This is a genomic window from Paenibacillus maysiensis (assembly GCF_000520815.1).
GTDB lineage: Bacteria > Bacillota > Bacilli > Paenibacillales > Paenibacillaceae > Paenibacillus > Paenibacillus maysiensis.
The window spans coordinates 57,672-108,065 of sequence record NZ_ASRY01000272.1 but is presented as its reverse complement, the minus strand read 5'-3'; the positions used below and the strand labels follow the sequence as shown (position 1 = coordinate 108,065).

The 50,394-nt window shown below is 47.9% G+C and carries 48 protein-coding genes, 3 pseudogenes, 1 riboswitch and 1 other annotated feature (1 of these 53 cut by a window edge); of the genes and pseudogenes, 28 read left to right on the top strand and 23 right to left on the bottom strand.

The genetic code is table 11. The features are described from left to right. Positions 1-497 (top strand): annotated as a pseudogene (locus tag L696_RS0119905) (N-acyl-D-glucosamine 2-epimerase); the annotation flags it as partial. 418 nt (positions 498-915) lie between these two features. Here the strand turns inward: L696_RS0119905 and L696_RS0119895 are convergent. Further along, the gene (locus L696_RS0119895) at positions 916-1,593 is read right to left on the bottom strand and encodes a peptidylprolyl isomerase (RefSeq protein ID WP_025685197.1); all 678 of its coding nucleotides are present in this window, start codon (positions 1,591-1,593) and stop codon (positions 916-918) included. Between the two features lie 116 nt (positions 1,594-1,709). On the opposite strand from L696_RS0119895, the gene L696_RS31260 reads away from it, so the two are divergent. Next, the gene (locus L696_RS31260; protein WP_162833920.1) at positions 1,710-1,880 is read left to right on the top strand and encodes a hypothetical protein; all 171 of its coding nucleotides are present in this window, start codon (positions 1,710-1,712) and stop codon (positions 1,878-1,880) included. 44 nt (positions 1,881-1,924) lie between these two features. Here L696_RS31260 and L696_RS0119885 read toward each other — a convergent pair whose 3' ends face one another. After that, positions 1,925-2,182: a YqkE family protein gene (locus L696_RS0119885; RefSeq protein WP_025685196.1), complete on the bottom strand. Its 258-nt coding sequence runs from the start codon at positions 2,180-2,182 to the stop codon at positions 1,925-1,927. 131 nt (positions 2,183-2,313) lie between these two features. On the opposite strand from L696_RS0119885, the gene L696_RS0119880 reads away from it, so the two are divergent. From L696_RS0119880 to L696_RS31540, 4 genes are all read left to right on the top strand, one after another. After that, the gene (locus L696_RS0119880; protein ID WP_025685195.1) at positions 2,314-3,546 is read left to right on the top strand and encodes an MFS transporter; all 1,233 of its coding nucleotides are present in this window, start codon (positions 2,314-2,316) and stop codon (positions 3,544-3,546) included. Between the two features lie 166 nt (positions 3,547-3,712). Then, positions 3,713-3,892 (top strand): aspartyl-phosphate phosphatase Spo0E family protein, encoded by a 180-nt coding sequence (locus L696_RS0119875; protein ID WP_025685194.1) that lies wholly within the window; start codon positions 3,713-3,715, stop codon positions 3,890-3,892. A gap of 523 nt (positions 3,893-4,415) precedes the next feature. After that, complete coding sequence (locus L696_RS31545; RefSeq protein WP_025685193.1) at positions 4,416-4,658, top strand: reverse transcriptase domain-containing protein; 243 nt, start codon at positions 4,416-4,418, stop codon at positions 4,656-4,658. 51 nt (positions 4,659-4,709) lie between these two features. Beyond that, a complete protein-coding gene (locus tag L696_RS31540) occupies positions 4,710-5,084 on the top strand; it encodes a group II intron maturase-specific domain-containing protein (RefSeq protein WP_025685192.1) in 375 nt (124 codons plus the stop codon). A gap of 99 nt (positions 5,085-5,183) precedes the next feature. Here the strand turns inward: L696_RS31540 and L696_RS0119860 are convergent, their stop codons facing one another. Beyond that, a complete protein-coding gene (locus tag L696_RS0119860) occupies positions 5,184-6,809 on the bottom strand; it encodes a DUF1593 domain-containing protein (protein WP_025685191.1) in 1,626 nt (541 codons plus the stop codon). Between the two features lie 214 nt (positions 6,810-7,023). Continuing rightward, the gene (locus tag L696_RS0119855; protein WP_025685190.1) at positions 7,024-8,109 is read right to left on the bottom strand and encodes a bifunctional 3-deoxy-7-phosphoheptulonate synthase/chorismate mutase; all 1,086 of its coding nucleotides are present in this window, start codon (positions 8,107-8,109) and stop codon (positions 7,024-7,026) included. An 86-nt stretch (positions 8,110-8,195) separates the two neighbouring features. Further along, positions 8,196-8,467, bottom strand: a binding site (T-box leader). 165 nt (positions 8,468-8,632) lie between these two features. On the opposite strand from L696_RS0119855, the pseudogene L696_RS30640 reads away from it, so the two are divergent. Further along, a pseudogene (locus L696_RS30640) lies at positions 8,633-8,722 on the top strand (GNAT family N-acetyltransferase); the annotation flags it as partial. A 44-nt stretch (positions 8,723-8,766) separates the two neighbouring features. On the opposite strand, the gene L696_RS0119845 reads toward L696_RS30640, so the two are convergent. Beyond that, positions 8,767-8,952, bottom strand: a complete 186-nt coding sequence (locus tag L696_RS0119845; protein ID WP_025685189.1) for a hypothetical protein — start codon at positions 8,950-8,952, stop codon at positions 8,767-8,769. A gap of 35 nt (positions 8,953-8,987) precedes the next feature. After that, positions 8,988-9,248 (bottom strand): hypothetical protein, encoded by a 261-nt coding sequence (locus L696_RS0119840; RefSeq protein WP_025685188.1) that lies wholly within the window; start codon positions 9,246-9,248, stop codon positions 8,988-8,990. 477 nt (positions 9,249-9,725) lie between these two features. On the opposite strand from L696_RS0119840, the gene L696_RS0119830 reads away from it, so the two are divergent. Beyond that, a complete protein-coding gene (locus L696_RS0119830) occupies positions 9,726-11,615 on the top strand; it encodes a sensor histidine kinase (protein ID WP_025685187.1) in 1,890 nt (629 codons plus the stop codon). Between the two features lie 99 nt (positions 11,616-11,714). On the opposite strand, the gene L696_RS0119825 is transcribed toward L696_RS0119830, so the two are convergent. Both L696_RS0119825 and L696_RS0119820 read right to left on the bottom strand, forming a co-directional pair. Next, positions 11,715-11,951, bottom strand: coding sequence for an NHLP leader peptide family RiPP precursor (locus tag L696_RS0119825; protein ID WP_025685186.1), 237 nt, complete (start codon positions 11,949-11,951; stop codon positions 11,715-11,717). A gap of 74 nt (positions 11,952-12,025) precedes the next feature. Next, a complete protein-coding gene (locus tag L696_RS0119820) occupies positions 12,026-12,961 on the bottom strand; it encodes a class 1 isoprenoid biosynthesis enzyme (RefSeq protein WP_025685185.1) in 936 nt (311 codons plus the stop codon). Positions 12,962-13,152: 191 nt separating this feature from the next. Here L696_RS0119820 and L696_RS0119815 point away from each other — a divergent pair, with 191 nt between their 5' ends. Next, the gene (locus tag L696_RS0119815; protein ID WP_025685184.1) at positions 13,153-13,632 is read left to right on the top strand and encodes a hypothetical protein; all 480 of its coding nucleotides are present in this window, start codon (positions 13,153-13,155) and stop codon (positions 13,630-13,632) included. Between the two features lie 406 nt (positions 13,633-14,038). On the opposite strand, the gene L696_RS0119810 is transcribed toward L696_RS0119815, so the two are convergent. Beyond that, positions 14,039-15,262, bottom strand: a complete 1,224-nt coding sequence (locus L696_RS0119810; protein WP_025685183.1) for an acyltransferase — start codon at positions 15,260-15,262, stop codon at positions 14,039-14,041. Between the two features lie 205 nt (positions 15,263-15,467). On the opposite strand from L696_RS0119810, the gene L696_RS0119805 reads away from it, so the two are divergent. From L696_RS0119805 to mmsB, 11 genes are all read left to right on the top strand, one after another. Continuing rightward, the gene (locus L696_RS0119805; protein ID WP_025685182.1) at positions 15,468-16,475 is read left to right on the top strand and encodes a substrate-binding domain-containing protein; all 1,008 of its coding nucleotides are present in this window, start codon (positions 15,468-15,470) and stop codon (positions 16,473-16,475) included. A 76-nt stretch (positions 16,476-16,551) separates the two neighbouring features. Then, a complete protein-coding gene (locus L696_RS0119800) occupies positions 16,552-18,633 on the top strand; it encodes a cache domain-containing sensor histidine kinase (protein ID WP_245233403.1) in 2,082 nt (693 codons plus the stop codon). Further along, positions 18,581-19,828: a response regulator gene (locus tag L696_RS0119795; RefSeq protein WP_245233406.1), complete on the top strand. Its 1,248-nt coding sequence runs from the start codon at positions 18,581-18,583 to the stop codon at positions 19,826-19,828. The genes L696_RS0119800 and L696_RS0119795 overlap by 53 nt, the downstream gene beginning before the upstream one ends. A gap of 96 nt (positions 19,829-19,924) precedes the next feature. Next, on the top strand, positions 19,925-21,217 hold the full coding sequence (gene hcp / locus L696_RS0119790) for a hydroxylamine reductase (protein WP_025685179.1): 1,293 nt from the start codon (positions 19,925-19,927) through the stop codon (positions 21,215-21,217). 452 nt (positions 21,218-21,669) lie between these two features. After that, positions 21,670-22,371, top strand: coding sequence for a GntR family transcriptional regulator (locus tag L696_RS0119785; protein WP_025685178.1), 702 nt, complete (start codon positions 21,670-21,672; stop codon positions 22,369-22,371). A gap of 164 nt (positions 22,372-22,535) precedes the next feature. Beyond that, a complete protein-coding gene (locus L696_RS0119780) occupies positions 22,536-23,528 on the top strand; it encodes an ADP-ribosylglycohydrolase family protein (RefSeq protein WP_025685177.1) in 993 nt (330 codons plus the stop codon). A 33-nt stretch (positions 23,529-23,561) separates the two neighbouring features. After that, positions 23,562-24,923: a purine-cytosine permease family protein gene (locus tag L696_RS0119775; RefSeq protein ID WP_025685176.1), complete on the top strand. Its 1,362-nt coding sequence runs from the start codon at positions 23,562-23,564 to the stop codon at positions 24,921-24,923. 16 nt (positions 24,924-24,939) lie between these two features. Then, positions 24,940-25,854 (top strand): PfkB family carbohydrate kinase, encoded by a 915-nt coding sequence (locus L696_RS0119770; protein WP_025685175.1) that lies wholly within the window; start codon positions 24,940-24,942, stop codon positions 25,852-25,854. Positions 25,855-26,312: 458 nt separating this feature from the next. Next, entirely contained in the window at positions 26,313-27,398 is a 1,086-nt protein-coding gene (chvE, locus tag L696_RS0119765) for a multiple monosaccharide ABC transporter substrate-binding protein (protein ID WP_025685174.1), read from the top strand. 34 nt (positions 27,399-27,432) lie between these two features. Further along, positions 27,433-28,983, top strand: coding sequence for a multiple monosaccharide ABC transporter ATP-binding protein (mmsA, locus tag L696_RS0119760; protein WP_025685173.1), 1,551 nt, complete (start codon positions 27,433-27,435; stop codon positions 28,981-28,983). After that, positions 28,967-30,130 carry a multiple monosaccharide ABC transporter permease gene (gene mmsB, locus L696_RS0119755; protein WP_025685172.1) on the top strand — a complete coding sequence of 388 codons (1,164 nt, stop codon included), beginning with the start codon at positions 28,967-28,969 and terminating at the stop codon, positions 30,128-30,130. The genes mmsA and mmsB overlap by 17 nt, the downstream gene beginning before the upstream one ends. 99 nt (positions 30,131-30,229) lie before the next feature. Here the strand turns inward: mmsB and L696_RS0119750 are convergent, their stop codons facing one another. Further along, positions 30,230-30,985, bottom strand: coding sequence for an MBL fold metallo-hydrolase (locus tag L696_RS0119750; protein WP_025685171.1), 756 nt, complete (start codon positions 30,983-30,985; stop codon positions 30,230-30,232). A gap of 161 nt (positions 30,986-31,146) precedes the next feature. Between L696_RS0119750 and L696_RS0119745 the strand changes: the two genes are divergently transcribed. After that, complete coding sequence (locus tag L696_RS0119745) at positions 31,147-31,572, top strand: Lrp/AsnC family transcriptional regulator (protein WP_025685170.1); 426 nt, start codon at positions 31,147-31,149, stop codon at positions 31,570-31,572. 61 nt (positions 31,573-31,633) lie between these two features. On the opposite strand, the pseudogene L696_RS32790 reads toward L696_RS0119745, so the two are convergent. Then, positions 31,634-31,833, bottom strand: a pseudogene (locus L696_RS32790) (GNAT family N-acetyltransferase); the annotation flags it as partial. A 257-nt stretch (positions 31,834-32,090) separates the two neighbouring features. Here L696_RS32790 and L696_RS0119735 point away from each other — a divergent pair. Further along, the gene (locus L696_RS0119735; RefSeq protein ID WP_025685169.1) at positions 32,091-33,005 is read left to right on the top strand and encodes an EcsC family protein; all 915 of its coding nucleotides are present in this window, start codon (positions 32,091-32,093) and stop codon (positions 33,003-33,005) included. A gap of 113 nt (positions 33,006-33,118) precedes the next feature. Here the strand turns inward: L696_RS0119735 and L696_RS0119730 are convergent, their stop codons facing one another. After that, positions 33,119-34,387, bottom strand: a complete 1,269-nt coding sequence (locus L696_RS0119730; RefSeq protein WP_025685168.1) for an MFS transporter — start codon at positions 34,385-34,387, stop codon at positions 33,119-33,121. Between the two features lie 243 nt (positions 34,388-34,630). Next, positions 34,631-36,079, bottom strand: a complete 1,449-nt coding sequence (locus L696_RS0119725; protein WP_025685167.1) for an SEC-C domain-containing protein — start codon at positions 36,077-36,079, stop codon at positions 34,631-34,633. 244 nt (positions 36,080-36,323) lie between these two features. Between L696_RS0119725 and L696_RS0119720 the strand changes: the two genes are divergently transcribed. Then, entirely contained in the window at positions 36,324-38,093 is a 1,770-nt protein-coding gene (locus tag L696_RS0119720) for an acid phosphatase (RefSeq protein WP_025685166.1), read from the top strand. Positions 38,094-38,260: 167 nt separating this feature from the next. On the opposite strand, the gene queF is transcribed toward L696_RS0119720, so the two are convergent. From queF to L696_RS0119690, 6 genes are all read right to left on the bottom strand, one after another. Then, the gene (queF, locus tag L696_RS0119715) at positions 38,261-38,758 is read right to left on the bottom strand and encodes a preQ(1) synthase (protein ID WP_025685165.1); all 498 of its coding nucleotides are present in this window, start codon (positions 38,756-38,758) and stop codon (positions 38,261-38,263) included. 356 nt (positions 38,759-39,114) lie between these two features. Further along, complete coding sequence (gene queE / locus L696_RS0119710) at positions 39,115-39,921, bottom strand: 7-carboxy-7-deazaguanine synthase QueE (RefSeq protein WP_025685164.1); 807 nt, start codon at positions 39,919-39,921, stop codon at positions 39,115-39,117. Beyond that, positions 39,914-40,405, bottom strand: a complete 492-nt coding sequence (gene queD, locus L696_RS0119705; protein ID WP_025685163.1) for a 6-carboxytetrahydropterin synthase QueD — start codon at positions 40,403-40,405, stop codon at positions 39,914-39,916. The genes queE and queD overlap by 8 nt, the downstream gene beginning before the upstream one ends. Then, positions 40,398-41,081, bottom strand: a complete 684-nt coding sequence (gene queC / locus L696_RS0119700) for a 7-cyano-7-deazaguanine synthase QueC (RefSeq protein WP_025685162.1) — start codon at positions 41,079-41,081, stop codon at positions 40,398-40,400. Before queC ends, queD begins: the two co-directional genes overlap by 8 nt. Positions 41,082-41,214: 133 nt before the next feature. After that, positions 41,215-41,258, bottom strand: a riboswitch (PreQ1 riboswitch). A gap of 70 nt (positions 41,259-41,328) precedes the next feature. Beyond that, positions 41,329-42,033 carry an AIM24 family protein gene (locus L696_RS0119695; RefSeq protein WP_025685161.1) on the bottom strand — a complete coding sequence of 235 codons (705 nt, stop codon included), beginning with the start codon at positions 42,031-42,033 and terminating at the stop codon, positions 41,329-41,331. Positions 42,034-42,058: 25 nt separating this feature from the next. After that, on the bottom strand, positions 42,059-42,499 hold the full coding sequence (locus L696_RS0119690; RefSeq protein ID WP_025685160.1) for an SH3 domain-containing protein: 441 nt from the start codon (positions 42,497-42,499) through the stop codon (positions 42,059-42,061). Positions 42,500-42,803: 304 nt separating this feature from the next. On the opposite strand from L696_RS0119690, the gene L696_RS31250 reads away from it, so the two are divergent. The 3 genes from L696_RS31250 to L696_RS0119675 all read left to right on the top strand — a co-directional run bounded on the left by L696_RS31250 (position 42,804) and on the right by L696_RS0119675 (position 45,006). Then, a complete protein-coding gene (locus L696_RS31250; protein WP_162833919.1) occupies positions 42,804-42,959 on the top strand; it encodes a hypothetical protein in 156 nt (51 codons plus the stop codon). 225 nt (positions 42,960-43,184) lie between these two features. Continuing rightward, entirely contained in the window at positions 43,185-43,916 is a 732-nt protein-coding gene (locus L696_RS0119680; protein WP_049827455.1) for a hypothetical protein, read from the top strand. Between the two features lie 106 nt (positions 43,917-44,022). Continuing rightward, positions 44,023-45,006 (top strand): helix-turn-helix transcriptional regulator, encoded by a 984-nt coding sequence (locus tag L696_RS0119675; RefSeq protein WP_025685159.1) that lies wholly within the window; start codon positions 44,023-44,025, stop codon positions 45,004-45,006. A gap of 45 nt (positions 45,007-45,051) precedes the next feature. Here L696_RS0119675 and L696_RS0119670 read toward each other — a convergent pair whose 3' ends face one another. The 4 genes from L696_RS0119670 to L696_RS0119655 all read right to left on the bottom strand — a co-directional run bounded on the left by L696_RS0119670 (position 45,052) and on the right by L696_RS0119655 (position 48,953). Then, complete coding sequence (locus L696_RS0119670; RefSeq protein ID WP_025685158.1) at positions 45,052-45,723, bottom strand: 3'-5' exonuclease; 672 nt, start codon at positions 45,721-45,723, stop codon at positions 45,052-45,054. A 242-nt stretch (positions 45,724-45,965) separates the two neighbouring features. Next, a complete protein-coding gene (locus L696_RS0119665; RefSeq protein WP_025685157.1) occupies positions 45,966-47,852 on the bottom strand; it encodes a 5'-nucleotidase C-terminal domain-containing protein in 1,887 nt (628 codons plus the stop codon). 193 nt (positions 47,853-48,045) lie between these two features. Continuing rightward, positions 48,046-48,471 (bottom strand): ImmA/IrrE family metallo-endopeptidase, encoded by a 426-nt coding sequence (locus tag L696_RS0119660; RefSeq protein WP_025685156.1) that lies wholly within the window; start codon positions 48,469-48,471, stop codon positions 48,046-48,048. A gap of 11 nt (positions 48,472-48,482) precedes the next feature. Next, entirely contained in the window at positions 48,483-48,953 is a 471-nt protein-coding gene (locus L696_RS0119655; RefSeq protein WP_025685155.1) for an XRE family transcriptional regulator, read from the bottom strand. Between the two features lie 279 nt (positions 48,954-49,232). On the opposite strand from L696_RS0119655, the gene L696_RS0119650 reads away from it, so the two are divergent. Both L696_RS0119650 and L696_RS0119645 read left to right on the top strand, forming a co-directional pair. Continuing rightward, positions 49,233-49,709 carry an ArpU family phage packaging/lysis transcriptional regulator gene (locus tag L696_RS0119650; RefSeq protein ID WP_025685154.1) on the top strand — a complete coding sequence of 159 codons (477 nt, stop codon included), beginning with the start codon at positions 49,233-49,235 and terminating at the stop codon, positions 49,707-49,709. Between the two features lie 362 nt (positions 49,710-50,071). Continuing rightward, on the top strand, positions 50,072-50,394 hold the beginning of the coding sequence (locus tag L696_RS0119645) for a hypothetical protein (RefSeq protein ID WP_049827454.1). Its footprint extends 649 nt past the window's final position; the window shows 323 of its 972 coding nt (coding positions 1-323); the start codon lies at positions 50,072-50,074; the stop codon falls past the right edge of the window.

Below are 50,394 nucleotides of genomic sequence, written 5' to 3'. Positions count from 1 at the left end.
CCCTCGGGGTGCAGGCGGATATTGGTTCACTCGCAAGTATGGTTCGGGACCGCGCCTGGACCCGGCGGTTTGGGGCTACCGCCCTGGAGGGCGGTTATGACGCCTGGACCGCCTACGAATACCATCTGGGCGGCTATATGTACGATGAGCCGCCCACCCCGCTCTGTGCGGAAAGGTCGACCGCAGATGAGGTGGTCGTTTCTTTCAGCAAGCGGATTGCCACGCCGTCTGTGAATGAGCTGCGTGTCTGGAGCCGGGAGAGTTCGACTGATGCCACGGGCGATCAGATTCGCATAGGCAGGAACGATTCACTGAGGCCATTAGAGCTTGTGGACGCAGCGGCAGACGGTAACCGTTTACTGCTACGTATATGTAATTTGCCGCCGAGGGCGTTCAGCCTGAGGCTTGAAGGGATACAGGATACACCGGAGCTATGGCTGCTCAAGGGAAGGAAGGCACATCACAATCTGCCGGAGCATGAAGTGCAAGTTCTTTAAAATTTGGGTAATAACAAGTAACAGTTGTATAAGCGGCTCATTTGCCGCAGCATTTTTAAATAATATATCTATGGAGTAATAACATCATATGGTTTTAAAGCTGTCCCGGTCAGAGGGAGCGGAGGAGCTGTTGTCGTTGCTTCAAGAGATGGAGGGTATTCGTTCGGTAGAGACCAAATCCAATTAGACGGCTGTACTGTTTACAGCATGTCTTTCAGTGCCTCTTTTGTCGAACGTTGACGGGTCCTTGAAATAGTAAAAAAGCTTTAAAAATAATGATTGAAAACGCTTCCTTTTGTGTATATACTCTTACTACATCACAGAGGCAGCACCAAGTAAACATTACTGTGGAGCACGATAGACATCTTTATATAACATGAAAAACGACCCCATGCATATGCACAGGGCCGATATTATCTTACTTCACTTTGACTGGAGCCGGATATTTCTTACCCAGCGTGTCCACGGTTACCTTTTTCATCGTAGCTGGCTTGATCGGTTTATCATGGCTGTCACGCTTGGAATTCACGATGGCATCCACCACGTCCAATCCAGACGTTACTTTGCCGAAAGCAGCGTATTGACCGTCAAGGTAATCCGCATCGGCAACCATGATGAAAAATTGCGATCCGGCTGAATCCAGATCCGCTGAGCGGGCCATGGATAGTACACCGCGCGTGTGCTTGAGCGTATTGTTGACACCGTTGCTCTTGAACTCGCCTTTGATGCTGTAGCCGGGGCCGCCTGTACCGTTACCCTGCGGGTCACCGCCCTGAATCATGAAGCCGGGGATGACACGATGGAAGATCGTACCGTTGTAAGCGCCCTTTTGCACCAGGGAAATGAAATTGTTAACCGTGTTCGGTGCTACTTCCGGGTACAGCTCAAGTTTAATCTTTTTACCGTCGTTCATGACAATCGTGACGATAGGATGGGAAACAGGTTTGCTTTTGTCTTTAGTCGCGGCAGGGGTTGTACTGCTTGTCCGGCTTGCGGCTTCAACATCTGTCGCTTTTGTGCCGCATCCAGCAACCAGCACGAGCATGGTAGCCAGCAGGCACAGCATATACCAGGGACGTATCGTTTTTCGGATCATTTGTATTCCTCCTGAAAGGTTAGATGTGTAAAATCCTAAATTATAGTTTGGGGCAGCGCAGAGCACTTTTCCGTTTTCTATCATACCTTTTTTTGTTGGGATAAGGAAATACGGGTTTGAATACCGTATTCTTGGCCCATACTGCTGCTATTCCCAAGGAAAGGGGCAGAATCATGGTGGAGGTAGACAAAAAGCTGGCTAAAGGTCTCATATGGGGTATGGCGTTCAGTCTGCCGGTTTGGATAGGGGTGCTGTACTCGGTACAACACATTCGTGACTGGCTATAATATAATCAAGCGTGGAGATAGGCCAAAACCGGGATGGTTTTGGCTTATTTATATTTGTGCCAATCCAGATTGCTGTTATTCAGCAGATGCTCGAAGTTGTTGTCCAGCTTCTTCTGTTCTGCTTTTTTTGCTTCGAGGGCACGCTGCCGTTCGTCTTCCTTACGTTTATCCTGCTCTGCCTGGGCTTCATTGGCCTGAGCCTTGAGCTTATTCAGCACGTCCTGACTCAATAGATCCTTTAACGTTGCGGGTTTGTCCTGAGCCGCAGGAGCAGGGGAAGACGAATTTCTTTTTTTAGCCATGTCATCAACTCCATTCCATTCGATTATATCAGCTTCTGCATGGTTGTTCCACGGCTGAAGGGTGAGGTTTGCTGTGGACTTTTCTAATTTAGAGGTTAATAATGGAATGTGGAGAAGGGACGTGTAGCTTCATGCATCTTTATTGGAAGCGAAACCTGGTCGTTTTGTGGATCGGTGTATTTTTTTGCAGCATGGCCTATTCCGTATCCATTCCGTTTTTACCTATTTTTCTGAATACGGAAATGGGTGTGACCGATCATCTGGAGCTGTGGGCGGGGATCGCCTTTGGGGTTACCTTTTTAGCCAGTGCTCTGATTGCCCCGTTTTGGGGTTCGCTCGCAGATAAGTATGGACGGAAGCCGATGCTGATTCGTTCAGGCTTTAGTCTGACGGTATTGTATTTGATATGTGCCTTTGTGACTGATCCGTATGTGTTCGTGGGGGTACGGCTGTTTCAGGGCCTGCTCTCCGGGTTTATTCCTGCCGCCATCGCATTGGTCGGAACGGGTTCGCCTGAGGATAAAACGGGTTATGCACTCGGCATTATGGCAACCTCCGGGGCGACGGGCAGCATCATAGGTCCGTTGATTGGCGGAGTGGTAAGCCATTATTACGGCAATCGAAATGCCTTTCTATTCTCTGCGGGGCTTGTGCTGGTCTCTGCGCTAATTGCGACCTTTGCCGCTAGAGAGGACAACTTCAAGGGAACCAGTACCCGCTCGCATGTCCGTGATGATATCAAGGAGGCTATTGCTAATCGGCCCTTGTATTTTTTGCTCATACTGGCTGGATTGAGTACCTTTTCCGTCATGATCCTGGAGCCACTGATTACGGTGTATGTTCTGGAAATGGGAATTGACCGTAGCCGAGCGTCCTTAAGCTCCGGAATTGTATTCTCAGCCGTAGGCATTGCGGCTGTGCTGATGGCTCCCCGCTGGGGACGGATTGGTGGCAGGATTGGATTTGCACAAGTGATGCTGATCGGGCTGATTGGTTCGGGAATCGGCAATATCCTGCAATTTTTTGTATCGAATTTTATCGGCTTTGGTGCGCTTCGGTTCGGTTACGGATTGTTTTATGCGTCTGTCGTTCCGGCCATCAACGCAATGACTGTGGAGGTCACCAAGCCGGAGTTTCGCGGACGAGCCTTTAGCTTGAATCAATCAGCTACCCAACTCGCGACGATGGCGGGGCCGTTGATTGGCGGCATGCTTGGCAGCTGGATGCCAATCCGCTGGATCTTTGTGTTAAACGGTGGCATACTGCTGCTTGCAGCGTCGCTGCTATGGATGAAGGGAAGGGATGTTTTCCCGGCCTCAGCTCAAAATAACGCAACGGATCGGGATGTTCGTCCTGCCGGATAGGTGTATTGTAGACAACGGTTCGATGTGCATGAACATATTTAATTGCAGACCTGCTCTTTCAGCGGGTCTTTTTTTGTTTGATAATAGATAATTATCCCAAACCTTTACTTTTAGTAAACTTATTCATAACCCTCTAAACTAAGAATACGACAAAGGAGGTTATATAATGATAAGGGACGACATTTTGCGACAACGGTTGGAGAAAGCTCGACAAAGGCTTTATGTTTTGCAAGCAAAACATGGCTTCAGTCACTCCAGCGTGCTCAGACAATCTATGATTCTGGACAAGCTCATTAATCAATATAACCGCCATTTCTATGTGAAAGAAAAAAAGCCGACTGCATGAATGCAACCGACCTGGGCGAGAAACATGGTGAGGTCACTCGCCCTTTTATTGTCATCGTTATATATTTTAGTTGAAATCTTAGCATCGGAAATAGCGTTACTTTTACATCATTTACGATACCCCCTGCAAAATTCACAAAAAAGCACGATACATACCGTTCGTAATGTGAAAAGTTGAACGATTAATTTTCGCCTCATTGATAATATCGGTTACTGTAATCTTAGTAAAGGTTTTCTGCTGAATACAGACTATGAAACTTCTTTTTTAAAACAGTTTATTATCTTGCAGCTAATTTTTTATCTGAATTATATAAAAAAGAAAAGCTGGGGAAATAACGCTCCAGATCACATGAAAGTAAACTTTTCAGCCCTTTCGCTTCGCAGGAGGAAGTCGGAAGGGCACTGGACAGGGACAACCAGAACAGAGCCTACAAGCAAGTCAAGCGCAATCACGGAGCGCCGGGAATCGACGGGATGACCATCGAAGCAGCACTGCCGTGGCTGCGGGAGAATAAAGCGGAGTCATGGAAAACGGAATACGCCGCAAAACGGAAGAAGGCTCTCCTCAAGGTGGGCCGCTGTCGCCCCTTTTAGCGAACATCTATCTGAACGAATTCGATCAGGAGATGAAAAGCCGGGGTGTGACGGTCATCCGTTATGCGGATGACATTGTCGTGCTGGCGAAGAGCAAGGTCGTTAGCGTCGTCGCGCAGAAACACTTCAAATTCCTTGGCTTTGCGCTGGGAAAGAACGGGAGAGGCGTGTAGATCCGCGTCCACAGACAATCCCTTGCAAAGGCAAAGAGGAAGTTGAAAGAGTTGACGAGCCGAAGCCAAGGCAGAAACGCCCGGCAGGTGATGGAGGACGTGAAGGTCTACATTCGCGGATGGATCGGTTATTTCGATGTAGCCGACATGAAGCGAATCCTGCAAAGCTGGAATGAATGGCTGCGAAGGCGGATGCGCATGTACATCTGGAAAGGGTGGAAGAAGCCGAAAACGAAGGTGCAAAACCTGAGGAAGCTGGGGATACCGGAGTGGCAGGCCTACCCATGGGGAAATACACGGACGGGATACTGGCGAGTTGCCGGTAGCCCGGTGCTGTCTCGCTCCATAACAAACGAAAGGCTCGTACGGGCAGGGTATTATGACTTCCCTGCACAGTACGAGCGTCTACGACACAATTGCACTTAAACGGTTGAACCGCCGTATACCGAACGGTACGTACGGTGGTGTGAGAGGTCGGCTACTCAACTAATGGGTGGCCTCCTACTCGATTGGATGTTCCGTCCTTTATTTTACAGTTACAATCACACGTTGGTAATGTTTTAGCTGATGCTTTCCATTGTCCTGTACTTCTGCGATGATATGAATCGTATTTCCAGTTTTGGCATCCGCGGGAACTGTAAAACTTACTGCATTGGTATCGCTGCCTTGCAAGTCAATCGTATTTACTTTCTCACCCTTGGCCACTTCTCTATGAAGTCCAAGTTGCATGTTACCCAGCATTTCAGGTTTAACTGGTGCCGGTTTTACTTTAGAATCTTCATACGTATCGGCTTCAAAATATCTCCACCATTTATAGGTTAATGGATCGCCGTCCGGATCTGTTCCTTCCGCATGGAGTGTTATTTTCTCCCCAGGACTAGCTGTTACATCTAATCCTTCTTTAATGCTTAAAGATGGATTATGATTAGCAGCTTTATAGTCGGATGCAATAGCCCAATCTGCACGAGCTGCAAAGTCATTTTGAATATCATCAAACCATCTCATCAGAGAATATTCTGCTTCAAATTTTTTCGTATGCACATCGTAGTCTAACACGGTATTTCTAAATAATTTATCGTTAACCACACCGAAACGACCGCCCCAGCCACCATAGGTTGGGTTTTCCATACTCCGCAGACCGTTATCAATCAGATAGAAGAATGACGGAGAGTCTCCTTCAGAGATAAAATCATATTTATCATATTGTGGATTTTTCTTTAAATAAGCGTCACTGCCTCTTTGTTCTTCTGCCAATTCACCTGGAATCATCTTTCCATCGCCCATCAAAGCGTACATATCAAGCAATTTGCCGTGACCATTTTGGATATTCTTGAAATTCCAGTCCCCGTGTAACTTGCTGTTGACTTCTTCCGTGTGCATTTTCCAAGCGTATGCAAAATGCCAGAAGTTAGATTGATCATTGATAATTCTGATGTCCGGCCAATTTTTTGCGATGTATTTATTGTAGCTGTCATCTTGATCCAAAATGATATAAAGAACGAGCTTATCACTCACCTTTTTTTGGATACCAGCCCATTTAGCTGTATTTTTATATTCGTCCTCAATGGATTTTAAAGCTCTGGCTGTCGTATTTGTGCCACCCCAGGTTTGTACATATAAATCTCTTTTGTCATCATCCAGGAAGAGATTTTTAAGAAAATTAGATCCTTCTGTTTCTTTGTCCATTTCACCTTTGTATGAAATATTGCCTATCTTGGTCACGCTCTTAATATATTCTGGCTTGGGATATCCTTCGGCATGTTTAGTTAGATTAGGGTAAATCTCTCCATAAGCATCAATCATATCCGTTACCCATTGAGTTCCAGTCCATCTGAATGGCTTTATGCCTGCTTTTTCATCACCTGCATAATGGTACACGGAACTGGTCAGTACGATACCGGACAAGTCCATTTCATTAGAATAGAGGAGGAAGCGAATAACCGAATTCATATCATCGACTTCTCCATCGGTCGTAATAACGGTTCTAGCCTTCGTCGCTTTAGCTTCTACTTTATTGTCCACTTGTTCTTTGGCTGGAGTAGCTTTTTCATCCTTTGCAACAGCAGGAGCTTTTCCGCCGCTGCAACCACTGATGATCAAAATACATATCATACCTAATAGAAAAACGTTTAACCATTTTCTTTCTCTCATTTTCTTTTCCCCTTCCTGAACGTACACATGATGGTTTTTTAGGATTAAGACTGTATATACATTGATGGTTTTATATCTAATTTTAGGTATAAAAAAACCTAGACACATTATGCTTCAAAAAGAAATTGAGCATACATGTATCTAGGTTTTGCCTGCATTATCAGTCACAATCCTGATTAGATGTTACATCATAATCCGAGAAAATGAAAGCGATTTATTTCACTTTGAACAAACCGGATTCTTTTACTTCGGACATGAAGTTGTGGAATTCAGGAATATTCAGCTGTTGCTGGGCATCGGACAAAGCGACTGCCGGGTTCGGATGGACTTCCACCATGATCCCGTCAGCCCCAGCAGCAAGTGCGGCCTTGGCACAAGGGGCCATGATGTCCTTGCGTCCTGTGGAGTGGGTCACGTCGACCAGAACAGGCAGATGGCTTTCCTTTTTCAAAATCGGCACGGCGGAAATGTCCAGCGTGTTACGAGTCCATTTCTCATACGTACGAATGCCGCGTTCGATCAGCATCACTTGCGTGTTGCCACGGGAAACGATGTATTCCGCAGCATGAAGGAACTCTTCCATTGTGGCTGCAAGTCCGCGTTTGAGCAGGATCGGAGTTCTTGTTTCGCCGGCAGCTTTGAGCAACTCGAAGTTATGCATGTTACGCGCACCAATTTGAATGATATCGATGTATTGGATCGCTTCCTCCAAATGTCTTGGATCGACGATTTCACTGATTGTGGCCAGTCCCAGCTCATCGCCTACGCGTTTGAGAATTTGCAGCCCCTCAATGCCCAGTCCCTGGAAATCATATGGAGATGTACGCGGCTTGAATGCGCCACCACGAAGAATCGGAACGCCCGCCTCTTTCAGAGCTTCACCGACTTCACGGGTTTGCTGGTAGCTTTCCACCGAGCAGGGACCTGCGACCATAACGGAGGCTTTGCCACCAACGAGCGTGTCCTTAACCTTGATGACTGTGCTATCCGGCTGATTTTTGCGGCTAACGATCAGATGCTTTTTGTGTTCTTCTTTTTGATAGTTCAGGGAAGCCTTGAAAATATTTTTGAACAACTGGCGGATCGTAGCGTCGTCGAAAGGTCCACGGTTAGCAGCGATCAGCTTGTCCAGCATTTGTTGCTCGCGTACGGGATCAAAATCAGGCACCCCTTGAGCTTCTTTTAATTTACCCAGTTGTCCGACCAGTTCAGCACGCTGCGACAGCAGCTCCAGCAATTCCAGGTTGGTAGCGTCGAGCTGTTCCCGCAGCAGCTCCAAAGAATTTTCATTTGTCGACATAGATAACATCCTTTCCCGAATAAAAATTGTTTTTTCTGTCAATCGATAGAGCTTTTTTCAGAAAATAACACAAAAAGGCATTCGCCGCAAGGGACGAATGCCGTGGTACCACCCTAATTACAGAAGTATACATACAAGTCGTCAACGTCATTCCAGCCGACAGTAGCTACTTCTGAGCTTGATGCCCGTAACGGGGGCTTCCGGAAACCTCTAGTGCAGATAAGAAATGAATCCTTATGCTGGTTCAAGGCTCGACTCGGGAGTGAATTTCAACGCGGGATTTCGGTACGCTCTCAGCAATTCGTACCTTTCTGTGGAAATCCGGTAGACGTTTACTTGTCTCCGTCCATGTCTTTGTTCATGTGATTCAAAAGAGTTGACTTTATTTTAAACAAAGTAGGTGCAGAAGGCAAGACTTGTTTGTCAGGTTCGATTCTCGCCCGGTTTTGAATCGGTTATAATGTGAACAGCAACGGGAATCCCTTGCCATCTAAAAGACGTTATGTACAAGGAGTATGCCCCTATGGAATATCATCGCATTACTCAAATAGAAGACCCGCTGTTTGCGAGCATGCAGCAGTTGATGCAGGAGGTATTCCCACCGGAGGAAGTGGGAAGCAGCGTCAGGCTGATTTGCATTCCCATATTTGTTCCTGATCATGCCTGATCCTTGGGTACAGGCTTTGCCGATGCAATGCCTCGCGGAATGTCTTCGACAAGATGTTGCTCGGTATCATCTGTATTGGACTTGTCCGCAGACCTGCGGTCATCCTCTTCCACAGGGTTCAAGGCTTTGTAACGTTTATATGCCATATCCGCCTGAGACATAGGATCTTTATACATATGAACACGTCAACTCCTTTCGGTTATATACTTCATTACCCTTTTGGAAGGCTCGATAACCGCTCGTCCTCGTCATCCCCATCGGTACCATTCAGTAAATCCGTGCCATGTATAAATTCCGCCGGAGCGGAAGGGTCAACAGGGCTGTCCGGGGATACATCATCGGCATCGGGAACGTTTTCCAGTGGGGTATCCGGTCCGTCGGTCAGGTTTTCCCAGTTCGTTTCTGCATTTTGCAGGAAAGGCTCAAAATCGTTGTCATGAAGCTCATCGTTTCTATGATCTCTTTTTGCCATCGTGCTTCAGCTCCTTTGTTCGTTGATTGCTTATTCCGACCTTACCCAAAAGGCAGAACGACTAAACCTGGGGTTAGTGTGTCTGTACGAGGTTGAAATCATACGAAATCGGGATGTCGCCATTCCCAATGAACGTTTTTTTCAGTAACTGCTGTGATATGATAAAGAGGATATGGAGGGATAGGAATTGGAATGGTAGAAATACGCGATTATTTATTTTCGGATATTTGGACGATATATGAGGATGAAGAGTGCGAACCATGGATTGGCCTCAGAGAACAGATGGAGCCACGTGAACAGGACATGATCATAAATCAATATGAAGATCTGACAAAAAATGAGTAAAAAGAACATGATACCCTTCTTATGAAGAAGGTATGAACATCATCGTATAGAATAATATTATTTCAGGACGTTGAAAAATGATAAAACGTATACAAGCTTGTAATCCTACTATGTAACTTTGAGGTGCTTAACATGAGGCTTGTGCCCAAAGCTGTCGCCGCTCTGCTGGCGGTCATTGTAATACTGTTGTCGATAGGCCTACCCGTCTATGCGGCTAAAACGACCCCGGAAATGAAATACCGAATACCCTCTTGGGATATGAGATGGGGAGTGGAAGGGGAGGATGGATCACTTGATGAGGTGCGGGACCCAAGCAAAGTTTGGATGCATATTAATGATGAATCACAGTTGCCCAAGCAACCCGCGAACACCGGCTCTGCCTGGATTCGTATTCGGCTGCCATCGCTGAATGATGAAACGCCGGCGGTGCTTTTTGAAAATATTTATGGCAGACATATTACGCTGTATAAGGACGGAATCAATTTTTACGAGTCCTATCGCGGGTACAATTATGAAAACAATCGTATTCTGATCCCGCTTAGACCGGAAGACGGCGGTAAAACATTATACATATGGACGGAAAGCAGCAAGAACAGACTGGGCATTATCGGAAATGTGATGACTGGTAATTATCGTGAGTTGCTGGGGACCTTGGTCAGAATGGATGTTCTGGATATTGTACTGGGCAGTACCTTTATATTTATAGCTCTGGTGCTGCTGGTCTGCTCATTTTTTCTGTTCCGTCCGAGCATGGCAATGTGGCTGTCCCTAAGCGCAATTGTGCTGTCTATTGGTCTGATGATCGTGACGTATTCACCTTTCCTGTATACGTTCTATCGTAGCTACGGCAAGCTCTATTTACAGCTTTTTGATGTAGGAATGTTTATTCTCCTTCCTTCACTAGCCTACTTTTTTGAGCAAAATATAAGTTCAATTATCCTGATTCGCAAATTTAGAAAAGTGCTGACATTTTACTCTTTATTCTGCTTTACGATGATGGTTGTAAATTTGGGAGCACAGGAACGGTTAAACGACGTATATTATTTTTTCAGTGTATCTGTGCTGAGCGTATTGCTTGTGGCTTTGCTCGTACTGCTGGTGTTTGCTTCGGTTCGTATGGCGATCAAAGGGGATCATGAAGCGATCATTTTATCGATAGGCTTTGCTTTTTTCGCAGTCATTTCCATCGGTGAACTGACCTGGTTCTTCATCAGGGACGGACACTACAATATGTTTCTGTGGAAATGGGGCGTGTTCGGCTTTGTGCTGGCCCTGATAGCGATTTTGGGCAGAAGGCTGGCAGAGAAGCATAAGCAAGTCGTTCGCTATTCCAGAGAGCTGGAGATGTTCAATAATGAGCTTCAGCGTTCTGAGAAAATGGAGATTATTAGCGATCTGGCTGCATCTGTGGCTCATGAGGTACGCAATCCGCTTCAGGTTACCCGTGGATTTCTCCAGTTAATGAGCAAGCAGGAGGACGGCAAGAACAAAGAATATCTGCATATCGCACTGGAGGAGCTGGATCGGGCTTCCGCGATTATTACCGATTTTCTGACATTTGCCAAGCCTGAATTTGAGCATACCAAAACGTTGTCTATCCTGGATGAGTTTAAACATATTGAAGGAATCATTAGTCCGATGGCCAACTTGCAAGGTGGCAAAATTTCTTTGGATATTCCCCAGGAAATCAAAGTGCGCGGGAATTCCTCCAAGTTCAAGCAGGCGTTCATCAATATTATTAAAAACAGTATTGAAGCGCTGCGAGATCAAGGGCATATTCATATATGGGCTTATATAGAGAACGGAGAAGCTGTTATTCATATTCGGGATAATGGCGAAGGAATGGATGCTCAGACTTTATCCAGACTGGGTGAGCCTTACTTTTCCAATAAGACCAAAGGCACAGGTTTGGGCATGATGGTAACCTTTAGGATTATTGAGACAATGAACGGCAAAATATCCTTTACAAGTGCAAAAGGGGTGGGAACAGAAGCGACCATCCGCTTCCCCGTAGCCGGATAATTATCCGGCTTTTTGTGCTAGGGAAAACGGAAGGAAGTTTGCTGAACCCACCCGCATGGTGTTTAAGAAATATAAAACAAATTTGCTACAAAAAGCAATTTACCACATGGAGCGTGGTTTCCGAGATGAAGCGAGCACGCCGGAAGGGTCTGGAGGGATGACCAGATAAAACTGATCAGGTGTTTCCTCTAACGTTTTGATTTGGATATGATCGGGGATCACGACTCCTAACACATCACGAATTGCTGATTTGGGATCGGTCATCAGTTTTTCTCTAAAACTGGCATCCTCCCACGCTTTTTGAATGACTTGTGTTTGAAGAACTTCAGTAGCCATCAAAAATCACCCTCTCATTCAATTGGTTATATTTACCTAGACAGTATACCACGGAAGTCCCATAAAATCTAGCATTATTTCATATTTTTGGAGAGCCAAAAATCCAGGCCGCCTCTTCGCAAATGCGAACGTCCGGCTTCAATCTCCGTCGCTTCCTCGCCCAACTCTTCTGCGATCGAACGTGTGAACATACGCAAGCCGGGGATGTCCGGCTCCAGATTTTCCAACTGCTGGACCGCTTGGTCAGCAATACTTACGTAACTGGCAAGCGCGCCGCGTACATAAATCGCCTCTCGAATCTGCTCCGGTCCCAGTCCTTCGCGATAAGCCGTCTTCTGCTCGGCGCTGATATGGGACAAAAGGCAGTTGTAGCTATTTTCCTCCAAGTCCTCCGACCAGTCGGCCCAGTCATCTGACATTTGAAGTACAACCAGCGCTGTATCTGTCATGTCTGTAATGGTCTGGATCAGATCGGCACGCCCTGCGAGTAGCAATGCACCCGTCCCAGCCATTTTTAACGGACTGGCTTTCAGCGCCACCTGATGTCGTTCCCCCTGAAAATAGTCCTCTGTTCCCTCAGATGTCACACTAACGGCCCATTCACCGATATACGTTCGGGCATACGTCCAAAAAGGGGAGGACGCGGGAAAAAGGTCCCGGTATACGTCCAAACATTCGGTATAGAACAATTGGCTTAAGGCGAGTTGCATTTTGCGGTTGTCTGCTGCTGTGTCCATCACATCGTCCTGAATAAAATAATGAGCCATGACGAACACGTTGCCTAGTGATAGCTTACGGCAAATTTCGGGCGCCAGCCCGGTAAGTTCTTGCAGCCAGAACGGAAGCAAGTAGCATATGTAGTTACGCGTGCTGTCTTCCCGTAACGGATTAAAACGGGCCAGATAGTCCAAGCCCTGACTCTGAAATGGAGCAGGAAACGCGGCTGTCCGTTTTTCCGCTTGATGAAAAACATTTTCCAATTCATCTTTGTATGCAAAATACCATTCCATCGCTATCACCTGCATCTCTTATAGAAAATTTTATAGCGATATCTAGTTGTTACCCGCCATTATATAACAGATTGCAATTTTCAACATTTTGTTATTTTTACATTAAGGATTCTGCAAAAATATGTAGGATGAATAAAAAAAGCAGAAAGAGAAAATATAGTATGAAAAAGGACGAAAGAAGGGTCTGCATCATGAAAAACCAATGGAAATTGACCGCTGCTATCCTATATGGAGGGGTAATGATGTATGGGACTGCGGGTGTCGCCGGAGCTTCTATTCCCAACGCTTCAAGTCAAGGGGAAGCTCATCAGTGGAAGGTTGCACCACAGGATCATCACGGACAAGGACATGTTCATAGGCATGGACATGGGCTAGGGGGCTGGAACCACCATTTGAATGAGAAGGTCGCCAAGCTTCTGGGTATCACTCCTGCCCGGCTAGAGAATGAGCTGGGACAAGGAAAATCGTTGGTCGATATCGCCAAAAGCAAGGGCATCAAAGAGGAACAACTGATTGATAAGCTGAAAAATGAAATGACCGTGGATCTGAAACGGCTGGTTAATCGCAAAGGCCCGATTACATTCGACCGAAAGTCTGGAGCACCGCATGAAGCGCAATTGAAGCAGGAGCAGGGGGGAGGAACATCCTCATCCTCGGCTGACGAACATTAGACTAAAAAAGAGATGCCGTTTTACTTCTTTCAAAGAAAGACGGATTGTCGCACTTGGTTTGACAATCCGTCATGAACTGATTAATCAGTACAACAGTATGTTTCAGACCAGAAATCTGCCTCACTATGTTTAGAGCCAAATCATTGACAACGACGATGCTATATTCAGTCCATCCCCCCATTCCTTTTATGCGAAACTGTGACTTCTCCCACATAACGTTTATCATTATTCTATATAATTACTTATTTTAAAATAAAATACATGGTCATGGAATAATATGTTAATCAGTTGGGGAGATGGCGTGGCAGACCAAGGCAACAAAAAAAGCAGAGCTCCATAAGAAAGCCCTGCAAAAGAGTTGATTTTTTTGAATTAGAACTCCGAACTGGAAAACAGACGTAGAAGATTAGCCAACCTCCTGCGTGCCTTTGGAAGCGCGTTTGGAGGAAAGCGACTGGAACCGAAACGGCCAGGCTAACCGCTGTCGACCTTTTGAGCCAACAATCCAGTTGCCTCCCGGCAAATGGGCAAAAAGCCAGCTAATGCCCAGAGAAACGCTTGCCACGACGACAAACGTAATCAGCGTCGCCGTAAAATGATGGTCGCCCAGTGAAAGCGGACGGGTGTAATAGGATATAAAGGCCAGCACGAGTGCATGAGCCAGATACCCTCCGAAGGAATAACGTCCGATCCAGTTCAGCATACGGCGGAACGGCTCGGAGCGCTGGTCTTTTTGCAAATGGAGCAGCAGTCCATATAACAAAAGCAGCTGCGAGACAATCAGCACAAAGGTACTTGGCTTGAGGTAGGTGGAAATATTGAGATTGATCGTATCGCCCGACTGGATCAGCATCGTGTGACCCATGAGCATGAACAGACCAATAAAGACAAATACATTCCACGGTAATGTCTGCTTAGCCAGTCCCCGCCACGTATCCGTCATATAGGCACATACCGCGCCTAGCATAAAATAGAAAAAGTACATGACAAAGTTGTAGGTGCGGTAATCCAGCAGAGTCTGCCAAAGGGACGGTAACTTGGTGCTCCATGTAGACATGTCATAGTAGGACCATTGCAAGAGCAGAGCATATGCCGCCGCTGCTGTAAGCATCACAGTCAGAACGAGCTGTTTTTGTTTTTTGGTGCTATAGCGACGGAGAAACGTTTGTACATGCCCGGCTGCTTTTGCAAATAAGGGAAATAAAATATAAAACTGAAAAATCATCACCACAAACCATAGATGATATCCGCTGACAGGTATAATCATTTCCTCGAACATGCCCTTGTAAAAATAAATATTTCCCCACTGCGCCGTCGACCAGTTCTGGTTACATACCCAATACACGACCGTCCAGCAGAGAAATGGAACATAAATATCTCGAAACCGTCTGCCAATGTAACGGGGATAGCCAATCGGTTTGTTACCATTATAAAAAAGCAGCGCCGCAGACAGGAAAACGAACGTCGGTGTGCCAAAGCGTGTCAAATGATACAGCATTGCGAGCATAACGGAATCCGGCTGCTGGATGTCGCTGCGATAAATATATTCGCCAATGCAATGCTGAAGCACAACAGCGAGGTAGGCAAGACCCCGCAGTTCTGTCCACTCCGCGATACGCGGCTTGCTCATCCATATCACTCCTTTTCCACAAGATTCGTATACCTTCTCCATAACACAATTTAGGTATTGTAACGCAGAAACATTAGTGCAGGATTAACGTTACCTGAAAGTTGGAAGAGTGGAAGTAGTTCCAATTTGATATGATTGCGTTTACAATCTAAGTAAAATCACAATAAATTCACAACTTGAGGATACGCACGGAAGAGGTGGGCAAATGAAAAAAACGCTACTGGTATATATGCTGCTGATTGCGGCCTTTGCGCTCTATGTGTTCAGGTATGAACAATCCGGGCCGTTGAATGGCACTTGGGAGGAAAAAGGGCTGCGCGGCAACATCGGAGAAACCTATATGATGATTACGTTCCAGTCTGGTTTGGAGTATTGGAAAAGTGGTCTCAAGGGCTTTGAGGATGCCGGGGATGCCTTGGGGGTGAATGTGGAGTATCGAGGGGCTACCCGTTATGATGCGCAGGAGCAGACGACCGTCATAGAGCAGGCGATTGCTCGGAAGCCCGCAGGGATTGCGATTTCCGCGATTGATCCTCACTCTCTGATCCCGGCGATTAATAAGGGACTGGATGCGGGCATTCCTGTGGTGCTGTTTGATGCAGGAGCACCGGGGAGCCGGGCGTATTCTTTTTTGGGAACGGACAATTATAAGGCGGGTGTGACCGCTGCGGATAAAATGGCAGAGCTGCTGGGACGGGAAGGTGAAGTCGCCGTTCTGACACTACCTGGTCAGCAAAATCATGAAGAGCGCTTGCGCGGCTTTCGCGATACCATTCAGCGGCAGTATCCTGCCATGAAGGTGGTGGAAGTGGTAGATGGTCGCGCAGACGCAATGGTATCCCGGGATGAGTCACTCCGACTGATGAAGGCTTATCCGAAGCTGGCGGGGATTTTTGTGACCGAGGCGACGGGAGGAACAGGTGTCGGTGAAGCGGTACTGAGTCAAAAAAACAGCCATCCGCTGAAAATCATTTCTTTTGATACGAATAAAGCGACATTGGATATGATTCGAGCAGGTACGATCTCAGCAACGATTGCGCAGGGAACGTGGAATATGGGCTATTGGTCGCTTCAATATCTGTTCCATCTGCACCATCATTTGACGATTCCGGCACCTTCCTCTTCCGGTGATAACGCTCCGTTGCCCGTGCGGGTGGATACAGGCATTTCAGTGGTCACACGAAAGAATGTAGATGATTATTATGCGAAATGACGATCAACGGAAGCGGAAAAATCAAAGCTTGATTCCTGAAATAGGGAAGCGCATCCATACAGGAGCTGGAAAAAGAATGCAGCGGTTGCGCTTGCGTAATATGCCCTTACGGTATCAGCTCATGCTGCTGTTCCTGTTGTTTGGTATCGTGCCTTCGCTCGGATTAGGTCTGCTGGTCAACTGGACGGTGGAACGGATTATTGAGCGGCAGGTGGAAGATCATACGATGCAATTGATTGGCAAGGTGAACGAGGCACTGGATACCAAAATGGAAAATTTGCAGAACATGACGTATCTGATTGGCTTTAACCCGGATATCGGGGAGTTTTGGCAAGGTCGGACGCTGGCCGACGGTCATGCGGACCATGCGAGTCATGCAGGTTCTGCAAATATAGTAACGCAGGAAAATAAGGGGGAGCGGGCTAAGAATCAGGCTTACCTCTCGAATCAGGCCGCAAGCTCTGTACAGGCACAGGATAGGCTATATGGCATGAAGCAATTTTTGCAGGGTTTTACCACGTTATATCCCGAGATTGCGGGTATTCTAATCGTGAACGAACACGGCGACTATATTAGTAATGAAATGTATGCTCGAAGCGCAAGCAGTCTAACTCAAGAAGACTGGTACAAACAGGCGGCGCAGCATGCAGGTATTTTTACTGTACTGGGACAGCCGAGCCATCGTAATGTGACCACTCATGTTCGGTACAAGGACAGTGAAATTGTGTCTGTTGTCCGGTCGGTGACGGATTCGGAGACTGGACGTGTGCTAGGCGTGATTATGATTGATCTCAAGCTACGGGCCGTATCGCAGGCCGCCAGAGATGTAACCTTGGGCAAAACCGGGTATTTAATGGTGACAGATGCTGAGGGACGCAGCGTGTACATGCCGGATATGCCTTTGATTGAGCGTATTCCCCCGGAATGGTTCGGGGCAGGTGATAGCGGGATGTTTACCCGTGAAGCCGGAGGTCGGGAACTGCTGTTCATGTTCCGTGCTTCCGAATTTACAGGCTGGAGAACGGTGGGGGTATTCCCGGCAGGGGAATCGACGCTGGAGGTGCGGCAAATTAAATTCTACGTCGTCTGTTTTGTTTTCATTGTATGTCTGTTTGGCTTAACGGCATCCTTGCGCTTGTCGCGTTCTATTGCGCAGCCGATTTTCCGGCTGATGTCCTATATGCGGACAGCAGAGACAGGGGATCTTACGGTTCGGCAATGGAGTGACCGTGGGGATGAAATTGGGATGCTTGGCAGGAGCTTCAACCGGATGCTGGAGCAAATTCGCCGTTTGATGACGCTTAGCGAGCTAAGGGAGCGGCAGAAGCGGGATGCCGAGCTGCGTAGCCTACAGGAGCATATTAAGCCTCACTTTTTATACAATACATTGGATACAATACATTGGATGGCTCGTAAAAACGGGGCAGAAGACGTGTCCGACATGGTGGGAGCGCTATCGAGATTGTTTCGCCTCGGGTTAAGCAAAGGGGATGACTTTATTCCGCTACGCAGCGAGCTTGAGCATATATCGAGCTATATGCAAATCCAGCAAACCCGGTATCGGGACAGACTCCGCTGGGAATTAAACGTACCCGAGGAGCTAGGGAAGCTGTTCGTGTTGAAGCTCATGCTTCAGCCTGTGGTAGAAAATGCGATTTACCACGGCATCAAGGCCAGGCGCGGTCCCGGCACGATTGGGGTAGAAGCGCGGATTGAGGGAAATAAGCTGCTGCTGACGGTACGTGATGATGGCGCAGGGATGACGGTGGAACGGTTGCGGGAGCTGAGGAGTTTGCTGGAAGCACCGCTGGAGGCAATGGAAGGGCAACAGAAGCCAAGCGTTACCAGTGCGAACGGCAGAAGCTATGGCATGCTGAATGTACAGGCACGTATACGGCTATCTTTTGGTGAGGAATATGGAATTGTATTGGACAGTGAAGAGGGGGCAGGTACCTGTGTTACGATTGTTCATCCGTTGCTGCGGGATATGACGCAACTGAAGAATTCTCATGAAAAAGGAGCGGATCAGGATGAAGAAATCAAACGCCACAGGCACCTCGACAACGACGAGTCTGACGGACAAGGCCATAACAGAAGTGACAACGATGACGGCAAAACGTTACACCAAAAAACGTTATCAGGTACTGATCGCAGATGATGAGCCGATCATTCGAGAGGGCATACGAGATTGCGTAGACTGGGCTGCCCTCGGCATGGAGGTTGCGGGTGAGGCGGAGGATGGCGAAGAAGCGCTGGAACTGGCGGTACGGCTTGGCATCGATATTTTGCTGGTCGATATGAATATGCCGTTCATGGACGGCATTGAGCTAATCCGACGGCTGCGGGAAGAACGCCCGGAATGTCGTTGTCTGATCATTTCCGGTCATGATGAATTTGCTTATGCGCAGGAGGCTGTCCGACTTGGCGTGGAGGATTATATATTGAAGCCGGTAGATGCAGGGCAGCTTCACGCTGCGCTGTCGCGACTCGTTCAGCGGCTGGAAGAAGAGCGCAAGCGTGCTGCCTATGTAGAACAGGCCGCCGGACAGATTGAGCGGAATATTCCGCTGCTGCGCCAGCGCTTTTGCCTGGAATGGCTGGAAGGACAGAACACGGGAAAAGACGTGATGGAACAACTGGCGTTTTTACGTCTTCCAACTCGGCCACCCGTTCAGATCGGCGTTGTACGGTGGCCTGCGGCAGAGGCGCGGCAGACGATTATGCGTGAGAATGACCGCCAACTGTTTCTTTTTGCCGCTGAAAATATTATTGGCGAGCTGTTGGAGGGTCTGCCGCATGTGTTGTTCCGCGATGTAAACGGGCTGATCGGCATATGCCTGTGGCAGGAGGCACCCGAAGCAATCAGCGCGACGATGGAGCAGGCTATCGGGCGCTACCTGAATATAGCGGTTCATACGCATGTGGAGCGAAACGCCGGGGGCTTGGAAGGCGCGGTTGATGCGTTCCAAGTGTGCCGTGATCGTGTATACAGCGAATCGCAGCTATCTCCACTCGTGCGCCGGGCGCGGCAGCTTATTCAGGAAGGCTTCGCCGACCGGGAGCTGACACTTGAATCCCTCGCCTCGCGTTTACAGGTATCCGCCGTGTATCTCAGCCGTGTGCTCAAAAAAGAGCTCAACGATAGCTTCGTGACCCTCGTCACGCGCGCCCGTATCCGCAAAGCGGTGCAACTGCTGGACTCCACCACGCTGTCTATCCACGATATAGCCGAGCGCACAGGATACGACAGCCAGCACTATTTTAGTACGGCTTTTAAAAAGACTATGGGTGTTTCCCCTGTTCAGTACCGCAAAGGTGGTGGAATTGGCGTAATCGTGTCGGATCAGGAGTGACCTGAAAAATGTGTGTGTAATCACACCTGCGCGTTTGGGGGTCTGTTACGCTATTGATAACGAACAAATATCTATCAATATTTGGAGGAAAACAATATGTTTTGTTATCAGTGTGAACAGACGCCGAGTGGCGGGTGTACCGTAGTTGGGGTGTGCGGCAAGAATGAAACGATAGCGAGCTTGCAGGATACGATGATTTTTGCATTAAAAGGCATTGCGGCCTATGCGACACACGCTCGACAGTTGGGCTATAGCGATCCTGAGGTGGATCGTATTACACATGAAGCGTTATATATGACCTTAACCAATTCTAACTTTAATTTACAAGAGCATTTGGACATGGCGATGAAGGTCGGAAATGCGGCTGTACGGATCATGGATGTGCTGGATCATGCGCATACGGATCGTTTTGGCATTCCGCAGCCGATTACCGTCAGTCAGAATAAAATTGAAGGTCAATGTATTGTTGTGACGGGACATAATCTGTATGCGCTGGAGGAATTGCTGCGGCAGACGGAGGGTAAAGGCATCAACATCTATACCCACTCAGAAATGCTGCCAGCCCACGGTTATCCAGCGCTGAAGAAATATGCACATCTGAAAGGCAATATCGGCAAAGCCTGGTACGATCAGCGCAGACTGTTCGAGGAATTTCCAGGCGCGATTCTCGCCACGACGAACTGTGTTATGCCGATTAAAGGCACGTATGCAGACCGCTTCTTCTCTTATGAAGTAGCCGGGCTGGAGGGAGTAGCCAAGATCATGGACGACGACTTTTCACCATTGATCGAGCGTGCGTTAGCCCTGCCAGCCGCAGATGTAGATTCGGAGCAGGTGCTTACGACGGGATATCATCACGAGACGGTTATCGGGCTGGCTCCTGAGATTATTCAGGCGATTAAAGACGGACATATTCGCCGCTTTTTCGTTATTGCAGGCTGTGACGCACCAGGTAAAGGTGGCAACTATTACCGAGAGTTGGCAACTTCCTTGCCGAACGATACAGTTATTTTAACCACGTCCTGTGGGAAATTCCGCTTTAATGACGTGGACTATGGCACCGTGGGGGACACGGGGATTCCGCGTTATATTGATCTGGGGCAATGCAACAATTCCGGTTCTACGGTGAAAATCGCTCTGGCGTTAGCAGATGCTTTTGGTTGTACGGTGAACGAGTTGCCAGTCAGCATCGTGTTGTCCTGGTTTGAGCAAAAAGCGGTGGCGATCCTGCTAGGCTTGTTCAGCCTCGGCATTCAGGATATCCGCATCGGGCCAAAGCCGCCTGAGTTTATTTCTTCTGGCGTACTGGATGTACTGGTGGAGCTGTTTGGCTTAAAGCTGATTACTACAGCGGAGGAAGATATGAAAGCGATGTTGGCGTTGTCGTAGGGGATTGGAATGGGGGGGACTGCAAAGTGCAGTTCCTTTTTTGTTGTGCTTATTGTTGTATTATTCATCGTTCATCGAATCTTATAAAGATGTCCGCAAGAATTTTTAAGCTCATCATTTTCCTTCACATATGTAAGTAATTGATAAACGCTCACGTTCAATGCCTTGGAGCTAGTGATATAATGACGAAAAGGGAGATGTTGGCTACAGCCTAGACACCTCCACATCAGAAGGATGTTATTTCATATGCCTACATACAACAAGCTGGTGCGGGATCGGCTATTGCCAAAAGATAAAGAACCTGATATATTGAAATCAACTCATACGTATGAGTTGTGGATGAGCTCGCCATCATGATATGAAAGCGTTTTAAATCACTGTAAGTAGTAGGCGTGTGCAGAGGTGTTCTGTGACCTGATTTCTTTTCCGTGGTTTCGTTTAAGGAGGCAAATATGCTTAACAAATACGACAGTGTTCCGCTGTATGTTCAACTGCAGAACCTGATCCGAAGTGATATCATCGGCGGGAAGTACAAGGAAGGAGAGACGATTCCTTCCGAGACGGAAATGATGAAGCTGTATGAGGTCACGCGGACCACGATCCGCAAAGCGATTGACGGCCTTGTGGACGAAGCACTTCTGGTAAAGAGGCACGGTAAGGGCACGATCGTGTGCCTGCGGGAAGTGAAGCATAACATCTGGAACTTTAGCGGCTTTACGGAATATGCGCGGAAGAAGAATGAGATTCCCGTTTCGCGTGTCCTGAAGAAGGAGATCGTTAACCTGGACGGGGTATCTTTTATGAATCTGGTGCGGCTTCGCGGAACCCGCAGAGAGACGACCATTAAGTGGTTGACCCTGGACACGTCCTATGTTCCCTTGAACCTTTTTCCGGGCATTGAACAATATGACTTCTCCGAGCATTCCCTGTATCAGATCATGAATCAACGTTACCGTATTTATCCGCAGAACGCTTCGCTCGGTATTCATCCCATTAACAGCAGTAAGCGGACCAGGCAGCTGTTCGAATATGAGGGGGATTTCCCGCTGATCATGGCTAAAGGCAGTGTGCTGGATGAGAAGGGAACCGAGGTGGAAAAGGTAGAAGTCATTTATGGCCCGAATGTGGAGTTTAAAATTGTGACGCAAATCTAACGCCGAGTGATCTCGGCTTCATTTACAAGACAACTCATACGTACAACCGTATGTGTAATTATCATTTGGATTGAATTGAAAGACAACATAAGGAAAATGAGTAACAAAGGGAAAGTTTGGAATCATAGAACTGCCGCATTTAAATAGATAGGAGAGAGATAAACATGAAAAATAAAATTCTTGGTGCATTATACGGAATGGCCATTGGCGATGCCATGGGGATGCCTTCGGAGCTGTGGGGCAGAAACAAGGTGAAGGCGTACTTTGGAACAATTACGGATTTTCTTGACGGTCCGAAGGAAAATGATGTGGCCTGTAACTTTACCCGCGGCCAATTTACGGATGACACTTCGCAGGCGCTTTTGATCCTTGATGCACTAATTGAAAGCGATTTCGTCCCGGATACGGCTGTGATTGGACGGCACCTCCTGGAATGGGCCGACAGACTGAATGCCTTTGACAACAACATTCTTGGGCCAAGCTCCAAAGCCGCCCTGCTGGCGCTGAAGGAAGGCAAGGATGCTGCCGAGTTCACTTCCAAGGCGGAAACGAACGGTGCCGCGATGCGAATCGCTCCTGTTGGCGGATTATTCCTCCCGGAAGAGCATCAGAAGCTGTCTAAATTTGTGTTCGACATCAGTAAAGTGACGCATTCCACGGACGTGGCTGTGGGGGGGGCCTCAATGGTTGCCGCAGCAGTCGGAGCTGCCATTGCCGACAAGTCATGGGAGGATATTATGGCGGATGCCGTCTCGGCGTATCAGGAAGCGAAGAAATACGGTGCGGAGACTTATAGTGCCTCTCTTCCGTCCCGGCTGAAGCTCGCCTTAAAATACGCTGATCAATATGAAGGCCAAGACGAGAAATTTTTGCAGGTCATCTACGATGTCATCGGTAGCGGTGTCATCACCAGTGAATCCGTCCCGGCGGCGCTCGCCATTGCTTATTATGCCAAGGAACCGCAGCGGTGTAGCCTGTTGTGTGCGAATCTGGGCGGTGACACAGATACCATCGGAGGGATGGCGACCGCTATCTGCGGCGCCAAAACGGGAGCGGAGGCCATTGATCCTGCCTGGAGAGCATTGATTGACGAAGCCAACGGTGTGGATCTGGCCCACTATGCCAATCACATTCTTGCGTTCAGAGTACAGCATTAACTCACTGAAGCTTAATTTAGGGGGAAGAAGAAAATGTCCAATTCGAATTCTGAACTGTTTATCTCGAGCGCAGAAAGAACCGGAAGTCCCAAGGAGCTGTTTTTTATCTGGTTTGCCGGTAATATCGGCATTCTGGGTGTCGTATACGGAGCACTTATTGTCAGCTATCATCTAAGCTTTATTCAGTCGGTGCTGGCGGCTGCAGCAGGCGCATTGTCTTTTGCGCTTGTGGGTTATCTAAGCCTGTCAGGTCTCAAGTCGGGGGGGACAACCTTTGTGTTGTCCAGAGCCGTCTTTGGTGTCAAGGGTAACTATATTCCCAACCTGCTCGGCTGGCTCAGTCTAATAGGCTGGCTAGCAGTGAACGTTATTACAGGAACACTGACCCTAATGTCTCTGTTTGGACTGTTTGGTATGGGGCAATCGGCGGTACTTACGGTTATTAGCCTGGCGTTGTTTGTACTGTTGATTCTGACTTCGAATCTGTTTGGGCAAAATGTTCTTGTCAAGATACAGACTTTCTTCACCTATGTGTTTGGGGCATTGACCTTCCTGATCCTGGTGATTCTCATTCCTCAAACGAATTGGACGGCATTGTTTCGTATGAGCAATGGCGACTGGCTGAATGGATTTTTGCCGGCGCTCTCCATCATCATTGCGGGAACCGGCATCAGCTGGTCCATTGCCGCCGCTGACTACAGCGCTTACCAGAATCCGACCAATTCCGGCAAAAAGGTATTCTCTAGTGTGACGATAGGTGCCTTCATTCCTCTGTTCTTCATTATGGGCGTGGGGATTCTCCTCAGCACTTCGGTGCCGGATCTCGTCTCCGCTTCCAACCCGATTCAGGCAATTGGCAATGCGCTGCCCAAATGGATGACGATGGTGTACTTCATTACAGCGCTCGGCGGCCTGATTCCGCAGTGCATCATCAGTCTGAAATCGGCTCGTGTAAACATGGAGACCTTGAATATCAAGGTCAGCGATAAAGTGGCGATCTCTATTCACGCCCTGATCATGATTCTGATCCCGGTCTATGTACTGTTTATTTCGGAGGATTTCCTCATGAATTTCCAGTTGTTCCTCGGTATCCTCGGCATCGGCCTGGCGGCCTGGGCGGCGACCTTTATGTTCGACTATGTGCTTCTGCGCAGCAAGACGGGCTATGACGCAGGATTGCTGGAGAATACTACGGGCAAAGCTTTTAATTACAATGGTGTGACTAGCTGGATTATCGGTGTAATTGTGGGCTTCCTGTTCACCAACTCTTCATTCTTTAGTGGCCCGTTCGCGACAGGAATCTTTAAGGACAATAGTCTCGGTGTGCTGCTCGCTTTCGCAGCGAGTGCGGTGGCAACGATTATATTGAGTCAGTTGAACGGCAAGTCCAAGTAAGGAGGGGTATCATCACATGAATGAATATTTACTTGAGCGTGCAAAATCAGACAAAAGCCGTAAAATTCTCGTTATAGGTGCGGCCGTGGTCGATGTCATCATCCAGCTTGACAAGCTGCCGACAACGGCCGAGGATGTTATGGCAGAGCACAAAGAAACCGTTGTGGGCGGCTGCGCCTACAACGTATCTAATATTCTGAACCAGCTGCATGTCAACTACAGCTTGTTTGCTCCGGTGGGAAAAGGAAGCTACGGCGATATCGTCAAAGCCCAGCTGCAAAAAGACGGTGTGCCTGTGCTGCTGGAGGATGCTTCCGGCGACAACGGCTGGAATCTGTCGATCGTGGAGCGTGACGGAGAGCGGACTTTCATTACCATTCCCGGGATTGAAATACGATGGGATGCCATATGGTTCGAAACATTGGATCTCGACAGCTATGACTATTTCTACGTCAGCGGCTACGAACTGGAAGGAACGTCGGGTCCCATCATCCTGGACGCACTAAGCCGCCGGAAAACGGTCGGGAAGATTGTTTTTGATCCGGGTCCGCGTGGAGAATTTCTGGAGACGTCGATCTTGGAGAGAATCTTCAGCATGGGTACGATCGTACATGCCAACAAGTCCGAGATTAAGGCGATAATGCGGGAAAATGATGCAAAGGAAGCAGCCGCCAAGCTGGCCCGGCGGACGGGTGAGGCTGTTATTGTCACCCTGGGCGGCGAAGGCACCCTATACTGCTCACCGGATGAAGAGGGTATCGCCGAGACGGAGCCGGTGAAGGTCGTCGACACGATTGGTGCAGGTGATGCGCACACGGGCGCTTTTATCGCGGGACTGGCCAGAGGGTATTCTCTGCAACAGGCCTGTGAGCTGGGGAATGTCATTGCCGGCAAAGTGGTGCAGCAGCAGGGCGGAAAGCTGCAATTATAAAACAGATTGCGGCGTTCAGTTGGTGAGATAGAGGGCGGAATTAGAAGGGAACCTTGAGGCCTAATGGGCCCCGGGGTTCCCTATCTGTCATTGGTGAATTGTCATAAAAGTGTGAACTCTTTAGATAGCGGATTTAATGATTCTACAAATTGGACTTTGCCAATCGTGAGAAGGCTAAAGTCTTTTTGTGTTTTCAAAATATATGAACGATTTCCCGACAATCTCCATTCTCCTCAAATCCAATCCCGTCTCCTCCCTCACACACAAAGGTTAAAATTTTATAAAAAAAGTTCAAAACCAGCAAAGACCTTTCCCGGCTTGGAATGATACCATGTGGTTGCACATAAAAAAAGGAGAGGCGTTCATCGCCACTCTATTGTAAGCGCTATCTATTTTCTTTTCTAATCAGCACTTACCTTCAAAATGACCCGCATCACATGAGGAAAGGGGAACTTCATATGAAAAAAGGAGCTGTTGTCGTTTGGCTTCTGGTTTTGGCCTTGATGCTTTCGGCCTGTAATTTGGCGGAGAGTGGAACGGGCAGCAAGGAAAAAGGTTATGTGGGCATTTCCATGCCGACCAAATCGTCCGAGCGTTGGGTAGGGGACGGAGAGAATATGGTCCGGCTGTTTCAAGAGCAAGGCTATAAAACGGATTTACAGTACGCCGAGGACGTGGTGGAAAACCAGATTGCCCAAATTGAAAATATGATTACCAAGGGCGTGAATGTCATGGTGGTTGCTTCCGTGGATGGGAACACACTGACGGATGTAATCCAGAAGGCGCACGACCGGGGGATTCAGGTCATTTCCTATGACCGACTGATTCGGAACACGCCGTATCTGACGTATTATGCGACCTTCGACAATTTTCAGGTGGGCGTGCTACAGGCGTCATATATTGAGAAAAAGCTGGGACTCAAAGAAGGCAAAGGCCCCTTCAATGTAGAGCTGTTCGGCGGTTCACCGGATGACAACAACGCGTATTTCTTCTTTAACGGCGCGATGTCTATCCTCAAGCCATACATCGATTCCGGCAAACTGGTTGTGCGCAGCAAGCAAATGACGATGGCGCAGATCGCTACGCTGCGGTGGGATGGAGCTTTGGCACAGTCGCGGATGGATAATCTACTGAGTGCCTATTATTCGGGAGCGAATCTGGACGCGGTGTTATCCCCGTATGACGGAATCAGCATCGGTATTATTTCATCTCTCAAAGGGGTTGGCTACGGATCAGCGAACAAGCCGCTACCGATCATTACAGGGCAGGATGCGGAGCTTGCTTCGATCAAGTCGATTGTGGCCGGGGAGCAGACGCAAACCGTGTTCAAGGATACCCGCAAGCTGGCTGAGCAAACGGTTATGATGGCCAACAGCATTTTACAGGGCAAGCAAGCGGAAGTGAATGATATCAAATCGTATAACAACGGAATAAAGGTAGTTCCTGCTTATTTGCTTGATCCGATCTCGGTGGATCGGACGAATGTCGAGAAGGATATTGTCGGCAGTCATTATTACACCAAGGAGCAAATCGGACTGAAATAAGAGCAGGCTATTCAAACCGAAAGGAGCGTATCCCATGACTGGAATCATTTTGGAAATGAAGGGAATTACCAAGACCTTTCCCGGCGTGAAGGCGTTGGAAAATGTAAATCTCAAGGTCAAGGAAGGAGAGATCCATTCCCTGTGCGGTGAGAACGGTGCGGGCAAATCGACGCTGATGAAGGTACTGAGCGGTGTATATCCGCATGGAACCTACGAAGGGGATATTGTTTTCCAGGGCAAAACGTGTGAGTTCAAGGATATCAAGCAGAGCGAGGAATTGGGTATCGTCATTATCCATCAGGAACTGGCGCTGATCCCGTATCTCTCGATTGCGGAAAATATTTATCTGGGCAACGAACGCGCCAGCGGCGGCGTGATTGATTGGAAAGAGACTTTTGTTGGCACACGCGAGCTGCTGTCCAAGGTCGGCTTAAGCGAAAATCCCAATACATTGGTTACGAACATCGGGGTCGGGAAGCAACAACTGGTCGAAATTGCGAAAGCGCTCTCTAAAAAGGTAAAGCTGCTCATTCTTGATGAACCGACAGCGGCGTTAAATGAGGATGATAGTGAAAATCTGCTTAATCTGATGCTGGAATTTAAAAGACAGGGCATTTCCTGCATTCTCATCTCCCACAAGCTAAATGAGGTCGCCAAGGTATCGGATTCGATCACGATTTTGCGGGACGGGAAGACGATTGAGACGCTGGATATGAAAAAAGATCAGGTCACGGAGGACCGGATTATTAGCGGGATGGTTGGACGTGATCTGACCAGCCGTTACCCGGAGCGCCATGCGGAGATTGGCAAGGTCATTTTGGAAGTGAAGGATTGGACGGTGTATCACGAGCATCATGCGGAGCGCAAGGTGCTGGATCAGGTGAATTTGAACATCCGGCGTGGTGAAATTGTCGGCATTGCCGGGCTGATGGGGGCGGGACGGACGGAGTTGGCGATGAGCATTTTCGGCAAATCGTATGGACGCAATATTTCCGGTCAGCTGATTAAAGACGGCAAGCCGATCCAGAACAACACGGTAACAGACGCGATCAACAACGGCTTTGCCTATGTGACGGAGGATCGCAAGGAGTATGGCCTTATTCTAATGGATGATATCAAGCGTAATATTTCGCTGACCGGCCTGAACAAGCTGACGAAGGGTGTTGTCGTCAATGAGCAGGAGGAAGTTGTCGTTGCCGAGGATATGAAAAAAAGTATGAATATCAAAGCGCCGAGCATTTTACAGAAAACGGGCAATCTGAGCGGCGGTAATCAGCAGAAGGTGGTACTGAGCAAATGGATTTTTGCCGGGCCGGATATTTTGATTCTGGATGAGCCGACGCGCGGCATTGATGTGGGCGCCAAATATGAAATTTATACGATTATTCATCGACTTGCCGCCGAAGGCAAGGGTGTGCTGGTCATTTCGTCTGAGCTGCCAGAGGTACTGGGCTTGTGTGACCGGATTTACGTCATGAGCGCCGGGCGGATTACCGGAGAGGTTAGCCGTGAGGAAGCGTCGCAGGAAACGTTGATGAGATATATGACCAAGTCGGGAGGCGTGAAGCATGGAAACCGTAACTAAACTATTTAAAAATAACATCCGCCAATATGGCATGATGATTGCGCTGGTCGTCATTATGATCTTGTTCGAGGTACTGACGGGCGGCCTGCTGTTGAAGCCGATTAATATTACGAATCTGATTTTGCAAAATAGCTATATTCTCGTGCTGGCCATCGGGATGGTGCTGGTCATCATCACGGGACATATTGATTTGTCCGTCGGCTCGATTGCTGCTTTTGTCGGTGCGGTTGCCGCTATTATGATGGTGGATTGGCAGCTTCCAGCGTGGGTCGCTGTGATTGCATCTTTGTTGGTCGGAGCGCTGATCGGCGCATGGCAAGGATTTTGGGTTGCTTATGTACGAATTCCGGCGTTTATCGTGACGTTGGCGGGGATGCTGCTCTTCCGTGGATTGACGATGATCGTGCTGGAAGGTCAATCCATCTCTCCTTTTCCGGGGGGCTTCCAGAAAATCAGTTCAGGCTTCCTGCCGGATTTCTCATCTACCGGTTATAATCTGGTATCCATCATTGTCGGCATTGCGCTTACGGTATGGTTTATCGTCAATGAGCTTCGCGAACGCCGTTCCCAGCTTAAATATGGATTCGAGGTTCCGTCACAGACTTTATTTGTACTCAAGCTGATTGTGGTCGCTGCTGTCATCAATCTGTTCACCTTCATGCTCGCGAGCTACGCGGGAATCCCGAACATTCTCGTACTGCTGTTTATTCTGATCGTTGTGTACTCCTTCGTCATGAACCGCACGGTTATGGGCCGACATGTGTATGCGCTGGGCGGAAATGAAAAGGCGGCGGGTCTATCCGGTGTCAAAACGAAAAAAGTAACGTTCTGGGTATTCGTCAACATGGGCGTGCTGGCCGCCATTTCCGGCCTGATCTTCGCTGCACGTCTGAACGCGGCTACACCAAGAGCAGGTACGAACTTTGAGCTGGATGCTATCGCAGCTTGCTTTATCGGTGGGGCTTCGGCATCCGGCGGGATCGGAACGGTTTTCGGAGCGATTATCGGTGGTCTGGTTATGGGCGTACTGAATAACGGCATGTCCCTGATCGGTCTTGGCATTGACTGGCAGCAAGGCATCAAGGGCTTGGTGCTGCTGCTGGCGGTAGCCTTCGATATTTACAACAAAAACAAAAGGTCGGCTTAAACTTCATATTCCATTATCGTATAAAAGGAACCTCCAGTCCCACTTAAAATGTGGATGCTGGCGGTTCCTTGTTGGTTCGTTTTTTGAGGCTAGCGGATCTTATTTATCAGATAAGCTTTCTCCATCTACCGGAATATGCACACGCTCACTCAATCCTTCGTTGCGTATATGTTCGGTTAGCTCAGTTCGGGTGAGCAGACAATGATTGATCGCCTCCATATGGACAGCCACTACTTGTGTATAGGGGGCGTGTTGCGCAACCGTCGTCACATCCTGCGCAGTCATCGTAATTGGATCACCAACCGTGAACCGCGCTCCCCCGGCATTTACAATCGTCCACTCCGGATGGTACTTGTCGAGTGCTTCTGATACTTCACTGCACCAGATTGTGTCCCCGGCCAAATAGACAACAGGCTCGCCCGGGGCTTGAAATACAAAGCCCGATACGGGGCCCATCTGTTCGCCGATTTCTCCAGTACCATGATGCCCGGTTGTGCGGATAATCTCAATTTCCCCCACAGAACCTACCACCCAAATCGGAGTTACCTGCGTAAAACCGTTAGCAGCGATCTGATCCTCATTTCCGGGCTGGCAGAGGACGGGAAGCTGTTTGTCCAGCCATTGCGCTGCTGCCGGGTCCCAGTGATCCGGGTGCAAGTGCGTAACGATAACAGCGTCAGGCTGTCCAAGCGTTTCCCATTGCGGTGGCAATGGAACCAGCGGATTACGGCGGTCATTTTCCGTATTGGGAATAGGCGGATTTACGCCAGGCTCGCTCAGCATCGGGTCGATCAGGAATTTTACTCCGGCGTACTCCAGCCATAGGGTTGCATTGCGGATCAGTGTGATTTTCATATTTGGAATCTCCTTTTATATTGGTTAATAATTTTTTAAGCTGAATATATTCGACAGTTGTTTGTTTCTGTTACAATCATATGTGATGCAAGAAGCTACAGGCTACGGCCTGCTGAAAGGAAAATAAGAATTCTCGTTTCACCATGAAAGGAAAAATGGCTATGGAACTATTCGTACCTGATGAGATCGACCTGCGCATTCTTCATCATCTGATTGAGGACAGCTCTTTATCGCACAAGGAGATTGGTCTGCTTGTACATCTTACGGGCCAAGCGGTAGGAGCGCGTGTTCGAAAAATGGAGGATGCAGGCATCATCGAGGGCTACACGCTACGCTGGAACCCTGAAAAAATGGGGCAGACCATTCATGCCTTTATTACGGTGTTTTTGAATTCGGGAACCGTTCATAGTGCTTTTCAGGCTTTTGCACGAGAGCATCCTTATATCGTCGAGATTCATCGGGTTAGTGGGGAGGGCTGTTACTGGATGCGCTTGCGCATGTCCTCGCAGTCAGAGTTAACTGCTATGCTGGATGAATTAACTAAATTCGGAAATTACAAACTAAGCTTTTCGATAGGAGAAATATGAATGATAAAGGCTTCTGGTGCTTATGCCGGGAGTTTTTTTATTTGGCGAGGGCGCATAGAAGTCAGCTGGACAGTCTCATTTTTAAAATATGCTGCAAGCCGTGCGATCCCATCCTGGTATCGCCCTCATCCTTAAAGCCACATTTGAGATACAGATTTTTAGCAGGCAGATTACGGGCGTTGACACCCAGCACGACTTCACGAATATTTGGGAAGTGCCTGGAGAAAAATGTGGCAGTAGAAGCAGCCCTTTTTTAGCGTAAAGGGACAAGCTCTACGTCAGTAGTAGAGGAAGGCTGTGAGGTGAATGCAGGTTTGTTCATGGGTACACTCCGATCTGTACGTATTTTTGTACATATTAGGAATCATTGTTACCTAAAACGAGACTTCGGTCAAGCCTGCAATTGGCTAGAACGATGTATAACATCTAATTTGCTAAAAAAGGAAACCTGAACTTACCTTACTTACGTATTACCCATTACATTAAACAGCAATGATTTAAAGGAGACGTGTACTTCTATGAAGCAGGTTACAGCATATCGGGAAAGTCAGGAACGATTGCGTCATGAATTGAAGACCATTGAGGCGTGGGAGAAGGCGCAAAAGGATATTTTTTTCTGGGAAAAGCTCGGCAGATGGCCTTTTATGCTACTGGATCGACTGACGCCCAAAATGATTAAGGACAAGCTGGAACAACTGCTTAACGAGCTGGGAAGCTTTATTCAAAACGGCGGTAAATACCTGGTGAAAGAAGAAACGGTTCTGAATAAGCTGAAAAAGACGGCCCGTGAACATGTGATTCGGCAAAATGGCGTGGCTTCCACTTCTGATACGCAGGATCGGCTTCATGCTGGGGAAAACGCGGATTCGGACGTTAGCCCTGTACCGACATGGGGATTGAAGCAGGCGGCTGAGCTGCCGCTAACGATCATGGATCAGACCGCTGACGATATTACGTCAGGTCGCATCACCTTTGCCGCCGCTCAGGGAGCAACAACAGGGATCGGCGGTGTGTTTACCATTGCGGCGGATATTCCTATTTTGCTCGGATTGTCGCTCAAAGTGCTTCAGGAAATGGCCTTATGCTACGGCTTCAATCCTGATGAGAAGCAGGAACGCATTTTTATAATTAAATGTATGCAATTTGCTTCATCCGATATTGTCGGTAAAAAGGCTGTGCTGGAGGAACTGGCCTTGTTTGATGATCCTTCACGCCAGGCACAGGTCTTTTCCCAAATGCAAGGGTGGAGAGAAGTTATTAACACCTATCGCGATCAGTTTGGATGGAAAAAGCTGCTTCAGATGATCCCGATTGCGGGCATTTTGTTCGGCTCCATTGCCAACCGAGGTGCTATTAGTGATGTAGCTGAAGCGGGTAAAATGCTATACAGGAAGCGCCGTATTTTGATACGTTTGGCGGAAGAAGAGAGCTGACTGGATTATTCGGGATAGAAGAGGGTATGTTTTTTGGCTTGCTTGGTGGGGGAATCAGGCTAGGCAACTACGAAGGTGTGAAGCGGCCGGGATGGCCGCCACACGGTTACCTGTTACACTTCGGCTCCGTTTTCTTCCGCCCAGCGGTTTAAGGTTTTATCTGTAGGAAGCAGGAATGTCAAAATGCCGAGCAGAGGCAAAAAGCCACACAGGAACATGATATTGGTGATGCCTACCTTATCAATCCAGTTGCCGAGCACAAGCGCACCTACACCGCCAAGGCCGAAAGCGAGGCCTGTGATCAGACCGGAGACGGTTCCGATTTTGCCGGGAACGAGCATTTGCGCATATACGACCGTAATCGAAAAGCTCGACAGCATAATAAATCCGATGATCGGCAGCAGGATAGCGGTCCAGAATTGGTTGGCGTAAGGCAGCAACAGCGCAAGAGGTGCGGCCAATACCATAGACAGGAAAATCATATTACGTTTACCAAAACGGTCCGCCAGCGGGCCGCCAAAGAAGGTGCCAAGCGCTCCAGCCCCGAGGAACAGGAAAATGTACAACTGAGCATCAGCCAATGGCATTTTAAATACTTCCATCAGGTAAAACGAATAGTAGCTTCCGACCGAGGTCGAATACCACGAACGAACGAATACCAGCAGGATGAGAACAATCATGGCAAACATAATACGGTTGCGTGCTTCGGGCTTCATGCGGCGTACCGCCGCTTTTTTACGTGCATAGCCTTCCGTGCGCAGGACGTTACCATACCAGCGGGCGATGAACGATTGGACGACGATACCCGCTGCGGCAATACCTGTGAACCAGATGGCGCCAAATTGCCCCAACGGGATAAAAATCCAGCTCGTAAGCATCGGTGCCAGCGATTGGCCTGCATTGCCGCCAACCTGGAAAATGGACTGAGCCAGCCCCCGGCGTGGTCCGGACGCCATATGGGACACTCGCGAGCCTTCCGGGTGAAAGGCCGCTGAGCCCAGACCCACGAAGATGACCGCGATCAGCACCGCTTTATAATCGGCAGCATAGGCCAGCAGCAGCATGCCGGTCAGCGTAAAGCCCATGCCGATCGGAAGGATCGCGGGCGTAGGTCGTTTGTCCGAAAACAAGCCAATGACCGGCTGCATGATCGAAGCTGTAAAATTGATGGCGAATGAAATCCAGCCGATCTGCGTGTAGCTGAGGTTCATGGATTCTTTTAAGATCGGAAAGATCGCAGGAATGACCGATTGAATCGAGTCATTGAACAGATGAACGAAACTGATGGCAATCAGAATCGCAAAAACGGTACCCTTCGCTTGAGGTCCCGGCAGAGGGAGCGATTGGCCCGTTTCCTTTTTTACGGCAGTTTTAGTAGTCATGGCAACCTCCGGTTATGTATGTATATTTTAAGATATAGGAAGCGATCTGTTTGCAGCAAATGGCTGAAAGGGGGATAAAGGCCATCTTTACTCGGTGGTTCTTTCCCATCCTGCTGCTTACTCGCAATTGCTTGATTTAGCTAAAGGTGGTCTGCATATAGGCAGCTTGAAACCGATAGCTTCAAAATGGAAAAGAACCTGCCCTCTATTTAACCCGGAGAGCAGATCCTTTTCATAGGTTGCTTAGGCTTGCTTTCTCATCCATTCGACCAATCCATATAACCGAGCCCAAAGATTTTCATGAGAATCCACATACTGAACGGCATCATTTATATCGCCGGGTGTCATGTACTGGGGTTGTGTTGAAGGCAAGGTTTTTTTCCCAAGCAGATAGGCCGGGACATGGCGATTTTGTTTACGAGCCAGCTTATACAAAAAAGTCAGATTCGCAGTTTCTCCATTTTGAAGGTACTCCAGAGCCAGTTTACCGTATTGAAATTCCGTTGACCCTTCATTTGCATAGGATTGCAGTAGCTGTTCTGCTTGTTCGAAGCGTTCTAATTCCAAATAACAAAGAAGCAGGCTATACCGAATCCCCTGATTATCATTGGGATTTAATGCTAGTAATTGCTCATATTGTTCACAAGCGGCACTAATTCTGCCTGATGTATACACCAGTTTGGCATACAACTCCTTCGAGCGCATGTAGGGGCGAGTCTCGACCATCCCCCAGAAATATTCTTTGTTTTGCACAAAAAAGTCCTCACCCAGTTCATCTCGGGCATATGTCATAGCAGAATTGGCCAGCTTAATGGCTTCTGAAATATCTGTTGCTAGTTTCGAAAGCATAAGCAAAGCATCTACATTGTTAGGATCAAGCTCTCGCGCTTGGCTGATGAGTTTCTTTTTCTTTGCAAGGGAAGTTTCTGATTCAGCCCTGATCATCAGCTCGTAGGCCTTTTCCTCCAAGCTTATCGGAGAATCGTTTCTCAATAATTCAGAGTTGTTTAATTGCAAAGCCAGAAAATTCTGAGCATCCTCAAGGCCTTCATGATCCTGGGATTCCATTAATTTCTGAATTTTTCTTAGCATTTTTTCATGTTCGAGTTCGGAATAAGCGGTCATCTCTTCAACTTTGTTAGACGAGGTCAGAGCTGCCAGATTATCATTTTCCGTCCCATATTCTTCAAAAAAATCCTCCAATCTTCGCAAATTATTAGACAGACTGGATACGGAGACTCCATGCTTGGTTGCGAGATCAGCTTGAGTAACCAGCATGCCAAATTCAGTTAGAAAAAAATACTCAAGAGCAGCTTTATAACCCCCAGGTTTACGGAAAGATGGGCTGTTTAAGTTACAGAAGTTATTCCAGAGCAGTAATGTCTCCATGAGGCATCCACGTACGATTAGGGATTTTAAGTTATTTTCCGCATAAAGGGCCATAAAAAGCTCGTCAGCCAGTTGATATTGTGCTTCTGTTGGCCAGTTCAGTTTGCCTATAAGCTTTCTGAATTTTTGTGGTGATTCTGTGTGTTCAATTCTTTCCTGCCACTGAGTGCTGTTTCCCGGTTCCTGATTTGGAAAGGAGCTGTGCTGTTCCCGCTGCGCTTGTTGATCCTGGTCTAAACAGCATTTCTTATACTTTTTACCACTGCCGCAATGACAGAGATCATTCCTTCCTAATTGTGTCAATCCAAAACACTCCTCATAAAAGTTTCATACTGATAAAGATATCAGTATAGCCGCTTCTTTTCAAAGGGAGGAAGTTTTCTGGAGTGGATGATCATGTACATAAGCAAAAATAAATTAACAAAACCATGCTCTTCATTTAACAAACTAAAGATATGATTCTTTATGTCATACAACTTGTTGTATAGGTAATAGCTTCGTAGAGAAAGTATGAAGAGCACAAGAGAAGAGAGGATCTGATTTGAGAATGAAATCGCTAAGGAAACCATTGTCAGTTGCTTTATTATCTGTACCCTTACTTATAAGTTCCCTGGGTGGAAGTTATGCGAGTGCGGCAACCATGCCAACAACGGTAACTCCAACAGAACCGTCGTGGGGATATTTCGTAGACAATTATAAAAATAATAGCTCTGATAATAAGACGGAAAGCTCTAATCCGACCATCGGGCTGCTTTCCGGATTTAATAAACTTTGGACTCCCGGCGCTACCTGGGATACAGGTACCAAGCTGAACAGTAGCGTACTGGACGCCAATATTCAAAAAGTTATTGATATGGCTGCTCGCCGTACTTCAAGTGAGGCAGATGCGGCTTATTTGGATGATCGCAGAAACCAGAGCTACAGCGTGATCGACGGCCTGGGTTCGCTTACCGATGTATATCGAAAGAATGCAGGTGCAAATACAACGATCAACGACATTCCGGCGGATGCCCTGACTAAAAAATATGAAGATGCCGGAACTAATGCAGGTAGTACGAGTTCCGCTCTTGGCAATATCGTGAATTTGGTCAATACCTTGCGTGGTGATTACTCTTCGACGAGCTCGGCCAAGGCTTACTTTAGCTATCCTCGTCCGTTTCGTTGGAGCAATAATTCAGTCGTAGTTCCGACTCTGCTTCCTGCTCAAAATTCTGATCCGAGCAAGGATGGCGGCTTTCCTAGTGGTCATACCAATGCCGCGTATCTTAGCGCTATTGCTATGGCCTATGCCGTACCAGAGCGTTACCAGGAACTGCTTACGCGAGCTTCGGAGCTAGGTAACAATCGTATTGTTGCCGGCATGCATTCGCCGCTTGATGTTATGGGAGGGCGCGTCATGGCAACTGCGACGGCTGCTGCCATTCTGTCTGATCCAGCCAATAGCAGTTTGAAAAAAGCGGCTTATCAGGATGCTCACAGTAAATTGTTAACGCAAAAGGGGACTGCCCCGGATCGGTTCAGCAATTACTCTGCCAATAAAAAAAGCTATACCCAACGATTGACATACGGATTCAGTCCAATTAACCCAACCACGACTGCAATGACGGTGCCTAAGGGAGCTGAGGTGCTACTGGAAACGCGTCTGCCTTACCTGGACAGCACGCAACGTCGCTGGGTTTTGGCAACCACGGGTCTTCCTTCTGGCTACCCTGTGCTGGATGATGCTGAGGGATGGGGACGGCTTAATCTCTTTGCCGCCGCAGATGGTTATGGTGCATTCGCCAATAACGTTACCGTGACCATGGACGCTTCCAAAGGCGGTTTCAATGCTTTGGATCGCTGGCGCAACAATATTTCCGGCGTTGGAAAGCTGGCCAAAAAGGGTACAGGTACGTTGAAGCTGATGGGCAACAATACGTATTCTGGCGGTACACAGATCGACCAAGGCACACTTGAGGGGAATTCGGAAACGGCTTTCGGAAGTGGGGATGTTACGAACAACGGGGGTACCCTCACTGAAAATGTTTCTGGAAAGCTGGTCATCGGCGGAAATTACAAACAATCTGCCAAGGGTACACTTGAGCTCAACCTTCTGAGTAAAAATGATTTGCTCAAAATTAAAGGCACTGCAATACCTAATGGGAAATTGCGTCTGAATTTTTCAAACAAATATGTACCAGCTAACGGTGCCACGATCATGACTTATGGTAAACGAAATGGAACGTTTACTTCCATTGAAACCACTGGATTGCCAAGCAAGTACAAAGTGAAGGTTGTCTACAATGCCGACAGCATTCAGTTAAAGGTCACAAAGTAATAAACTCGGTATACAACAATTGAAGTGCACCTTTAGAATTCATCGGATAACGGAAGGGTTATTCCCATGTCAATTCTAAGGTGCACTTCACTGTTTAATGATGTGGGTATTAGGTTTTAAGTATCTTTACAATAGCAAATCATTGATAAGTGAAATTGCGTAAAATATTAACGATTATCTACCGTCTCCGGGTACATATCATGGTTCATCATACGGTGCTCCGCTATCTGCTCGTACTTCGTTCCCGGCTTGCCGTAGTTGGTGTACGGGTCGATAGAGATGCCACCGCGCGGCGTGAATTTGCCCCACACTTCGATATAACGCGGGTCCATCAGCTTGATCAGGTCGTTCATGATGATGTTCACGCAGTCCTCGTGGAAATCGCCGTGGTTGCGGAAGCTGAACAGGTACAGCTTAAGAGATTTGCTTTCGACCATTTTAATATCGGGAATGTAGCTGATGTAGATGGTTGCAAAATCAGGCTGTCCTGTAATCGGGCACAGGCTGGTGAACTCCGGGCAATTGAACTTTACAAAATAGTCACGGTACGGATGTTTATTATCAAAGCTTTCGAGAATGGCGGGATCATAGGCAAAGGTGTATTGTGTGCCCTGATTGCCAAGCAGGGTAACGTCGGTCATTTCTTCGGGTGTTCTTCCGGTCATAGTGGTGAGGCTCCTTAAGTTTAGTTTGGTAAACGAGATGGGAGTTATGGTGGTGGTGAGGCGCTCCGCGAAGGATTTGATCTTCCGATCGCTGGCGCTTCTCCAGCTTCAAATCCTCCGCTCCGCTGCCGACCGCTGTCAACACCATAAAGTCCCTACTCGTTTAAAATGTGGGTGAGTAGTGGTTAATCCGTTTGCTCCTTTATTAAAGGAGCATTAGCATTATTGAGAAACCCCGTTCTTACAGACGAAACTTTCTCTTGTTAATAACTTTGGATGTCGAAAGTGTACTTCGTATAAATTTGGTGTGCTTGTGGAGCACATCCAGTTCCTACGGAATATATTACTTATCAGTGCTATACGCCGCGTTTGTTGCCCCATACGAGGGTGTGGAGCTGCGGGAGTACCCGTACGTCGTTCAGACGTGAATCGTCCATGACACGGTCAATAAGCCATTCATAACGATGCAATAGGGACTCCGCGATCTGTCCGGTGTTCTCCGTGTTCACATCTGGGTTGCCAGTCTGAAGGAACAGCGGAATGTGCGAGTAGCGCTCGTGAACCGTACGGGCATATTCGAGATCGGTGTCATCGAATATGACGACCTTTAAACTGCAAGCTCCAGCGTAAGGCTTTGGAGACTCTCCGGCAATCTTCCGATTTGACAGTCGGACTACGATGTCATCCAGCACGTCCCAATTGGTCGTCATACCAGAGCTGGGCGGCTTGGGTGACAGGGTTACCTCGTCGATATCATACAGCCATTCCTGCCAGCGGGAGCCTTGCGTTTCGACGGCGGTAGCAATGCCTTGGCTTCGCAGCAGGGTAATCAGCTCTCCAAGCTGCGGCAGCAGGGCCGGGTTGCCCCCGGAAAGGGTTACATGTGAAAACCGTGTGCCACCGATGGCCTGAAGCTCCTGCCAAATGTCTGCGGCGCTGAGACGACGGATCTGATCCTTGGCGCTGCCGTCCCAGGTAAAGGCGGAATCGCACCATGAGCAGTGGTAATCGCAGCCTGCGGTACGTACAAACATCGTTTTGCGCCCAATAACCATGCCTTCGCCCTGAACGGTAGGACCAAACACCTCTAGTACAGGGATAGGGGCTGTTTTCGTTCCAGGGGAAGGTGTGGCTGCTTGGTGAGTCGCCGTGATATTACTCATCCAGCATCCACTCCCGTCGAAATTCGGCATAGCTGGTAGGTGTTTCGAACAACCGCACAAATTCAGTGCGCCCGCCTTCCACACGATTGCGGTAGGCTTCCGAGGTCAGGGCGGACTCCATTTGTTCGAAGATCCAGACGACCATATTTTCCGCCGTTGTATTCATCGGGGGCAGCGTTTCATTCAGGTAGCGGTGATCCAGATAAGGCTCGATCCGCTCTTTCCAGATTGTTTTGATATCACCAAAATCAAGGGTCAGACCGGTTTCGCCTGGTATGCCGCTAATGCCGAAAACGACGATATAAGTATGTCCGTGCAGATTTTTGCATTTGCCTTCGTAGCAGTGCAAATGGTGTGCTGCATCGAATGTAAATTGCTTGCTGACCAGTACGCGTTTGCGATGGTAACGTAGCTGGGAGTGTTCAATGTCCGTCCCGAACTGCTGGAGCTTGTCGACGATACGAAAGGTGCCCGGCTCACGCATGGCCTTCAACTCCTTGCGACGAAGCTTCGCGTACAGCCAGATACTGTTCCAGCCCGGCGCGGCGTAGTTTGCAGGCAGGGCATTCGCCACAGCCATCTCCAATTATGCCGTTATAGCAGGTTAGTGTACGGGTTCTCACAAATTCAAAGGCGTCCAGCTCATCGGCCATTTGCCAGGTTTCGGCCTTATTCAACCACATGAGCGGGGTATGAATGACGAAGGGATAGTCCATGGAAAGATTTAAAGTAACGTTCAGTGATTTAATAAACGAATCACGGCAATCGGGATAGCCGCTAAAATCCGTCTCACAAACGCCTGTGATGATATGACGTGCTCCTTTTTGCTTGGCGAGCACCGCTGCGAAGCTGAGGAACAGCAGGTTGCGGCCGTCTACAAAGGTACTGGGCAGCTCGCCTTCCTGCTGAGTAATGTCAATGTCGGTGCGTGTAAGGGCATTAGGGGCTAGTTGATTAAGCAGGCTCATATCCAGTACCGTTTGCGGAACACCCAGCTCGCGGGCGATTCCGGCGGCTACTTCGATTTCCTGCTTGTGACGTTGACCATAATCAAACGTCACCGTTTCTACTTCGGCAAAATGTTTTTTTGCCCAAAATAAACAGGTCGTGCTGTCTTGGCCGCCGCTGAATACGACGACTGCTTTTTCGTTGGTAAACATAAAAAACCTCTCGATCTTCTTGGAATGGTGAAAGACACAGGGTCTTGTCTCATGGAAGAAGGAGAGTTCTTGAACCAGCTTCAACAAAAAACAGGCCTTGCCCCGCGAATTCATTTTTCTTGCGGAGGACAAAGCATCGTTAGTTTTTTATAGAGGGAGTTCGCGAACCTCTCCCATGCATGACGCATGGACTTTCTTCATTTGGTGTCTGTCAGAGGACAGACGTCTTTATTATAGCATGGCAGGGCTATTTGATAAACACTCCGCCAAATGGAATGACTTCCCTTAAAAAGCGTTTGATCACGCCATCGTCGTTCATATCCTGCTGGAGCCGTCGATGATGCTCACCCGCATGAAAAAGCACAGTACCGTGTCCGGTCATTTTAAAATGATAATTCATATGCTGACTGGCCAGATGGTTGCCGTACACTGTCAGATCCAGCTTGGCGTTTTCGGGATAGGCAATGACGCTGCTTGCATCGACATATATTGGATCTGTTGGATGAAGCTGTTCCTGGCATACCAGTCCCTGAGTCAATAGACCGATCTGCCCGATGCCGTCGAATTTCATTTTAATGACATCGCGGCTGAACAACATGTTTTTCACGCTCAGCAGCTTGGTGCGCATATGGATACCGGAGCTGTACCAGAACAGGTTGCGAAAATCGTATAGCAGATCATCGCCTCCTTCCAGCTCAATCATTTTCAGACTGAAGCCGGGGGGAAGTGCGGCAATCAGACGGCAAGCTCCTGTAAAATCGGCCTGAATCAGCTTGTGCTTGCGGTACATGCCTTTAATATTCATCAGCTTGTCGCTACGACCTGAGCTCGGTCCGCGGTACGCGATGATTTGCTGCGGGTGAAGAACATGCAGCTTTTCTCCCTCCGTCAGATCAAGCGTTACGACCGAACCGACGCTCTCATCATGGTGTTGTCCTGCTTGTATGTCCATTCTGACCTTTCATCCTTTCAGGCGGTTAGTATCTTCTTGAACGTCGACGCATCCCGTAACGTAGCAAGCGGATACCGATAAAATAACCAGCCAGCAGAATGACGGCTGTGAGGATCAGCATCCTGTTACGGTGTGAAGCCTGATCGCGCTGAACCTGAAGATTTTTCAGCTCGGTAACGGTGTCGGTCAGCTTGCGATTTTGCTGTAATAGTTGTGCGTTTTGCTCCTGATAAGCCTCAATGCTGCTACGGGCCTTTTGCAGCTCTTCCTGCGTTTGCTTATAGCTTTCCTTGAGCTGATATACATCGCCAGGCAGCCTGGAAAATTGCTCAAAGCCCTGGTATACATCATCCCAGTAGGCGGCATGCGCTCCCGGAACTCCGGTTCCTCCAAAAATAAACATAAGCGCTACAGCAGCGCAGACGACACGGCGGCAGAAAGCAAAGCGAGAAATTTGTCGTACCAAGAGATATTCCTCCTTCTGATGCACCAAGATGTTAAATGATAAGCATAATTACCCATATCTTATGGTTACGTACAGTGTAATGATTAGGGTTCAAAGTTTAGAATAACAGGATGACAAATCCGGGAGAAATATTTACAAAAAAAGTCGATATTTTAGTTTAAGTGTACCTCAAAACGGGTATATCAAGGAAGCAGAAACATTCCGGTAATTTTCTGGCGAGCACATACAAGAGCCAACCCTATTTGATGAAGAACAGAAATGAGTATAAATATATTAAGCAAGAATTTAGAAGGGGAAATGAACGATGAACGAAAAAGAACAAACCTATAAAACGTTAAAAATAACCGTAAACGGAAAGCCTTTGTCGAAGGAACTGGTGGTGGACAGCATAACTTTTGCGCCTGTTTCCGATATTTGCACAAAAGCGAATATTTCTTTGGCAAAAACTACAAATTCTTAGTTTTATATATGAAAAGAGACTATAATGCAGCCCGGCTTATGCCAGGCTGTTTTTTTGCGTAATTATGCAATTTCATTGGGCTAAAATGTTATTTATTGATATACTCCCCCTTCCTATAGATTACCATGTATAATTTTCGGCAACGAACTTACGTTCCCTGACAATATAGTGTCAGATAACACTGTTAATTTAGAGTTACATGTTCTTTTTAGGGGGAATTTACCAGTGATGAAGTCAATGGTTAACGTAACGTACACATGGGACAAAGAGTCTATATCTGCGAATGGGTCCGAACAAGTAAATCTGCTGATAGAATGGGGCCATGGGGCTATACGTAAAAGAAAAGGGACTTTAATGCCGAAAACAGTTGGATGTGACCTGCAACTCCGGTTCATTCCAGAGAGTGGGGTAAATCTATTAAAAGTGGATGGGGCCAGGCTCAGCTTCAATCGCTCCGAAGACGGAGAGTGCATGCTTGTTCACTGTGGTGATCTGCGGAGGGGGAAGTATAAGCAGGCTATTTTGTCATTTTTTATACCGGCCCACTCTTCCGGAAGACATACCATTGGATTAATGGAGTGGAGCTGGCGTAAGCCAACTCAGGAGAAACGGACGCAGATTCGAACAGATCAGCTCTATATCCATTACACGCATCATCTTGGTCTGCTGAGCATTCCATCCAACCCAAAGGTGGAGAAATACATAAAGCTGAATGAGACGGCTCCGATTGTGAAGAAAGCATTGCGTATGTACGAGAAGGGGGAGCATGAGCGAGGGGCGTTGGTCCTTACCAGACAAGCAGATGAACTGCTTATACGGGCGGCGAGAACAGAAGACATGGAATATTTGGAAGAAGCTGAATTACTCTTTGCCGTACGCAATAAATGGAGTGGGACTTTTGAATCATTTAATACGTATAGTTCTAAAGTCTTTGTTAATAAAGGAATATCTGTATAGGATGTTCGCTTTACCGAAATTAAAATTTAAAGTAGGCAATTATACTAGTTTATTTATGTAATATAGTGAGTCTAATTTGCTATCTTTTTGTAAAGGAGAGACTTCCTTGACTGATCGGTTGATACGGTTAATGCGGATTATTACTATTGTTCAGGCAAATCCGGGGATATTGGCAAGAGAGCTTGCCGAACGTTGTGAAACATCAGAACGCACCATTTACCGAGATATGGAGGCTCTAAGCGCTATGCATATTCCAATAGCCAATATGGGGCATGGCAAAGGATACATATTTATTAGTAACTTCGCCTTGTATCCTCTCAATTGGACGGAAGAAGAGGCACAGGCTTTTGCCAAGCTGGGGGATGTCATGGAAACCGTAAAGCCTCTTTTACCACCAGCTTTTGAAAGTGCTTATGAGAAAGTGATGGCCTCCAGTCAGAAAAAAAAGATGGACCAGACAAGCTTCGCGCAGGAAATGAAAAATATCGTCCGGCTCGGCTCGACACTTGAGCGGGAAAACCAGCCTTATCTGCTCAGGCTGATTGTTTTGGCAAGTCTTACACAGCAGACTATTGAAGCGGAGTACAGTTCGCCTCAAAATGAAGATGTATCATTGGTTCAGATTGATCCTTATTGTCTGGTTCCGCAGGATCGGCGTTTTTATATGCTTGGTTTTTGTCACAAGCAAGCCGCCATGAGAACCTTTCGGATCAGCCGTTTTCGAAATCTGAGGATTTTGCCGTATACGTTTCAGAAGAATATTTCTGAAATGGAAATGTTTTTTAAGGGAACCTGGTCGGTTACCAAGGGGAACCAAAATATTCGGTTTGTGGTGAGGTTTTCTGCCGAATCTGTATATCGGGTCAAAGAAGAGGAGCTGTTCATTAAGCCTTTTCTCAAGGATTTGCCGGATGGAAGTCTATTGTTTGAGGTAACGGTTAATCATGATGGTGAATTTCTGGACTGGCTCACTCAATATGGAGCGGAGGCGGAAATTTTGGAGCCTTTGCGATACCGCAAGCGAATGCAGGAAATGCTCCGAACCTGGGGGGCGTTTTATTCCGATAAAAAGGCAGGGAATCAAGAATGACAAGGGGGTGATAGATCCCCCGGAACGGGCCGGGGTGCTATCCGCCTAACGGTCCTTAAACAGGTCGGCGAGATTGCCGAATGGACTGTACTGCTCCTGTTCTTCTTCCGGTGTAGAGTATACGAGCTTTGAGCCCCGGCTTTCTTCATCGTCAGAAGCGTTATGGGTTAATGTGATACGATCAAAATGGTGCATGAAAACCTGAGCGGTATTCACTGCATCGTCCAGCGCACGGTGCTGTTGACCGTCAAAGTCAATGTTGCACAGCTCCAGCGCCTGGGACAAGCTCAGCTGACGGTACTTACCATTGGAGCCAAACAGACGGGAGATTTGCTTTTGTATATCATTCGTATTATGAATCCAATGGAGGTCCACATGATGGGTGCGGCAATGGGATACGAGCTTCTGACGGTCATCCGGCCCCCATGCACACAAGTAATAGGGTGAGTCCGTTCCGAGCCATGCGATAAATTGCTTCACAGCTTCAGGGAAGAGCGGGGCCGCATCAATGTCTCGTTGAGTAATACCGGTAAACTGCACGGTATCCGTAGACAGCACAGGCCGATTCGAAGGTCTGACAAAGCTGTGAAACGTGTCTGCAACGTACAGGCCATCGTCTCCCTGCATGACCTTGACGGCACCAATATCAATGATTTCGGAGGAATATCTGGCGTTACGGCTAACGGTAAACTCAAGATCATAAATAATGTATTGCATTTTTGTGCTCCTTCCACACATATAACTGATCCCATTGGAGAACGGGATGGATGTTTTCTGCCCGAATGGGTCTTCTCCATCATACCTCTCGGTTCACAACTTGTCAGCGTCTAAAAGGCTGGCTTTTGAAAAAATATGCGATTCCAAATGAGTTTGGACTAACGCATAAAAATAACCTCCTGACATACAGCAGCGTCCGAAACCACTGGGATTTCGGACGCTGCCTTTACAAGCTTATTGAATTAGGCCGGGAGGTCAAGCTTTTGCCCCGGATAAATGCGGTGAGGATTTTTCAGCTTGTTCAGCTTTTGAAGCTGTTGCCAGGTGAACCCGTATTGGCGGGAAATGTCATACAGTGTATCCCCGGACTTTACAATATACACATGGCTATTTGCAGCTTGCGCAGAAGCCGTTGTCTGCTGTGGCTTCGCTGTTTGAGCTTTGGCTGGTGCAGGTTTCGCAGACGGGGTAGAGACCACTTGCGGTTCTTCCTGCACAGGTGCCGGTGTTGCGGTTGGAGCAGATGGTACAGGCTGGGCAGCAGGAACGGAAGCCTTGCCGTCTGCTTTGGCTTCTTGAATGCGGCCGTCTGCTTGTACTTGCAGGCTGGCGGAGCCAACCTTTTGCATGTAGCGAATCAGCGCCTCGTCAAGCGATCCGAACATACCTGCCTGCGGATATTTGGCGAACATTGTATACTGATCTCCGCCTACAGCCGTAAAGTCATTGGTTGCCAGTGTGTACGTGGCATCAGGATCAAGCGTTTTTCCGCCAATCAGGATGGAATGGACGCGGCTCCCCTTGGCTGCTGATGTATCTATTTTAAACGAGATCCCCGATACCTGTGGAAAACCGCCGCTTGGCTCCGGATAGGAGGCAGTGCCATTTTCAAGTGCTGCCTGAATGTCGGAGCCTTTCACTTTCAGGGTAACAATCTGGTTGCCGAAGGGCAGCACAGTGATGATGTCTCCCTTGGTTACTGTTCCCGTTTTGATGGACGCCCGAATGCCGCCGCCGTTGGTCAGGGCCACATCTGCCCCTGAAATATCACGCATGGCATCGGTGAGCAGGTCGCCAAGATTGGTTTCACCTGCACGTACCTTTTCACGCGCTCCTTCCAGATTCACACTCGTTTGTGCTACAACCTCTTTGAGGATAGGTTCCTGTTCCTTCTGAACAGAGGCGATCAATGTAGCCATTTCAGCATTGGGCTGAACATCGACTGCTTGCGTCGAATCAATCAGCTTCGCTTGTTTTTGGGTAACCTTACCGCCGTCAACCCATAAATCCACAACGCCCAGATATTTCGTATATTCGCCCGCGCTTGCAATCAGTGTACCATTGTCAGCGACCAAGCCTTTTTCCAGTACGGTATGACTGTGTCCATCAATGAAAATATCAATGCCGGGCACTTCCTTCACGACCTTAAGGCTCGTGTCTTTGCTGGATGCATCCTGTCCCAGATGACCGAGGACCACGACAACATCCACTTTACTGCGGATTTCATCTACAGCCGCTTTGGCTTCAACAGCAGGATCGGTGAATTGAATGCCCTCGACATTTTTAGGATTCGTTTTGTATGCCGTTTCGGGTGTAGTCAGGCCGATAATGCCAATTTTAACGCCATCTACTTCTTTAATGACATAAGGCTGGAACAAACGTGTTCCGTCTGTTTGCTTAATGTTGGCACTGAGTACCGGGAATTGAATTTCCTTACTCAGCTCCACAAGATGCTTCCAGCCGTAATTAAACTCATGGTTGCCTGGTACCATCGCATCATAGCGAAGCTTGTTAATTACTTTCACGATGCTCTCGCCGTTGACCAAGGTAGCGAAGGTCGTTCCATGAACCGTATCTCCGCCATCCAGCAGCAGCGTATTGGGATTGGAAGCGCGGTACTGGTCAATGATGCCTGCCAGCTTGGCGAAGCCCATTTCCTTGTCGTTAGCGACCACGTGGGCATGGGTGTCGTTCGTATGTAGGATGGTGATGTGTTTCCCGCTGACCGGAGGAGTTGCACTTCCCGCTGTTCCCGTACTGGCTGCCGGGTCTGCTGCTGCTGTTCCAAGACATCCGAGCAGGAGCGCGGCGGTCGTCAAGATGGACGAGATTTTTTTCCATGAATTCATGTTGTTCTTTCAACCTCCTATAAAATGAATGAATTAGAGAAACCGCTTACGTCCACATTTTATCAGAAGATTGTAAAAATAACTTCTATTTTATATAAGAGCAATGAAAATTTTTTTATATATCGGTTGTTAAAGCCATCGTGAAATTACCTATATTGAAGAGGAAGTAATAAACAACAATTATATGTGAGAACTAATGTTCTGTTTTAGGGTCAATAAAAAGGATAGCCTCCTTGGGCAGACCGATCCGGGATAAATAGTGCTCCTGCGTTTCGTCAGTAAGCGGCGGTTGTCCTTCACTGAGCAAAAGCACAGCAAACCGATTGGCTTGCATCTCAAATTTGCCGGGGCAGAAATAGGAATGCTCTTCCATAAAAAAGCGGCTGACGCCTTTATGAAGTCGGTCATGCCCCAATTCATGCGCACAGACGAATCGTTCCCACTCCGGTGTAAGCCCGTTGTGGATGACGATGAATCTCCTGCGTAGCTTGCGATAGTACAGCCCTTTGGTTGCGGGACCCAGATCGCTGTAACGGATATGGATACCCAGAGCTTCCGCAATATCGAAGGGGCAGTTCGTACGGTATTTTCGGACGAGTTTGTGAATGAGTTCGTTCATGCGCTCACCTGCTATTCCTGATCACTGCCCGTTGGGGGCGATTTGGATTTATGCTTGTTCATCTGTTTGGCTTCCCAGAACAGACCTGTCAGCACATCCTTGATCCGTTGACGATCTTCTTCATCCAGCGGAATGCCGTCGAACATCAATTCGCCGTCTTCCTCCAGCATTTTTTTAAAATCCCGGCGGTCTTTGGAAGTAGCCCATTCCGGTACGTTGGAACGATAGGACTCGTGTGAATGCTGCTCTACTGAATCATCGTCTCCCCAATATCCGGCGTTCTTCATCATCTCGGTATACGATACACCGAGCGCGTCCGCTATTTTGCGGAGAGTAGAGGGCTTGGGTACGCCACGCAGTCCGTTTTCAATACGGGAAATTTGTGAATTGCTGATGCCAGCCACTTCTGCCAATTGGTTAATGCTCCATTGCTTGTGCTCACGCTGCTGCTTTAAGTATGTTCCGAATGCTGGTTGTTCCACAATGGCGACCCCCTTCTGCAACAGAATAAAAGATTAGTTCCATTATACCATTAGGCAAATAGTAAAAGCACGTAATATGCCAAAAGGCATAGAAAAATAAAGCGAATATCCTGTTTTTGAAGCTAGATCGCTTTTTTTGCCGATGGATAGCTATCCTAAATAATGTTATGTTATACTCATAATACGAACAAAAGGGGAACGAATTGTAAACGTAAGAGTTGTACGATTTAAAAAAATACATCATTGTCAAAAGGCATAAGATAAGGAGTGTTGCTTTACATGAAAAATAACTTACCCGAATTAGACAGACGCAAAACGCAGAACGCACTGGAGGGGGTATTTGAAAAATATCGGATTTATAAAACCATTACCTTTATGGACCGGGAAAGTTTCATTACTGCCGGCTATACGGATCGCCCGAACGGCCCGACGAATGTGACCAGCGATCCAACGGCACGGACAGCCGTATATAATGTAGATGCTCCTGCAGCTCGTTTGGCTTATTGCGAAATGGTGGATGTCGTAGTCGGCCGTTTGAATGAACGCGAACAGTTACTCATCCGTGAGCGCTATTTAAAGGATGACGATGTGTTCGACTACAAGGTTTACAATTATGTGCTCGATCCGCCAGTAAGCAAAGATACGTACACGAAAATCCGCACCCGGGCTTTTTACAAAATGGCGCTTGCACTGGCGGATCAAGGTGTTTTGAATCTGGCTGGCTTACAGAAGGGCACGGATCGAAAATGGGGGTGATGTAATAATTATCCATTCGTTCGCATTTCTATTTTAATATCATTTCTTAAAAGGCTTTGATTTCCTGTAATAGCAGGGGTCAAGGTCTTTTTTATTAACACGAACATACGTTCTCAAAATACCACCCAACTTCATCCCTAGTCTCTGCTTTTATCGTCCTTTTCCCCGGCAACGCATTCGTTATAAGGGTGTAAGATTATATCATCGGGAATCAAGACAAGAGGACATACCGAAGACACACACAGTCAAAAGTTAGCCGGCCATCAGGGCCGGTTTTTTCATGCGGTTGTCGTCCCTGTCGATTCCCGGGAATTCGTTGAATAGAAAGGAGGAGTCGTGTTGCCTAAGCAAGGGATGCTGCAATGCATGAGTACGAGGCTGCGCCGGATGAGAACACGAAAGTGGAAAAAAGCTTGGGTAAGCAGCCACAACATGCGAGTGCAGGATGCGCAAAGGTGGCATGCCGCAGGATGAGACAAGCCTTTAAACAAAAGCTCATTGACATTGTTCCAGCGCTTCAAGGGCGCGTATACGATGTTCAGCCACCGTCGCAGACGGCAGAGGAGCCGTACGCCGTTATGGCGCTGGGCGAGGAAATTTGGAAGTCGTCCTGGGCCGGATATCGGCAGGTTGTCCGCATCAAGCTGTACGCAGGACAAGCCGGGCTGGCACAGGCCGATGTATG

Excerpts from the sequence above, each read along its gene's own strand:
- L696_RS0119670 (WP_025685158.1), bottom strand. The coding sequence starts at position 45,723 with ATGCAATACATTATTTATGATCTTGAGTTTACCGTTAGCCGTAACGCC.
- L696_RS0119860 (WP_025685191.1), bottom strand. The coding sequence starts at position 6,809 with ATGAGAGAAAGAAAATGGTTAAACGTTTTTCTATTAGGTATGATATGT.
- L696_RS0119770 (WP_025685175.1), top strand. The coding sequence starts at position 24,940 with ATGAATGAATATTTACTTGAGCGTGCAAAATCAGACAAAAGCCGTAAA.
- mmsA (WP_025685173.1), top strand. The coding sequence starts at position 27,433 with ATGACTGGAATCATTTTGGAAATGAAGGGAATTACCAAGACCTTTCCC.
- L696_RS0119830 (WP_025685187.1), top strand. The coding sequence starts at position 9,726 with ATGAGGCTTGTGCCCAAAGCTGTCGCCGCTCTGCTGGCGGTCATTGTA.
- L696_RS0119730 (WP_025685168.1), bottom strand. The coding sequence starts at position 34,387 with ATGACTACTAAAACTGCCGTAAAAAAGGAAACGGGCCAATCGCTCCCT.
- L696_RS31545 (WP_025685193.1), top strand. The coding sequence starts at position 4,416 with ATGGAAAACGGAATACGCCGCAAAACGGAAGAAGGCTCTCCTCAAGGT.
- L696_RS0119775 (WP_025685176.1), top strand. The coding sequence starts at position 23,562 with ATGTCCAATTCGAATTCTGAACTGTTTATCTCGAGCGCAGAAAGAACC.
- chvE (WP_025685174.1), top strand. The coding sequence starts at position 26,313 with ATGAAAAAAGGAGCTGTTGTCGTTTGGCTTCTGGTTTTGGCCTTGATG.
- L696_RS0119880 (WP_025685195.1), top strand. The coding sequence starts at position 2,314 with ATGCATCTTTATTGGAAGCGAAACCTGGTCGTTTTGTGGATCGGTGTA.
- L696_RS0119750 (WP_025685171.1), bottom strand. The coding sequence starts at position 30,985 with ATGAAAATCACACTGATCCGCAATGCAACCCTATGGCTGGAGTACGCC.
- L696_RS0119660 (WP_025685156.1), bottom strand. The coding sequence starts at position 48,471 with ATGAACGAACTCATTCACAAACTCGTCCGAAAATACCGTACGAACTGC.
- L696_RS0119810 (WP_025685183.1), bottom strand. The coding sequence starts at position 15,262 with ATGAGCAAGCCGCGTATCGCGGAGTGGACAGAACTGCGGGGTCTTGCC.
- L696_RS0119805 (WP_025685182.1), top strand. The coding sequence starts at position 15,468 with ATGAAAAAAACGCTACTGGTATATATGCTGCTGATTGCGGCCTTTGCG.
- L696_RS0119845 (WP_025685189.1), bottom strand. The coding sequence starts at position 8,952 with ATGTATAAAGATCCTATGTCTCAGGCGGATATGGCATATAAACGTTAC.
- hcp (WP_025685179.1), top strand. The coding sequence starts at position 19,925 with ATGTTTTGTTATCAGTGTGAACAGACGCCGAGTGGCGGGTGTACCGTA.
- queF (WP_025685165.1), bottom strand. The coding sequence starts at position 38,758 with ATGACCGGAAGAACACCCGAAGAAATGACCGACGTTACCCTGCTTGGC.
- L696_RS0119650 (WP_025685154.1), top strand. The coding sequence starts at position 49,233 with ATGAAAAATAACTTACCCGAATTAGACAGACGCAAAACGCAGAACGCA.
- L696_RS0119875 (WP_025685194.1), top strand. The coding sequence starts at position 3,713 with ATGATAAGGGACGACATTTTGCGACAACGGTTGGAGAAAGCTCGACAA.
- mmsB (WP_025685172.1), top strand. The coding sequence starts at position 28,967 with ATGGAAACCGTAACTAAACTATTTAAAAATAACATCCGCCAATATGGC.
- L696_RS0119885 (WP_025685196.1), bottom strand. The coding sequence starts at position 2,182 with ATGGCTAAAAAAAGAAATTCGTCTTCCCCTGCTCCTGCGGCTCAGGAC.
- L696_RS0119795 (WP_245233406.1), top strand. The coding sequence starts at position 18,581 with ATGACGGCAAAACGTTACACCAAAAAACGTTATCAGGTACTGATCGCA.
- queE (WP_025685164.1), bottom strand. The coding sequence starts at position 39,921 with ATGAGTAATATCACGGCGACTCACCAAGCAGCCACACCTTCCCCTGGA.
- L696_RS0119720 (WP_025685166.1), top strand. The coding sequence starts at position 36,324 with ATGAAATCGCTAAGGAAACCATTGTCAGTTGCTTTATTATCTGTACCC.
- L696_RS0119780 (WP_025685177.1), top strand. The coding sequence starts at position 22,536 with ATGAAAAATAAAATTCTTGGTGCATTATACGGAATGGCCATTGGCGAT.
- L696_RS0119695 (WP_025685161.1), bottom strand. The coding sequence starts at position 42,033 with ATGGACATACAAGCAGGACAACACCATGATGAGAGCGTCGGTTCGGTC.
- L696_RS0119745 (WP_025685170.1), top strand. The coding sequence starts at position 31,147 with ATGGAACTATTCGTACCTGATGAGATCGACCTGCGCATTCTTCATCAT.
- L696_RS0119665 (WP_025685157.1), bottom strand. The coding sequence starts at position 47,852 with ATGAATTCATGGAAAAAAATCTCGTCCATCTTGACGACCGCCGCGCTC.
- L696_RS0119815 (WP_025685184.1), top strand. The coding sequence starts at position 13,153 with ATGAAAAACCAATGGAAATTGACCGCTGCTATCCTATATGGAGGGGTA.
- L696_RS0119840 (WP_025685188.1), bottom strand. The coding sequence starts at position 9,248 with ATGGCAAAAAGAGATCATAGAAACGATGAGCTTCATGACAACGATTTT.
- L696_RS0119855 (WP_025685190.1), bottom strand. The coding sequence starts at position 8,109 with ATGTCGACAAATGAAAATTCTTTGGAGCTGCTGCGGGAACAGCTCGAC.
- L696_RS0119800 (WP_245233403.1), top strand. The coding sequence starts at position 16,552 with ATGCAGCGGTTGCGCTTGCGTAATATGCCCTTACGGTATCAGCTCATG.
- L696_RS0119735 (WP_025685169.1), top strand. The coding sequence starts at position 32,091 with ATGAAGCAGGTTACAGCATATCGGGAAAGTCAGGAACGATTGCGTCAT.
- L696_RS0119895 (WP_025685197.1), bottom strand. The coding sequence starts at position 1,593 with ATGATCCGAAAAACGATACGTCCCTGGTATATGCTGTGCCTGCTGGCT.
- L696_RS0119820 (WP_025685185.1), bottom strand. The coding sequence starts at position 12,961 with ATGGAATGGTATTTTGCATACAAAGATGAATTGGAAAATGTTTTTCAT.
- L696_RS0119825 (WP_025685186.1), bottom strand. The coding sequence starts at position 11,951 with ATGGCTACTGAAGTTCTTCAAACACAAGTCATTCAAAAAGCGTGGGAG.
- queC (WP_025685162.1), bottom strand. The coding sequence starts at position 41,081 with ATGTTTACCAACGAAAAAGCAGTCGTCGTATTCAGCGGCGGCCAAGAC.
- queD (WP_025685163.1), bottom strand. The coding sequence starts at position 40,405 with ATGCGTGAGCCGGGCACCTTTCGTATCGTCGACAAGCTCCAGCAGTTC.
- L696_RS0119785 (WP_025685178.1), top strand. The coding sequence starts at position 21,670 with ATGCTTAACAAATACGACAGTGTTCCGCTGTATGTTCAACTGCAGAAC.
- L696_RS31250 (WP_162833919.1), top strand. The coding sequence starts at position 42,804 with ATGAACGAAAAAGAACAAACCTATAAAACGTTAAAAATAACCGTAAAC.